Annotated in this window: 40 protein-coding genes and 1 tRNA gene (1 of these 41 only partly in view); 39 read left to right on the forward strand and 2 right to left on the reverse strand. The window is 65.7% G+C overall.

Annotated elements, in window-relative coordinates; all coding sequences use genetic code 11:
- From ZAL01S_RS03420 to ZAL01S_RS03540, 25 genes are all read left to right on the forward strand, one after another.
- A protein-coding gene (locus tag ZAL01S_RS03420) for a DMT family transporter (protein ID WP_306301588.1) crosses the window boundary here: on the forward strand, positions 1-223 show its 3' end. 263 nt of this gene lie to the left of the window's left edge; the window shows 223 of its 486 coding nt (coding positions 264-486); its start codon lies off the left edge, out of view; it ends in the stop codon at positions 221-223.
- 3 nt (positions 224-226) lie between these two features.
- Positions 227-544: a DMT family transporter gene (locus ZAL01S_RS03425; protein WP_066079762.1), complete on the forward strand. Its 318-nt coding sequence runs from the start codon at positions 227-229 to the stop codon at positions 542-544.
- A 109-nt stretch (positions 545-653) separates the two neighbouring features.
- A tRNA-Glu gene (locus ZAL01S_RS03430) sits at positions 654-729 on the forward strand.
- A gap of 138 nt (positions 730-867) precedes the next feature.
- The gene (locus ZAL01S_RS03435) at positions 868-1749 is read left to right on the forward strand and encodes a PP2C family protein-serine/threonine phosphatase (RefSeq protein ID WP_244875315.1); all 882 of its coding nucleotides are present in this window, start codon (positions 868-870) and stop codon (positions 1747-1749) included.
- Positions 1746-5261, forward strand: coding sequence for an FHA domain-containing protein (locus tag ZAL01S_RS10570; RefSeq protein ID WP_066079765.1), 3516 nt, complete (start codon positions 1746-1748; stop codon positions 5259-5261). Before ZAL01S_RS03435 ends, ZAL01S_RS10570 begins: the two co-directional genes overlap by 4 nt.
- Before the next feature lie 2 nt (positions 5262-5263).
- On the forward strand, positions 5264-7090 hold the full coding sequence (locus ZAL01S_RS03445) for a serine/threonine-protein kinase (RefSeq protein WP_066079768.1): 1827 nt from the start codon (positions 5264-5266) through the stop codon (positions 7088-7090).
- 50 nt (positions 7091-7140) lie between these two features.
- The gene (locus tag ZAL01S_RS03450; protein ID WP_241179782.1) at positions 7141-7947 is read left to right on the forward strand and encodes an FHA domain-containing protein; all 807 of its coding nucleotides are present in this window, start codon (positions 7141-7143) and stop codon (positions 7945-7947) included.
- A gap of 115 nt (positions 7948-8062) precedes the next feature.
- Positions 8063-11629: an Ig-like domain-containing protein gene (locus ZAL01S_RS03455; RefSeq protein WP_066079770.1), complete on the forward strand. Its 3567-nt coding sequence runs from the start codon at positions 8063-8065 to the stop codon at positions 11627-11629.
- A 183-nt stretch (positions 11630-11812) separates the two neighbouring features.
- On the forward strand, positions 11813-17203 hold the full coding sequence (locus tag ZAL01S_RS03460) for an Ig-like domain-containing protein (protein WP_066079773.1): 5391 nt from the start codon (positions 11813-11815) through the stop codon (positions 17201-17203).
- A gap of 60 nt (positions 17204-17263) precedes the next feature.
- Entirely contained in the window at positions 17264-18232 is a 969-nt protein-coding gene (locus ZAL01S_RS03465; protein WP_066079778.1) for an AAA family ATPase, read from the forward strand.
- 64 nt (positions 18233-18296) lie between these two features.
- Positions 18297-19640 carry a DUF58 domain-containing protein gene (locus tag ZAL01S_RS03470; RefSeq protein ID WP_066079781.1) on the forward strand — a complete coding sequence of 448 codons (1344 nt, stop codon included), beginning with the start codon at positions 18297-18299 and terminating at the stop codon, positions 19638-19640.
- Entirely contained in the window at positions 19637-22153 is a 2517-nt protein-coding gene (locus tag ZAL01S_RS03475) for a transglutaminase family protein (RefSeq protein WP_066079784.1), read from the forward strand. Before ZAL01S_RS03470 ends, ZAL01S_RS03475 begins: the two co-directional genes overlap by 4 nt.
- Entirely contained in the window at positions 22150-26589 is a 4440-nt protein-coding gene (locus ZAL01S_RS03480; RefSeq protein WP_066079786.1) for an FtsK/SpoIIIE domain-containing protein, read from the forward strand. The genes ZAL01S_RS03475 and ZAL01S_RS03480 overlap by 4 nt, the downstream gene beginning before the upstream one ends.
- Positions 26590-26926: 337 nt before the next feature.
- On the forward strand, positions 26927-27205 hold the full coding sequence (locus tag ZAL01S_RS03485) for a hypothetical protein (protein ID WP_066079790.1): 279 nt from the start codon (positions 26927-26929) through the stop codon (positions 27203-27205).
- A 501-nt stretch (positions 27206-27706) separates the two neighbouring features.
- Positions 27707-27988 (forward strand): hypothetical protein, encoded by a 282-nt coding sequence (locus tag ZAL01S_RS03490; RefSeq protein WP_066079793.1) that lies wholly within the window; start codon positions 27707-27709, stop codon positions 27986-27988.
- A 103-nt stretch (positions 27989-28091) separates the two neighbouring features.
- Positions 28092-28370, forward strand: a complete 279-nt coding sequence (locus tag ZAL01S_RS03495; RefSeq protein ID WP_066079795.1) for a WXG100 family type VII secretion target — start codon at positions 28092-28094, stop codon at positions 28368-28370.
- Between the two features lie 108 nt (positions 28371-28478).
- Positions 28479-29375, forward strand: coding sequence for an FHA domain-containing protein (locus ZAL01S_RS03500; protein WP_159421567.1), 897 nt, complete (start codon positions 28479-28481; stop codon positions 29373-29375).
- Positions 29376-29527: 152 nt separating this feature from the next.
- Complete coding sequence (leuC, locus tag ZAL01S_RS03505; protein WP_066079801.1) at positions 29528-30991, forward strand: 3-isopropylmalate dehydratase large subunit; 1464 nt, start codon at positions 29528-29530, stop codon at positions 30989-30991.
- Positions 30991-31590: a 3-isopropylmalate dehydratase small subunit gene (leuD, locus tag ZAL01S_RS03510; RefSeq protein WP_066079804.1), complete on the forward strand. Its 600-nt coding sequence runs from the start codon at positions 30991-30993 to the stop codon at positions 31588-31590. The genes leuC and leuD overlap by 1 nt, the downstream gene beginning before the upstream one ends.
- A 30-nt stretch (positions 31591-31620) precedes the next feature.
- Positions 31621-32991, forward strand: a complete 1371-nt coding sequence (murA, locus tag ZAL01S_RS03515) for a UDP-N-acetylglucosamine 1-carboxyvinyltransferase (protein WP_066079809.1) — start codon at positions 31621-31623, stop codon at positions 32989-32991.
- On the forward strand, positions 32991-33803 hold the full coding sequence (locus ZAL01S_RS03520; protein ID WP_244875316.1) for a lysophospholipid acyltransferase family protein: 813 nt from the start codon (positions 32991-32993) through the stop codon (positions 33801-33803). The genes murA and ZAL01S_RS03520 overlap by 1 nt, the downstream gene beginning before the upstream one ends.
- The gene (locus tag ZAL01S_RS03525; protein ID WP_066079812.1) at positions 33796-34812 is read left to right on the forward strand and encodes an NAD(P)H-dependent glycerol-3-phosphate dehydrogenase; all 1017 of its coding nucleotides are present in this window, start codon (positions 33796-33798) and stop codon (positions 34810-34812) included. The genes ZAL01S_RS03520 and ZAL01S_RS03525 overlap by 8 nt, the downstream gene beginning before the upstream one ends.
- Position 34813: 1 nt before the next feature.
- The gene (locus tag ZAL01S_RS03530; protein ID WP_066079815.1) at positions 34814-35959 is read left to right on the forward strand and encodes a D-alanine--D-alanine ligase family protein; all 1146 of its coding nucleotides are present in this window, start codon (positions 34814-34816) and stop codon (positions 35957-35959) included.
- Positions 35960-36048: 89 nt separating this feature from the next.
- On the forward strand, positions 36049-36474 hold the full coding sequence (locus tag ZAL01S_RS03535) for a hypothetical protein (protein WP_066079818.1): 426 nt from the start codon (positions 36049-36051) through the stop codon (positions 36472-36474).
- Between the two features lie 11 nt (positions 36475-36485).
- A complete protein-coding gene (locus ZAL01S_RS03540) occupies positions 36486-39479 on the forward strand; it encodes a vWA domain-containing protein (protein WP_066079820.1) in 2994 nt (997 codons plus the stop codon).
- On the opposite strand, the gene ZAL01S_RS03545 is transcribed toward ZAL01S_RS03540, so the two are convergent.
- On the reverse strand, positions 39476-39994 hold the full coding sequence (locus ZAL01S_RS03545) for a DUF3515 domain-containing protein (RefSeq protein ID WP_066079822.1): 519 nt from the start codon (positions 39992-39994) through the stop codon (positions 39476-39478). The two genes, ZAL01S_RS03540 and ZAL01S_RS03545, sit on opposite strands and share 4 nt — an antisense overlap.
- A 23-nt stretch (positions 39995-40017) precedes the next feature.
- Between ZAL01S_RS03545 and ZAL01S_RS03550 the strand changes: the two genes are divergently transcribed.
- A complete protein-coding gene (locus ZAL01S_RS03550) occupies positions 40018-41034 on the forward strand; it encodes a thiamine-phosphate kinase (RefSeq protein ID WP_066079825.1) in 1017 nt (338 codons plus the stop codon).
- Here ZAL01S_RS03550 and rsmD read toward each other — a convergent pair.
- On the reverse strand, positions 41031-41615 hold the full coding sequence (rsmD, locus tag ZAL01S_RS03555; protein ID WP_066079828.1) for a 16S rRNA (guanine(966)-N(2))-methyltransferase RsmD: 585 nt from the start codon (positions 41613-41615) through the stop codon (positions 41031-41033). The two genes, ZAL01S_RS03550 and rsmD, sit on opposite strands and share 4 nt — an antisense overlap.
- 90 nt (positions 41616-41705) lie before the next feature.
- Between rsmD and ZAL01S_RS03560 the strand changes: the two genes are divergently transcribed.
- The 13 genes from ZAL01S_RS03560 to ZAL01S_RS03620 form a co-directional block, all read left to right on the forward strand.
- A complete protein-coding gene (locus tag ZAL01S_RS03560) occupies positions 41706-42740 on the forward strand; it encodes an AAA family ATPase (protein ID WP_083523030.1) in 1035 nt (344 codons plus the stop codon).
- 6 nt (positions 42741-42746) lie between these two features.
- Entirely contained in the window at positions 42747-44147 is a 1401-nt protein-coding gene (locus ZAL01S_RS03565; RefSeq protein WP_083523021.1) for a DUF58 domain-containing protein, read from the forward strand.
- Positions 44144-46585: a transglutaminase family protein gene (locus ZAL01S_RS03570; protein ID WP_066079833.1), complete on the forward strand. Its 2442-nt coding sequence runs from the start codon at positions 44144-44146 to the stop codon at positions 46583-46585. The genes ZAL01S_RS03565 and ZAL01S_RS03570 overlap by 4 nt, the downstream gene beginning before the upstream one ends.
- Positions 46582-48762, forward strand: a complete 2181-nt coding sequence (locus tag ZAL01S_RS03575) for an ATP-dependent DNA helicase RecG (RefSeq protein WP_066079836.1) — start codon at positions 46582-46584, stop codon at positions 48760-48762. The genes ZAL01S_RS03570 and ZAL01S_RS03575 overlap by 4 nt, the downstream gene beginning before the upstream one ends.
- A 40-nt stretch (positions 48763-48802) precedes the next feature.
- Entirely contained in the window at positions 48803-49432 is a 630-nt protein-coding gene (locus ZAL01S_RS03580; RefSeq protein WP_066079839.1) for a hypothetical protein, read from the forward strand.
- A gap of 112 nt (positions 49433-49544) precedes the next feature.
- Positions 49545-50234 (forward strand): copper resistance CopC family protein, encoded by a 690-nt coding sequence (locus ZAL01S_RS03585; protein WP_066079844.1) that lies wholly within the window; start codon positions 49545-49547, stop codon positions 50232-50234.
- Between the two features lie 3 nt (positions 50235-50237).
- On the forward strand, positions 50238-50915 hold the full coding sequence (locus ZAL01S_RS03590) for a copper chaperone PCu(A)C (RefSeq protein ID WP_066079847.1): 678 nt from the start codon (positions 50238-50240) through the stop codon (positions 50913-50915).
- Positions 50912-52219, forward strand: a complete 1308-nt coding sequence (locus tag ZAL01S_RS03595; protein WP_244875317.1) for a Dyp-type peroxidase — start codon at positions 50912-50914, stop codon at positions 52217-52219. Before ZAL01S_RS03590 ends, ZAL01S_RS03595 begins: the two co-directional genes overlap by 4 nt.
- A 26-nt stretch (positions 52220-52245) precedes the next feature.
- Positions 52246-52755 carry a pantetheine-phosphate adenylyltransferase gene (gene coaD, locus ZAL01S_RS03600; protein WP_066079849.1) on the forward strand — a complete coding sequence of 170 codons (510 nt, stop codon included), beginning with the start codon at positions 52246-52248 and terminating at the stop codon, positions 52753-52755.
- 27 nt (positions 52756-52782) lie between these two features.
- Positions 52783-53313, forward strand: coding sequence for a YceD family protein (locus ZAL01S_RS03605; RefSeq protein ID WP_066079852.1), 531 nt, complete (start codon positions 52783-52785; stop codon positions 53311-53313).
- Between the two features lie 72 nt (positions 53314-53385).
- Positions 53386-53589, forward strand: coding sequence for a 50S ribosomal protein L32 (gene rpmF, locus ZAL01S_RS03610; RefSeq protein WP_066079854.1), 204 nt, complete (start codon positions 53386-53388; stop codon positions 53587-53589).
- 40 nt (positions 53590-53629) lie between these two features.
- Positions 53630-54352 carry a ribonuclease III gene (rnc, locus tag ZAL01S_RS03615; RefSeq protein ID WP_244875318.1) on the forward strand — a complete coding sequence of 241 codons (723 nt, stop codon included), beginning with the start codon at positions 53630-53632 and terminating at the stop codon, positions 54350-54352.
- Between the two features lie 8 nt (positions 54353-54360).
- On the forward strand, positions 54361-54823 hold a 463-nt coding region (locus ZAL01S_RS03620; RefSeq protein ID WP_280464604.1), incomplete at its 3' end, for a DNA-formamidopyrimidine glycosylase family protein.

A 54823-nucleotide genomic window follows, 5' to 3' on the forward strand; every position in this document is an offset into this window, starting at 1 on the left:
TGCGACCGATGTTGCGCTCACGGCCATCGGCTCATCGCTCATCTTTGGCGAACCGTTCACGCCCCTGATGGGGCTCGGCATCGTCCTCGTTGCGGCCGGCGTGCTCTGCGTCGAATTTGGCGCCGCTGGCGGTTTCAAGGATGAGGATGAGGATTCGCCGCACGGTGTCGCCTTCGGTGGTGCACCTACCGGTCCCATCCCTGTCGTGACGGGAGGGAAGTAAACCATGTCGTGGCTCTGGCTCGCATTCGCGATCATCTTTGAGATCCTCGGGACGCTTTCCCTCAAGCAGGCGGCAACCGCGTCGAAGCGCTGGTATCTCGCCGTCGTTGCTGGCTACGGCATTTCCTACGCCTTTCTCGCGATGGCGCTCGCGGACATCCCGCTTGGTGTCGCCTATGGCATCTGGTCGGGCGTGGGCGTCGTGGCGATGGCCATCCTCGGCCGCCTCATCTTCAAGGAGCGCCTGACCTGGGTGATGGGGCTCGGTATTGTGCTCATCACGGGCGGTGTTGTGCTCATCCAGCTCGGCTCGACGGCGTAGCGTGCTCGCGAGAACGTGGGCGACACACCGAGCTCGTCGCGATGTTGCGTTGCGTACAAAAGCTGTGGCATAGTAGTCGAGTTGTCAGCGCGCAGGCGCTCAACAGTCCGGCCCCATCGTTTAGCGGCCTAGGACGCCGCCCTCTCACGGCGGTAGCGCGGGTTCAAATCCCGCTGGGGTCACCAAAAAAAGCGCCCTCCCGAAACGGGAGGGCGCTTTGGTGTTTCCACCAGCTTGTCGCCACTCATCGAGAGCCAAGCTGAAACCCGGATGCCGTACCATGAGCGAATCGTCCGCATCGTCCGGCCTGAAGGTGTCAGCTAGTGCAAGCAGAGTTTTCCACCACCTACGAGCGTTCTTTCGGCTCGCTGACACTGCATGTGTCGGCCGCGAGCAACGTCGGCCTGGTCCGCCAGATCAACGAGGACTCGTTCTTCGCGAAGGCGCCGGTGTTCTTCGTGGCTGACGGCATGGGCGGCCACGCCTACGGCGATCGCGCGAGCCAGACCGTTGCTCGCACCTTCGACGAGGCCGTTGACTCGGAAGAGCCGCTTCGCCCGGAGCGCGTGCTCGAGCTCATCGACGAGGCGAACACGAAGGTTCAGCAACTCATCACCGAAGACGACGGGCCCGGCGCTGTTGCTGGCACGACGCTCTCGGGTATCGCCCTCGTTGATGTCGAGGAGATCGGCGGCGACGACCTCCACTGGATGATCTACAACGTCGGTGACTCGCGCGTGTACGGCTGGAACGGCCGCTCGCTCATCCAGGTCACGGTCGACCACTCGGCCGTGCAGGAAATGGTCACGATGGGGCTCATCACTCCCGCCGACGCGCTCATCCACCCTGACCGCAACGTCATTACGCGCGCGGTGGGTTCGGAGCGCCACGTCGAAACCGACATTTGGCTCATGCCCACGCGCGGCCACCAGGTGTTCCTGCTGTGCTCGGACGGTCTCACGAAGGAACTCGACGACACGCAGATCGCCCAGGTGATGACCGAATACAGCACCCAGGCAGAGCCCTCCATCACGCTCTCGGAAGCCCTCGTTGAGGCAGCCGTTGCTGCCGGTGGCCGCGACAACATCACGGTCGTGGTCGTCGAATCCGAGATCATCGCCAACATCAGTGCAACGGCGGGCCCGGCCGCCGAGTCGAACCTCACTCCCGAGCAGGAACAAACCACGCCGAGGACAGCGGAATGACGTCATCACCCTTCGAGTTCGGCGGTCGAACGTGGCTCTATGTCGAGGGGGGCCAGCTTCAGCTCCTCATCGATGAGGATGCGCACGCACGCCAGCTGGAACGAATCCAGGATGCGGCGAGTGACGGGCTCGAAGATGTGCTCGATGCCATCCTCTCGCGTGGGCTTCGCCGGGCTCCTGAATTCGTGCTGCTTGAGAACTCGCACTCGAAGGGGCACGCCTTTGTGCGTGCAGATCTTTCGGTTCGTGTGGACGGCGCGGTTGAGGCCTGCGGCGGGCGACTGAGCTGGGCTGAGCTTGTCTTGTCGGATCCCCGACTGGAGGCATCCACTGCTGACGGCAGCGCGTGGTTCGCGCTTGAGCCTGGCAAGGCACCTGAGGTCATCGAAGCTCCGGCAGAGGCTGCGAAGCCGTCGGCCGATGAGGAAGCCGCGGAGTCGGCGGTCGTGAGCGACGAGCCGAAGTCGGAAGCTGAAGAACCTGGCGAAGATGCCGCTGCTGTGGTGGCAGGCGCTGCAACCGTTGGGGCTGCGGCGGTTGCTGCCGCTGCGACGGGCGACGAGGCGCAGACGGACGAGACTCCTGAAGTGCCCGCGAGTGAGGAATCGAAGGCCGACGACGGCGAGGGCGCCGAACAGCCTGATGACAAGACGGGTGACGACGCGCAGGCTGAGGACGAGCAGGCTGAACTCGACGCTGAGGGCGAGCAGCCCGAGCTGGAGACTGACGTGTCGACGTCGGACGAGGAGACATCTGAGGAGTCTGAGCCTCAAGCCGAGGCTGATGAAGCGAAGGACGGCGAGGAGCCGTCTGACGCGAAGGCTGACACGAAAGACGAGGCGTCGGAGTCAGACGAGACGTCGGATGATGAGAAGTCCGACGAGAAGCTTGAGCCGAAGGACGACAACGACACCGCGGAGCCGAAGGCTGACGACGAAAAGGGCGGCGAGGAATCCGACGGTGAGAAGGCCGAAGGCAAGGCTGACGATACGGCCGAGTCGAAGTCCGACGGGGAGAAGGCCGAGGCCGAGAAGTCGTCTGACGACGAGAAGGCCGAGGCCGAGAAGTCGTCTGACGACGAGAAGGCCGCGTCCGAAATGTCGTCCGACGATGACAAGGCAGAGGCTGGCAAGAAGGCCGAGGACGAGAAGCCATCCAAGGACGCGAAGTCTGACGACGCCGCATCCGAAGAGATGAAGCCAGCAGCTGCCTCCGCCGACGTGCCGAAGGGCCAGATCGACCCGAACGCTGACCCCAACCTTGACTTCACCGGGATCGAGGGCGTCGCCCCCGACATCATCGAGATGCTGCAGGGCAAGCGCCCGATCCCGACGATGGAACAGCTCCTCATCGAGGCCGGGATCGACCCGAACCAGGAGTTCACGAGCCGACCGCAGGTCCGCAACGTCCGCGGTGAGATCATGCAGGCCCGCCGAAAGCTCCGCGAGCGTGAGCGTGATCAGCAAAAGCGTGCCCGTCAGGCAGAGCGCGAGAAGGCCGAGGCCGAGCGCAAGGCGAAGACCGCCGCCCAGAACAAGGAACGCGAAAAGCAAGAGGCCGAACGCAAGGCGACCCGCGCCGCAGTCGCTGCTGAGCGTGACAAACAGGTTCGGGAACGCGCCCTCGCAAGCCGCTGGCAGGCGAGCGCCTCCGCATCCCGAGGACGTGCCGCAGCATCGAAGCCGGAGCCGACTGAAGACGAGAAGTCCGAGCGCGAGAAGCGGCGCGCGGAGCGTAAGGCCAAGGAGGCCGCGCGCGCTGCCGCCTTCGCCGCACAGCACGGTGGGGGAGCAGCGGCTCCCGCAACGGCCGCTGCTGCCGCCGCTGCAGTACCAAACGCACAGGCCGCAGCGGCCGCGCCCGCAGCAGCCCCTGCTGTCGACACCTCGAACATGAGCGAGCGAGAGCGCCGTCGCGCGCGCTTCGCCGAGCGCCGTGCGGCCCGACGTGCCCGCGCTGCTGCCGCGGCCCGAGGCGAGTCCGTCGACACCGCGACGCCAGCAGCGCCCGTGAGCGCCCCGGAGGCTGCCCCTCCCGCCGAGCAGCCCGCAGCAACTCCTGCTCAGCCGCAGGCGGATGCAGCAGTGCAGCAGACGGCAACGAACCCGGCCCAGCCCGAGGCCGCACAGCCACAGACGGCTATGCCTCAGGCTGCGGTCCCCGGTGCGCCCCAGCAACCGGGTCAGGTCATGCCGGATGCCGCCGCACAGACAGCGGCACTCGCCGCAGCTCAGCAAGCAGCTGCCCTGCAGGCAAGTGCGCAGCAGGCTCTGCCGCAGCAGCTCGCCGGCCAGCAGCTTGACCCGCAGCAGCTCGCGGCGCAGCAGGCGCAGCAGTCCCAGGCCCCGCAGGGTATCGGCGCAGAGACCACACCCTCGCAGCCCGCCTCAGCGGCAGCCGCGCCCGACTTCGCGCCACAGCCCGCCCAAACGGCGCAGCCCACGCAGCGGGTGCCCCCGGCAGAACCTCCCTCGGTGGCACCCGCGGCGCCTGCGGCACCCGCCGCGGCCGAGCAGGCCGACGACGACTTCGACCCGACGGCTTACGACTTCCTCTTCGGCAGCACGGTTACCGTGAACCAGCTCGCCAAGGAGCGCAGCGCCGCGGCGGAGCAGGCCACGGCAGCACCCGCAGCCGAACCCGCCCCCGAGGCAGCAGTTCCGGCGTCCGCACCCGCGGCTCCGCAGATGCCTGCGATGCCACCAGCGCCCCCTGCCGCATCCGTGCCACCGGCGCCCCCTGCCGCACCGCTCGGTCAGATGCCGCCCGCACCGGCGATGCCCGCGGCCCAGCCGTCAATGCCCACACCGGCACACCCCGCCTTCCAGCAGGAGATGCCGTTGCCGCAGCCTCCGACAGCAGCCGAGGCACAGCTTGGTGACCACGACGGCCACACCGTCATGAGCAGCCAGGTCCGCGCATGGCGCCAGCAGCCGGGCCGTCACGCGGGTCCGCTCGTCGCAGACCCGAGCCAGATCGCCGAGGCGCCGGCCGTTGACGACGGCAATCACGATGGTCACACCGTCCGAGCTGACCTCGTGGCCCGCCTGCGCGCCCGCTACGGGACGGCAGCACCCGCAGCAGATCAGCCCGCAGCACCCGCAGCAGGACCGATTGCTGCGCCACCTGCGGTGCCCGCACAGGTCCCCTCCGCGAGCATTGTTGTCGAGACATCCTCGGGTGATGTGCGGCCTCTTACGGGCGTCATCATCTACGGTCGTGCCCCGAGCGCCGACCACCCGGGAGTGATGGCAGGACTCTCGCCGCAGCTGGCACATGTCCGACCAGAGACGGTTCTTCTGCACGGTTCGACGGATATTTCCCGCAACCACGTTCGGATTTCACTCGAAGGTGGTGTGATTGTCGTAACCGACCTCCACTCGCGTAACGGCACTGACGTCACGCTCCCTGAGCGTCCCAAGCAGCGCCTCCGCGGTGGAGAGCCGACCGCCGTTCTCCCCGGTACCGTCGTCGATCTCGGCGATGGCATCACCCTCACCATCCGAAAGTAGACATGTCCACCACGCGCCGCGCCCCTGCGCAGCCGCCCGAGCTGCCAGGATTCGTCTTCCAGCGTCTGCTCGGTTCCGGTGGCTTCAGCGACGTCTACCTCTACGAACAGCAGCTGCCTCGCCGCCTCGTCGCGGTGAAGGTGCTGCTCGGTGGTGACGACCTCAACGAGACGAGTCGTCAGGCGTTCATCGGTGAGGCGAACCTCATGGCGCAGGTGTCGTCGCACCCCTACATCGTGACGATCTTCCACGCTGACGTTGCGCAGGACGGGCGTCCCTACTTCGTCATGGAGTATGCCCCCGGCAAGAGCCTCTCGGAGCGCTACAAGACCGAGACGATCCCGATCGAAGAAGTCCTCCGCACTGGCGTGCGTGTCTCGAGCGCGGTGGCCACAGCCCACCAGGTCGGCATCCTCCACCGCGACATCAAGCCCGCGAACATCCTCTCGAACGACTACGGCTGGCCGGCCCTCACCGACTTTGGTATCTCAAGCGCCGTCGACGACGACCTCGCCGATGCCGCGCAGGGTGCTGGTGCCTCGGCAGGTATGTCGGTGCCGTGGTCGCCGCCCGAAATGTTCGACGACGACCCGAACCCGGATGTGCGTTCGGAAGTTTTCTCGCTCGCCGCGACCATCTACACGATCGCGGCCGGCCACTCGCCCTTCGAGCAGCCCGGCAAGCCGAACGGCACGATCGAGCTCATCGCCCGCATCGAGCGCGGTCAGATCACCCCGATCACGCGACCGGACGTGCCCCGCACGCTCATCTCGGTGCTCCAGCGCGCCATGTCGGTGCGCCCGAACGACCGCTACCAGAGTGCGATCGACTTCGCTCGCGCGTTGCAGCGCGTCGAACTCGAACTCGGCTACCCGCCGACGCCGATCGATGTTCCCAAGCTGCACATTGCAGCGCCCGACCGATCCGGGGCCCCTGACGGCGACGAGACGAGCATCCGCCACGTTGAGAACATCGACGCGCAGGGCGCCTACGAAGGCAGCCGCGCAAGCCAGGCCGAGCGCACCTCGACTCGCGCCATCGCACGCGTTGCCGCACAGCAGACCACCACACCGCAGGTCGCATCCGGATGGAGCGCAGCCGCCGAGCAGCCGACGACTGCAGCTGCGATCCCGAGGCTTGACCCGAGCCTGGCGAGTGCGCCCGAGACACCCGCCCACAAGGTGCCTGACTTTGGTGCGGCACCCGAGCTGCGCATCAACCGCGGCAGCGAACGGGCATCCACTCCGGTTTTTGAACGCCAGCGTATTGAGCTGCCCGAAGACACCGCCAGCGGTGCCGACATTGCGGCGCTCCGCTCGCGCGGCACCGTCTCGCAGACCTCGAGCATGGAACACCGTGGTCGCCAGCGGGGCGACCACGAGAACCCCTACGGTGACGCACCCAAGCCGAAGAACTCGAACCTGCTCGTCGGCATCCTCGCGGGCATCATCGTCGTCCTCATCGCGGTGCTCGTCGTCCTCGGCTGGGTGTTCCGCCCGAAGGACACCCCGACTGGCCAGGGCGACGCTGGGCAAGGCCCCGTCACCGTGGGCCAGCAGGGTTTCCCGCCTGCACCGGTCGCCCCGGTCGTCGTGCGCTCGCCAGACGGCTACATCACCTTCCGCTGGCAGAACCCCGACCCGCAGAACGGCGACACCTACTACTGGCGCGTCTCCGACAAGTCGCAGCCGGGCGAAACCACGGATGAGCCGACCGCCGTCGTCGGCCCGTCACCTGAAGGTGTCAAGGTGTGCATCGACGTGGAGATTCGCCGGAACGGCAAGACGAGCGCCGAACCGCTCGTGGCCTGCTACCCGCAGGGTTCCTAGCGCGTTCCACCACTGGATTTCAACATTGGATGTGAGAGGGCAGAGCGGACATGTCGAAGGCTGAGGTAGCGAACGAGACGGCGGTCGAGCAGGCCACGCCGGATCACTCGGGCCCCCGCGAGGCGGCGACGACCGGTGCACTGCAGATCGAGTTCTGCGGTGAGTGGTACGAACTCGACCCCACGAAGGACTTCACGATCGGGCGTGAAGCCGACCTCACGATCGACGAGAACCCCTATCTGCACCGCACCTTCCTCATCGTCCGCTTCGAGTACGGCATGTGGTGGCTGCAGAATGTCGGCCGCACGCTCTCGGCAACCATCTCAGATGTATCCGGTCAGGTGCAGTCGTGGCTTGCGCCCGGCTCGAAGCTGCCGATTGTCTTCCAGCACACGAACGTCATGTTCAGCGCAGGATCGACCACGTACGACTTCGCCGTGCACTCGAAGGCCGACTTCTACAACACCTCCCAGATGACGATCACCGCATCCGGGAACACGACCCACGACACGGTGCACCTCACCTCGAGCCAACGACTGCTCGTTGTCGCCCTCGCCGAGGACGTGCTCCGCCAGAATGCGCCGGGTCGCGGTGAGATCCCTTCCTCGGCCGAAGCGGCCAAGCGGCTCGGATGGTCCATGACGACCTTCAACCGCAAGCTCGACAACGTCTGCGACAAGCTCGACAAGATGGGCGTGACAGGCCTCCGCGGTGGTCGCGGCAAGCTCGCCACCAACCGTCGCGCCCGCCTCGTCGAGTACGCGAGCTCGACCCGCCTCGTGACGATGGACGACCTGGTCCTCCTCGACCTCAACGACGCAGACAAGGACAACCCGGCCGCGCCGACCGCGAACTAGCCGGTCGTAGGTCAGCCGCGGCACACGTCACGCGCTGGCAACCGCACTGTTGCCGGGTTCGCCTACACTGAGCGCTCCTGCGGGGGGCAGGACGGACGAGACAGGGAGGGGAGACATGAAGCTGTGGCCGCCGAAGCTGTCATGGCCCAAGCGGATTCGCATTCCGCAAGCGGTGCTCACCGGCATCCTGCTCGTTATCATCATTGCCCCGCTCACGCTCGCTGTCATTCACCCCGGTTTTGCGGGCTCCCGGCCCAAGCCTGAACCCGCACAGATTTGGGCGGTGAATGAAGCCGCCGGGCTCGTTGCGCGCGTCAACACGACGATCGAAGAGTTCGACGCGTCGATCGAGCTGCCTAAGGGTGGCTCGCTCATCCAAGACGGCCTGCGCACCTTCGTCTACGACGAAGAAGGAGGCGTGCTGGGGCGCATTGATGAGCCTCGCGCCGAGCTCATGGACCGCATCCACGTGCCGAAGGATGCTCGCATTACCGCATCCTCCGGCACCATCTCCATCTTGGAACCGAGCACGGGCAAGCTGTGGACGATTCCCGCCGACGGCCGGCTCGAGTTTGATGCGCACACGATGCAGCCCATCGCGGAGCTCGGTCCGGGTGCGCAAGCGGTGACAACCGACAAGGGGTACACCGTGGCCTACGGCCCACGCCAGGGCATGCTCATTCGACAGGACGGTCCAGGGAAGTCGGTCAACCACACCCCGGTCCCGTTCCCCGACATCACCGACTATGAACTCACCACCGTCGGCTCGCGTGCGGTCATCTTTGATCGCGGCGAGAACCGCCTGCTCATTGACGGGCAGCGTGAGATCGCCCTCTCGGTGATTGCCTTCCACGTGCAGGTGCCCGGGCCCGAGAACAAGCGCGTGCTTATTGCGACGGCCGATATGGTCATGCAGATTGAGCTTGATGAACCGCAGAAGCCGCTCTTCCAGCGTCGCGGTGGGAACCGCACCGACCCGAAACCGGACGACCTCTCCTCGGGCGGTAACCTGCCGCAGGGAGCCACCGCAGATGCGCGAGGTGTGAGTCAGCCAGTTCGCGTGGGCAACTGCATTTACGGCGCCTGGGGCATCACGGCATCCATCGCCTCGCAGTGCCTCGGGCAAGAGCCGCGGCAGCTGCACATCGTCGATCCGCTCGACGGCGGCGCGCTCGAGATCAGTCACAATTCGAGCGAGGTTGTTGTGAACAACCTCGCGAACGGCCGCGTGTACCTCCCGGAGCGAAACCTTCGCCAAATCACTGGATGGGAAGGGCTTGTCCCACCAGAGCCCAAGGGCGCCGACGCCTTCCAGCCGGATGCCCTGGCCGAGCTCATCGCAGGCCGTACCGCGCAGAACCACGCGCCGCAGCTGGAGGATGACGTCGCGGGTATCCGCCCCGGCAGGACGACCATCGTGCGGCCGCTCCTCAACGACACCGACTCCGACGCCGACATCCTCTCGATTGAAGACATCCGTGGCGCAGTGCCGCCGGAGTTCGGTGAAGTGAAGATTATCGAACACGGCCGTGCTCTGCAGGTCACCGCGAGCGAGCGCGCGGAAGGCTCGGTGCAGCTTGGATACATTGCGAGTGATGGCCGCGCGGGTGGTGTCTCGATGGCGGATCTCACGCTCCGCGCCGTCGACCACGATGCCAACCGTTCGCCCGAGACTCCGCGGCGTGATGAACTCGCCGTCGAGCTCGGGCAGAGCGTGAGCTACAACGTGCTCGACTCGTGGGTCGACCCCGATGGCGACCCGCTGAAGATCGTCAACGCGAGCGCGGATGCGGGAACGCGTGTCGAGATGCGCGCCGACGGCCAGCTCACAGTGACCGCCGATGGCGGTAAGGAAGGGGAACGGCCGGTTCGTTACGAGGTGAGCGATGGGCGGCGGAGCGCCTTCGGCACCCTGTGGCTCAACGTTGGCGCCGCGGGCAGCCTGAACCCTGTGGCGACCGCTGACCGGTCCGAGGGCCGGGCTGGTGAACGCATCGAAGCGAAGGTTCTGGAGAACGACGAGTCGAGGTCCAAGGATCCGCTCCGCTTGACTGCAATCCGCGAGCTTGACGGTGGTGTCGGCGGTGCTTCCTTTGACGCAACGACCGGCACTGTGAGCTATGAGGCGCAGGCCCCCGGCAGCTACTACGTCGAATACACGATCGCTGCGGGCGGCAAGGAATCCCTCGGCATTGTCCGCTTCGACGTGCGCGACCCGAATGACCTTTCGGGTGAGCTCTCGCCGGCGCAGGATGTCCTCTTCCTTGAACCCGGCGCGAGTGCCTCCATTGACCTCACCGCGAACGACGTCGCGCCCGGTGGCGGTGTCGTGGGCGTGAGCGAACTCGTGCGCCCTGACTACGCGGTTGCGCCGGATCTTTCGGTCGAGCTGCGGGACGGCGCGATCGCGCGCGTCAGCTCGCGCGGTGCCCTCAATGAGCCGGTGAGTGTGCCGTACTCGGCGCACGATGGTCGAAGCGATGCATGGGGCGAGCTGCTCATCGTGCCGGTGTCCCGGAGCACGAGTAAGGCTGCGCCGAAGGCGTCTGACGACGTGGTCACGGTGCGGGCCATGTCGACGGTCACGGTGGACGTGCTCGCGAATGACGAGTCGCGTCGCGGTCGGGGTGTGGCATCCGAGCTCACACTCGATCAGAAGCTGCTCGCGTCGCCTGAGCAAGGCGATGCCTTCGTGAGCGGCAACACGGTGCGATTTGTCGCGCCCGAAAAGGCTGGTACCTATACGGCGAGCTATGGCGTGACGGATGTTGACGGGCGTCAGTCACGCGCCACCGTTACCTTCAACGTGCTCGCGATCGGTGCTGAGAACCACGCGCCTGAGGCGCCGCTGCGCACCGTTCGCGTTCTCGAAGGCACGACGAGCGACATCCTGTTCCCGACGACCGGTGGCGACCCCGACGGCGATTTCACCCGGGTAACGCAGATTTCGGGCGTCGCGAGCGCTGGTGTGCTCACGATGGAAGGCCCCGACCGTCTTCGCTATGCAGCGACCCCCGGTGCGACGGGAGTTGAAGAGTTCAAGGTGACGGTTGAGGACAGCTACGGCTCGAGCACGACTGGTTCCCTCCGTGTTGTTGTCATGCCGCGGCCCGTGCGGGAGAACGATCCGGCCGTCGCTGACGACGAAGTGAGCGTCCGCCCAGGGCAGATTGCGACCGTCCATCCGCTCGTCAACGATGCCTCCGCGAGCGGTTCTTCGCTTGCCCTGCACCGCGTCGACGAGCGGAATACTGCTGACGCCGCAGTTCAAGTTCGAGACGGCGGCGCGCTCACGATTCAGGCGCCGACTGATGTGTCCTACTTCTCCATCCCGTATGAAGTCGTGGATGAGGACGGCCGCACGGCTCGAGCCTTCGTGCATGTCACGATTGACCCGAGTGCGCCCATTGCCGCCCTCGAGGCGCCAGATGTGAGCGTGCAAGCGAAGAGCGGACAGAGCGAGGCGAGCGTCGTCGATGTCCGTCAGCAGATCCTTGACCCGAGCGCAGGGAATCCGCTTGAAGTGGCCCTCGAAGGCGAAACCGAGGGGATCTCACTCGCCGCGGACGGAACGATCGCGGTGAAGCCCGCCCAGCAGTACCGGGTGGTTCGCTACACGGTTCGTGACCCGGAGACCGGGGCCCAGGGGAGCGGCCTGCTCTACGCGGTGCCTGCGCACTAGTGCCGGAGAGGAGGCACCGCTCATCGAGAGGCATTCTCGAACGAGTTAACCCGCTCGTCACGCTGATCACTCAGAATCTGCCTTTTGGGGGGATTCTCCCTTCGTGTAGGGCACGTCAAGGAGTGGTGTCGGGTGGGAACGCAGCGTAGGTGGCGCAAGGGATTGCCGCGCAAACGTGGGCAAATGATCACTTCCATCCTGCTGGCCCTCGTCGTTGCGGTGCCGCTGACGCTGGCGGCTGTCCACCCGGGCTTTCCGGCGACGCACGTCGAGATGCTCGGCCGTGACGTGTGGGTGACGAACGGCGCTGACGAGCGGGCTGGCCGTCTCAATGCTCAGATCAGTGAGATTGACGCCTCGGTGAGTCTCGACTCGAAGAAGCTCGACGTCGTGCAGGACGGCGACAACGTCTTCATCCACGACAAGGGCTCGGGCACGCTTGGCCGCGTTGATCCGAAGTACACCGACCTTCGTGAACAGATCGCCGTCCCGAGCGAAAGTATCGTCAAGTTTCACGGCACGACGCTCGCGATCCTCGATGCCGCATCCGGCAAGCTCTGGACCCTCGACACCGAGCAGCCGCTGAGCTTTGATGCTGCCGGTGCGAGCCCTGCTCTGACGCTCGGCGCTGGTGCCCAGGTGGTCGTGACCGACGGTGGCGAAGTGCTGGCGGTGAGCCCGCAGTCGGGAGAGCTTTACCGCATCCCGAAGCTCGGCGCTGAGCCGGTGAAGTCGAAGATCGGTGACGGTGGCCTCACCGACTACGAACTCACCGCAGTAGGCAACCAGGCCGCAGTGTTTGACCGCTCGGGCAACCGCGTGCTGCTCGAAGGTGAGAAGATTGTCAGCCTCGACACGCTCGGCGTGCACATTCAGGATGCGGGCCCCGACGCCGATCACGTTGTCGTCGCCTCAGCCTCGGACTTCATCTACGTGCCGTTGAGCGGTGCCGCACCGACGCACGTCGGCTGGGATGGTGCGAACGGCACAGCAACCGACGCGCTCTCGGTCGCCCGTCCCGTCGTCGTGAGCGGCTGCGCCCACGGCGCCTGGGCCTCGATGGACCAGACGGTGACGGCGTGCCCGAACATGCCGGTGCAGGTGCAGCCGCTGCCGGCACGTGACCAAGCGGGCGAACTCGTCTTCCGCGTGAACCGCAACGTTGTCGTCCTTAACGACCTCGCGACCGGAAACGTCTGGATGCCGCAGGATCAGCTCCGCTTCGTGGAGAACTGGGAAGACACGGTTCCGCCCGAAGACTCGGAAGGTGAGGACGGCGACCAGGAAGCCACCGAACAGACCTTCGAAGACACGCTCGCCGAACGCACGGATGAGAACCACCCGCCGGAGCTGCTCGATGACAATTTTGGTGTTCGTGCAGGCGGATCCGCCTACCTGCCGGTGCTCGACAACGACACTGACCCGGACGGCGACCTCATTTCGATCACCGAACTCGCGGGTCAAATCCCCGCCTCGGTCGGAACGCTCAACATCGTTGACCACGGACGTGCACTCCAGTTCGTCGCAGCCCCGGAAGCATCCGGTGAATACACCGTCACGTACAAGGGCACAGATGGTCGTCCGAATGGTCTCGCGCAGGCGCGCGTCAATATTCGCGTCATCAGTAACCCGGCCGAGAATACGGCTCCGACACAGAAGCACGTCTCGACTGTGACGGTCGAGGCCGGCCAGGAGATCCGCTACAACGTCATGCCGGACTGGCAGGACCTCGAGGGCGACCCGATGTATCTCGTGTCGGCCACCCAGCCGGGTGGTTCGAGTGTGACGACCTCGCCAGATGGCACGCTGAGTTTCCACGCGCTCGGTGCAGAATTGGGTGATCGACTGGTGAGCTACGTCATGTCAGACGGCATGAACGAGACGACGGGTGAGCTCAAGGTTCAGGTTGCTGCTCCCGGCACGCTGTCGCCGGTGGCTACACCTGACTATGCCGAAGGATTTGCTGGCGCGACCGTTTCAGCGCGTCCACTTGAGAACGACCTTGCTCCTGCCGGTGCCGCACTGCAGATCATTGAGATCATTGAACTTGGCACGGGTGGCGGTCGAGGTGGTTCGAGTTACAACGCCGACCAGCAGACGGTGAGCTACGAGACGGACCAACCGGGCGACTACTACGTGCAGTACACGGTGAAGTCGGGTGCCAAGGATACGAAGGGTCTCATTCGTTTCCACATCGCGGATCCGAAGACGAGTGACAAGGCGATCATCCCTGTCCGTGACACGCTGTATCTGCGCCCGGGCGACCAATCGAGCGTCTCGCCACTGCTCAACGATCAGGCGACGACCGACAAGGTACTCTCGGTGCAGTCGGTGGAGACGACCGACGAAGCTCGCATCGCGGGTCTCTCGGTTGAGTTGCTCGACAACACGAGGGTTCGTGTCTCCACCCAGAACGCACTCCTTGGTCCCATCGAGCTGCCTTATACGGTGACTGATGGTGCTGAGACGGCGGACGGTGTCATCGTCGTCATGCCAGTCGAGCCTGCCGTTGAGAACCACCCTCCGGTCGGAGTTGACGACCTGCGCACGGTGCGTGCTGGCGACTATGCCACGGTTGACGTGCTGAAGAACGACGTGCATCCCGACGGTGCGTCGATGTCGCTTGATGCGAATCTCACCGACCTCCAACTCGGCGGTGGGTTTGCCTTCGTCGCAAGCGACAAGGTGCGCTTCCAAGCTCCGGACAAGCCGGGTACTTATTCGCTCGCATATATCATTCGGGACGAAAACGGCGAGCAAGGTGGCGCACGCGTCACCTTCACGGTGACCGGCCTGGATGAGGCAACGAACCGTCCGCCCGAACCCGACAGCCAGACCGCCCGCGTGTTCGAAGGAGCGACGATTCGCGTCAATGTGCCACTGACCGGTGTCGACCCGGATGGTGACTCGGTGACCTTCAACGGCATCGTCGGGCACCCGAATCTCGGTTCGGTTCGTTCGCAGGATGAAACCTCATTCCTCTACGAAGCGTTCCCAGGCGCACAGGGCACCGACGAGCTCAAATATGAGGTTGTGGACGCCTACGGTGTGCGCGGCACCGGCACGATCAAGGTCGGTGTGGTTCCGCGCCCGGAGGAGACTCAGCCACCGGTCGCTGTTGACGACCTGCTCGAAGCCCGGCCCAACACCATCGTCTCGGTGCCGGTGCTGCGCAATGACTCGGACCCCAACGGATACCGGGTTCAGATCGTCGACGATCTCTCCAAGATTGATCCCGTGTACGAACCTGCGATCGATGGCGATGCGATCCTCATTCGAGTGCCGGAGGACGAGCCGTTCTTCAGCATTCCGTACTCGATCACCAACGGAAATGGCGGTGTGGATGACGCCTATATTCACGTCACGGTGACGCCGGAGGCACGTGATCGTGTTCCGACCGCGATCGACCATGTTGTCGCTCGCGAAGACTTTGACGGTGTGGATCACGTCGACGTTCCGCTGCGCGACGGTGCCTGGAATCCCTCGGGCAAGACCGCAGACCTCAAGGTTGCAGCCGCCGGCGTCTACGCGTCGAGCGCAGAAATTACCCCCGAAGGCAAGCTGCGACTGCGTCCGAGCGACAAGCGTCAGGTGATTGCCTACACGGTGACTGACGAGCAGACCAAGCTCTCTGCGAGTGCCTTTGTGCTCGTTCCGGCTCTCATCACCACCAGCGAATCGAAGCGTCAGTCGCCGTACCTGCGCACTGATTTGAAGCCACAGACCACACGCGTGGACACGCCAATCGAGTGGAACGTGAACGATCTCGTTGTCGCACCATCCGGCTTGCCAGTGCACGTGATTGAGCCGGATTCGGCATGGGCGGAGCAGGGCAATGGTTCATCCATCGTGCTGAGCGACCAGAAGCTCCGCTTCACACCGAAGCCCGGTTTCCGTGGCCCTGCCTCCATCACCTTCCTCGTCTCGGACGGTCAGAACGCCGAAGATGAGAAGCTTGCTGGCATCGCAACGATTCGTGTGCCGATCACAGTCGGTGACCCAGACATGTACGACGTCGCGCCCACCTTCGTAACACCGCAGCTGTCGGTGCCCATCGGTGAGTCGAAGTCGGTCGATTTGAAGACGGCGACGGGCCACCCGAATGCGAAGGTCATTGACCAGGTGCAGTTCTCGGGCCTTCACGGAGGAAGCGACACCGTCACGGCATCCCTCGATGGCACCACCGTGACCGTCAACGCGAGCCGTCACGCTAAGGTCGGTGACATCCTCAAGCTCGAGGTGACGTACACCTTCCGCGAGTTCAAGCAGACCGGCATCGTCAACGTGACGGTGACCTCGAGCCCGAAGCCGCCGCCCCGGGTTGTCGATGACTCCGCGAAGGGCCTGCGTGGCTCTCCGGTGACGCTCGACGTCGTCGCGAACGACTTCAACCCGTATCCCGACGTGCCGCTCAAGATCGTTGACGCGAAGGAAGTCGGCGCGGCGGCGACCGGGGCCAAGATTTCGGTCACCGGCAATCAGCTCGTGGTGACTCCGTCGGCTTCGCACATCGGTCCTGTCACGGTCCAGTACACCGTGCAAGACGACACCGTCGACAAGACACGTCAGGCCACGGGACACGCGACCGTGTATTTCCGTGACAAGCCCGACGCACCGCCTCAGGTCACCGCGACGACGGCAGCCGACAGCGGTGCCGTGACGGTGAACTGGGAGGCGCCCAAGTCCAACGGCGAAGACATCGACAAGTATGAAGTGTCGTTGAACCCCGGTGGTGGTGCAGCCCCCATCGTCGTGGTGATTGGCCCCGCCTCCACGTACACGTTCGACCGAAAGGCTCTTCGCCTCGGATCTGCCTACACGGCAAGCGTGCGCGCTCACAACGCGATTGACTGGGGCGACCCGAAAAAGGCTTCTGAATCTGTCACGCCGACCAAGGCTCCCGGGCAGCCCGACGGCGTGAGCGTCTCCAGCAACTACACCAAGCCAGGCGTTCACGAGGGGTCCCTGCTGGTGAGCTGGAATATTCCGGATGAAAATAATGAAGAGCTGACCGGTGGTGGTATTTCCTCATACACCGTGACGCTTGAGAGCCCCCGCGACGAGCGACAAAAGTTTGAAGTGTCGAAGCCCCGTAAACAAGAGGTCAACGGGGTGCAGAAGTACACCTATACGGTGGACGGACTCCGGATCGCCAATGACTCGAAAACGTACAGTTTTAGCGTGACTGCTCACAATAAGAGTGGTAGTAGTAAGACGTCGGTGACCGCGGATGGAGTTCTGACATTCCAACCGAAGCCTGAACTCATGTTCCTGACAGGGAGCAAGCAATACAGCCAGGACCCGAAGAAGGAGATGTATCACTTCGCGTTCAAGGGAGACGGCTTCAAGAACGAGCAGATCTACTACGTCATTTGCCGTGAAAACGTCGCGTGGCATGGTACCGGCGCCCCCATCGATCTCGAGGGCAATGGGCCAGAAATCAAGGTGGCAGGTACCTGGTTGAACGGCAGGGCTGAATTCAGCGAGTGCTATTCAGACCGTCCGAACTACAGCATCACGGTCTACGACGAAACAAGACAGGAAGTCGCCTACGCAGAGCACGGCAAATGGTGATTCGTATCCCACACTTTCAATTTCTCGCCCATTGACTTTCCCGCAATAGAAAGAATCCACATGAGCATCACCCAAGAACAGGCCAGCTGGTTTGCTGACGCTTTCGAGCGTCTCGTGCAGAACGTCGACCAGGCGATTCTCGGCAAGCAGCGCGTCATCCGTCTCGCCCTCGCAACCCTGTTCAGTCAGGGCCACATGCTCCTCGAGGACTACCCGGGCACCGGTAAGACCGTGCTCGCAAAGTCACTGGCACGCACCCTCGACGGCTCGAACTCGCGCATCCAGTTCACCCCTGACCTCCTGCCCTCGGATGTGACCGGTATCACGATCTACGACCAGCAGAAGGGTGCCTTCGAGTTCCACCCGGGTCCGATCTTCTCGTCCGTCGTCCTCGCCGACGAGATCAACCGTGCCTCGCCGAAGACCCAGTCGGCCCTCCTCGAGGTCATGGAAGAAGGCTGCGTCACGGTCGATGGCGAACGCCACGAAGTGCCGAAGCCGTTCATGGTCATCGCGACCCAGAACCCCGTCGAGCAGGCCGGTACCTACAAGCTGCCGGAAGCTCAGCTCGACCGCTTCCTCATGAAGACGAGCCTCGGCTACCCGGACCACCAGACCACGGTGAAACTCCTCATGGAAGCCGCCAACCGTCAGCGTGCGGAGCTCGTCGAGCCGATCCTTCGCACGGAGAACGTTGTTGCGATGCAGGAGCTCGCCTCCAACGTGCACGTTGACGCCTCGATCATGGAGTACATCGCGCAGCTCGTGCAGGCCACCCGCACCGACCGCGACATTGCGCTCGGCGTCTCGACCCGTGGTGCGCTCGCACTCGCCCGCGCGGCCAAGACCTGGGCGATCTCGCAGGGCCGCGGCTTCGTCATCCCGGATGACGTGCGCGACCTCGCAGTGCCGGTGCTCGCGCACCGCATCATCGTCGACCCCGAGGTCGAGTTCAACGGCACGAGCGGCGAAGACATCATCGGACGCATCCTCCTGGACGTCGCCCCGCCGCAGTACCGCGCCGAGTAGCCCGCTCGACGCCGCGAGCCCGCGCCACCGGACACGATTCAACGGACAACGGACAACGGACACGATGACCCTCCAAACAGATCGTCCTGCCGAGCAGGACGCACACGAGCAGCCACTGGCAGACTCGGCACAGCCTGAGGATGCCCAGGCGCTGCCCGCAACCGAGCCCAACAAGGGCCGATTCGACGGCGTGCGCGCCTTTCTCCGGGACGCACGCACGTGGTTCGGAGCGGTCTGGGGGCGCATTTGGAAGGTCATCGGTCCTGTCCTCACCGTCGTTACCCGACTCGGCTGGGCGGTGCTTGCGCTCGCCGTACTCTGCCTCGCCGTCGGCCTCTTCTGCGGCTGGATCGAGCTGGTTGCCGTTGGCGGCATCCTCCTCATTGCGTTCCTCGCCGCGATTCCCTTCGCCCTCGGACGCGCCTCGTACGAGGTCGAGATCGAGCTCAACCCGCGCCGCGTCACGGTCGGTGACCGCGCGCTCGGTCGCCTCATGGTGCGAAACGCTGGCGATGAGCGCGTGCTCCCCACCCGCATGGAGTTCCCGGTCGGTCTTGGCCGCGCAGAGTTCGGTATCCCGAGTCTGGAACCGGGGGAGCCGCACGAAGAACTCTTTGCCGTGCCAACCTCCCGCCGTGCGGTCATCCCTGCCGGCCCCGCAATGAGCATCCGCGGCGACGAACTGAGCCTTCTGCGCCGCACCGTGAAGTGGACGGGCGTCATCGAACTCTTCGTGCACCCGCGCCGTGTGCACCTGGCGCCGGGCGCAGCGGGACTCCTGCGCGACCTCGAGGGTGTCGTCTCGAACAAGATCACGGATGCCGACCTCGCCTTCCACGCGCTGCGACCCTACGAGCCGGGCGACGACCGCCGCTACATCCACTGGCGCACGAGTGCACGCACCGGAACGCTCATGGTGCGTCAGTTCCAGGAGACTCGAAAGTCGCACCTCACGATCATTCAGTCGCTCGATCGCGAGTTCTACGCGAACGAAGACGAATTCGAGATGGCGATCAGCGTGGTCGCCTCGCTCGGCGAGCAGGCCATCCGCGATGACGTGGCTGTTGATATCGCGACCGAGCGCGGGGTCACCCCGACCCGTTCACTCGTGGCCATGCTCGATGACTTGAGCCGATTCGAGGCGATGGATGGCAAGCACGAGTCGCTGCGCGCCTTCACGCTCAACGCCACGCGTCGTCTCGCTCCGCCCTCGGTCGTGGTCATCGTCGGTGGACGAGGCCTCTCACGTTCCGAGCTGCGCGCCGTCTCGAGCCTGTTCCCTCACGAGGTGCAGGTCACCGGCATCATTTGTGACACCTCCTCGACGCTGGCGCGCTCGCAGACGAACGACATCACGGTGTGCACGATCCCTCGACTCGACGACCTTCCGAAGGCGGTGGCAGCATGACGTCCCCCCAGATCATTGAGGCGCAGGGCGCCACGGCACACACTGACACTGGTCGAGGCGTTCGCCGCTTCACGAAGGCGCAATGGATTGACCTCGGCGTGCTCCTTGCGCTGCTCGTCATCGCCCTGCTCGGTTTCTACGCGCCGTTCGGCTCGTGGATGTTCCTCCTCGCGGCTGGTGGCGGTCTCCTCATCGGTGGCGGTGCGGCGCTCTTCGCGTACCGCTTCCGTCTCAACGTCCTGAACTCGGTGCTCGTCGCCATTGCCGGATACTTCATCTTCGGTACGCTTTTCGCGCTCACCGGCCAGGGGTTCCTCGCGGTTCTCCCGACGCTGCAGACGCTCTGGGCACTCGCGCGCGGCGCGATCTTCTCGTGGCGCGACTCGGTCACGATCTCCACGCCGATCGAAAGTCCCGACTACATGGGTGTCATGCCCTACATGGCGGCCATCATCGCCTGTCTCATCTCGTGGCTTCTCGCCCTGCGCTGGCTGCCGCACCACCGGTCAAGCTCGCTTCGAGCAGCAGTGGCAGCGCTTCCCGCGCTGGTCGTTCTCCTCACGACGCTCCTCGTGGGTACGCCGCAGCCGTTCTTCGGCCTCGTTCGCGGCATCCTCTTCGCCGTGCTCGCCATCGTGTGGCTCGGCTGGCGTCGAGGCCTCGACAACGTCGCGAGCGCTGAGGCACGCAAGGGTCTTGAGCGTCGACGTCTCACCGGTACTGCCATCCTCGTCGGCGCGGCTGTCGCGGTCACCGGCATCCTCGGCTTCGTGACCAACCCGGCCATTGACGGCAACCGCTTCGTGCTGCGCGAAGAGCTCACTCCACCCTTCGACCCGTACAACTACGAGAGCCCGCTCGCCGGTTTCCGTGAGTACACGAAGCTCCTCAACGATACGACGCTCTTCACGGTCAACGGCCTCCAGCAGGGCGACAAGATTCGTCTCGCCGCGCTCGATGACTACTCCGGCAAGAAGTGGCAGGCGCCAAGCCCGAGCGACGCGGGTGCCGACTCGGGCGCCTACTCACTCGTCGGTCGTGACGTGCCCCGGAACGACTTCATCACGGCGTCACAGACTCGCGACATCGAGGTGTACATCAACGGGTACAACGACATTTGGCTCCCCTCGATTGGCAGCGCCACCTCGCTCGATCTCACCCAGGGTGCCCTCGCGCCACGGCGTTCCGAGCTGCGCTTTAACGGCAAGACCGGTACTGGCGTGTTGACCGGCGGCCTTCGAGAAGGCGATAGCTACCGGGTGAGCGCTCAGCTGCAGAACGTGCCGCTCGAGGGCCAGCTCGACAACGTCCCGGTGGCCGATCTCGAGCTCCCTGAAGCAGAACCGGCCCCCGCCGCGCTCGTCGAAGCCATGCAGAAGTTCACGGCCGAAGAGACTTCGCCGTACCTGCAGCTGCGTGCCATCGAAGAAGCGATCAAAGCCCAGGGATATCTGAGCCACGGCACCGCGAGCGACCAGGCTCCCTCGCGAGCTGGCCACGGCCTCGACCGCATGCAGGAGCTCTTTGACCTCACCTACATGATCGGTGACCAAGAGCAGTATGCCTCCGCGATGGCGCTCATGGCCCGCGAACTTGGCTACCCCTCTCGCGTCGTCGTCGGTTTCGCGCCGAAGTCCGTCACGGGAGCGAGTACCGAGATCCGCGGATCGGACGTCACCGCATGGGTTGAGGTGCCGTTCGAAGGCTTCGGATGGGTTGCCTTCGACCCGACGCCCGACCAGACGGATGCTCCGGTGAACACCTCCGAGCAGCCGCAAACGAAGCCGCGAGCACAGGTCCGCCAGCCTCCGCAGACCGAGGCGCAGCCGGATGAACTCATCACCGCGGCCGACCGACCCGCGGACGACCCGCAGGAAGACCGCGGAGATTGGCCGCTCTGGGCCATTGTGCTCGTCATCTCGCTTGCGGTGCCCATCGTGCTGTACTGCCTGCCGCTCCTCATCTTCTGGCTTCTGCGTGCGCGACGCCGACGAATTCGCCGCAGTGGCTCGAGTGATCAGCAAGTCGCGGGTGCGTGGGATGAAACCATCGACCGCCTTGCGGAACTCGGCTACGCCATCCCGGAGCGCGAAACGCGACCCGTCGTGGCGAAGTCACTCCATCCCGAACTTGTCCCGGTGGCACACATGGCAGACCGTGCTGTCTTCGGTGGCGAAGAACTCCCCGAAACTGAAGCCGCCGCCGTCTGGGTAGAGTCGCAGCGCATTATTCGCCAGGCCGGGCTTGACGCGAAGCCCTGGCGTCGCCAGCTTGCGAAGTTCCGCGTGAACCGTCGCTCCGGTGGGATTGCAGGCGAGATTCGTCGCACGCGCGAGGGCCGCATGACGCCTGAGCGTGCCGAGCTTCGCAACCGTGTCCTCCGCTCTCGTGGCGCGGACCTCCCGGATTACGAGGCCATCGCACGCGTCGAGGGCGTGAGCCCGGTGGCGGTTCCAGTGCAGCCCGGCGGCGTCGCACCGTATGAGGAACCGACAGGGGAGGAGCGCCAGTGAAGATCAGCCTGACGCTGGTTCGCCCCGGCAATCAGATGGTTGATCTCACGGTAACCGCCGAACCGACCACCCCGATTGTCGACATCGCTCGCGAGATTTACAACGCCGACCCGGAACGGCAGGGCGAACCGCTCCTCGCAAGCGACAAGATCAGCCTCCGCCTGCACAGCGCACCGGATGCTGATGGCCGGTCAACGAGTGAGGTCATCGACTACGCGACGCCGCTCGCCGATTCGCCGATCGCAGGTGGCGCATATGTCTCGCTCGCGAACGCGGTCGAAGCGCGCGAGGGGCACGAGTCGAAGCGGCACGGGGCAGCGAAGATCACGATCCTTTCGGGGCCGGAAGAGGGCCGTGAGATTTCGCTCGGTCACGGCTCTTCGACCATTGGTCGCGACCACGACCAGGACGTTCGACTCAGCGACTCACTCGTGTCGAAAGCGCACGCACGACTCAACATTTCTGACGTTGCGGAAATCATCGACATGGGTTCCGCGAACGGTACCCGCGTCAACGGGGAACCGGTCACCCGAGCGAATGTGACCCGAAACGACGTCGTCACCGTCGGTTCGACGTCGTTCATGATCGAGCTCGAAGCGCTCGGCGCCGGCACGAACCTCGGCGGCGTCGTCTCGCTCAACCGCTCGCCGCGCCTTGACCCGCAGTACGAGGGCCGCGAGATCATCGCGCCCGACCCGCCGCAGCGCCCGCGCCCGCAACCATTCCCCATCCGCGTGATCTTCATGCCGCTCATCATGGGCCCGATCATGCTCATGATGGGTCGAAGCCCGTACGCCATGGTCTTCATCATCATGATGCCGCTCATGGCGCTGATGATGTGGCTCGACACCAAGCGCCGACAGAAGAAGGAATGGCGCGAAGCCCGCATCGAATTCGCGGCGGCCATCGACGCGACGGCGGATGAAATTGACGAAGAACATGCGGTCGAGCGGCAAGGCCGCCTGCGTGAGGCACCAAGCGTTGCTGAGGTTATTGACGACGCCTTCGCGCGTGGGCCACTGCTGTGGACTCGTCGTCCCGAGCATGATGCCTTCTTGAAGCTCCGCCTCGGTATCGGCACAATGCCGAGCCGTATCGAAATGAAGATGCCCACGAACAAGCAGGGCATCCCGGAAATGTGGCGCGACCTTCGCCGTCTCGAAGAGCACGGCGTTATCGTCCACGATGTGCCCGTTGTCGAGAACTTCCGCGACTGCGGGAACATCGGCGTCGGTGGCCAGCGTGCCGTCGCAGTCGGTGTGGCGCGCAACCTCCTCATCCAGCTGGTCGGTCTTCACTCACCAGCCGAACTCGTTGTCCACGCCACGGCATCCACCGAGAGCGCTCGCGACTGGGAGTGGCTTCGCTGGCTGCCCCACGTCAATGGCGGCCACTCGCCGGTTGCGGCCGAACCGCTCGCCGCGGGCACCGAACCCGTCAGCCGACTCGTGAGCGCCCTCGAAGACCTGCTCTCGCTCCGCCGCGATTCGGGCAAGCCCGGCACGAGCGACGAGGATGCCGTCGGCACGATGCCGAACATTGTCGTGCTCATCGAAGACGACACCCCGATCGAGCGTGCCCGCCTCATCCAGCTCGCCGAGCAGGGGCCGGAGTTGGGTATCCACCTGCTCTGGGTCGCCGGTTCGCTCGCGCGTATCCCAGCGGCATGCCGCACCTACCTTGAGCTCTCGCCGGCATCTGGTGACGCAGTCGCAGGCTACGTGCGCACGGGTCTTGGCGTGCAACCGGTCGTGTGTGACCTCGTCGACGATCTCGGTGCGGAAGCCTTCGCTCGATGCCTGAGCCCGGTAGAGGACGCAGGTGCGCGAGTTGATGACTCGAGTGACCTTCCGCGCGCGATCAACTTCCTCTCCATCGTCGGGCCGGAGCTTGGTGAGAGCGAGCAGGCGATTCTTGACCGCTGGGGCGAGACGCACTCCATCCTCACCGGCCCGATGGCCTCGAAACAGATCGGCAAGCAGCGCTCCACGCTCCGTGCCGTGTTCGGTATGGCCCCCGGTGAACCGTTCGCGATCGACTTGCGAGCAGACGGCCCGCACGCGCTCGTGGGTGGTACGACCGGTTCCGGTAAGTCGGAGTTCCTACAGGCGTGGGTGCTCGGCATGGCAACCGCCCACTCGCCCCAGCGTGTCTCGTTCCTCTTCGTCGACTACAAGGGTGGATCGGCCTTCGCCGAGTGTACGAAGCTGCCGCACTGCGTCGGCATCGTCACCGACCTTTCGCAGCACATGGTGTACCGCGCCCTCACCTCGCTCCGCGCGGAACTCCACTACCGAGAGCACCTGTTCAACCGCAAGAAGGTGAAGGACCTCATCGAGCTCGAACGCTCGGGTGACAGCGAGGTGCCGCCGACCCTCATCATCATCGTCGACGAGTTCGCGGCCCTCGTGAACGAAGTGCCCGAGTTCGTGGACGGCATGGTCGACATCGCCCAGCGTGGTCGATCGCTCGGCCTCCACATGGTGCTCGCGACGCAGCGACCGGCTGGTGTCATCAAGGACAACCTCCGCGCGAACACGAACCTTCGTATCGCGCTGCGCATGGCTGACGAAGCCGACTCGAAGGACATCCTCGGCACCAAGATGGCCGCCCACTTCGACTCCTCGACCCCGGGTCGCGGTGCTGCGAAGACCGGTCCCGGTCGCATCCGTGCCTTCCAGTCGGGTTACGCAGGTGGTTGGACGAGCAACGAACCCGAGCCGAGCCGCGTCATGGTGGAGGAGCTTCGCTTTGGCCGCCCGAAGGGATGGGAGTCCCCGAAGGACCCGAACGCGGCCAAACGCAAGGAAGAGCTCGCGAAGCGTCCGAACGACATGAAGCGCATCGTCGGCACCGTCATCCGGGCCGCCGAAGCCGCCGAGATCCCCGAGCTGCGGAAGCCGTGGCTGCCGGAGCTGCAGGCGACGTACGACTTCGCAGAGCTGCCGAACCCGCGCACCGACGTCGAACTCCTTCTCGGTGTTTGCGACAAGCCAAGCGAGCAGTCGCAGCCGACGATGTCGTACTTCCCGGACCGTCAGGGCAATGTCGCCATCATGGGCACCTCGGGCTCGGGCAAGTCTGGCGCGCTCCGCACGATTGCCGTTGCGGCAGCCGTGACCGTCAAGGGCGGGCCTGTGCACGTGTACGGGCTCGACTTCGCCGGTGGCGGTCTCGCGATGCTCGAATCGCTCCCGCACGTTGGCGCCGTCATCAGCTCCGACGACGAGGACCGCATTGCTCGACTCCTGCGCACGCTCGCGAAGGAACTCGACGCACGTGTGCAGCGCTACGCTGACGCCCGTGCCGCGACGATCGCCGAATATCGAGCGATCGTGAACAAGCCGAACGAGCCGCGCATCATTCTCATGCTCGACGGCTTCCGCCTCTTCCGCGATACCTACGAGTCGAACCTCCGTGTGCCGCTGTGGCCGCTCTTCCAACAGATCATGAGTGACGGTCGCGCGGTCGGTATCCACGTCATCCTCACGGCAGACCGCGTCGGTGGTATTCCGATGGCGCTCAATTCCTCAATTCAGCGCCGCATCGTCATGCGCCTGCCAAGCCGCGACGACTACAACGCTGCGGGTGTGCCGAAGGACATCCTCACGCCCGCGTCGCCTCCAGGGCGCTGCGTCGTGGACGGTCTCGAGCTACAGATCGCGGTGCTCGGCGGCGACCCCTCGGTTGCTGTCCAGTCGCGCAAGGTGGATGCGCTCGCGGCGTCCATGCGACGTGCGGGCATCCCGGAAGCTCCTGGCGTGCAGGCACTCAGCGACCACGTCCCCTTCGCGGAGCTTGGTCCTCAGGGCCCCGACACGATCTCGATCGGTATTGCCGACGAGACCCTCGAGCCGCTCAAGATCGAACCGATTGGTCCGCTCATGGTGACGGGCCCTCCCGGTGGTGGCAAGACGACGGCGCTGCTCACGATTGCGACCGCCGTCCGGCTCGCAAAGCCGACGACGCGCATCTACCTCATCTCGGGTCGACGCTCGACGATCGCGCACTCACCCGTGTGGTCCACGGCGACACACGATCAGGACGAGATCTTCGAGCTCATGGAAGACATCCAGGAGGAGATGGCGAACGGCGAGCTTTCGCCGGGCGACATCACGATCTTCTTCGAGTACGTGGCCGACTTCAGCGGTACACCGCTGGAGCGTCCGCTCGAACCATTCGTGAAGACGCTCATCAAGCAAGAGCAATTCGTCATCGCCGAGAACGATCTGCAGACGTGGAACCAGATGCACGGCTTTGCTGGCGCGTTCAAATCGAAGCGTCGCGGTCTCATCATGCAGCCGTCTGAAGGTGAAGCCGACAACATCCTCTCGACGCCGCTTGGCCGCATTAAGCGCAACTCGCTGCCGATTGGTCGAGGGTTCTATGTCGCGCAGGCCAAGGCGAAGAAGCTGCAGGTCGGTATCGTCGAATAGCTCTGCACGAGCGACGACGCGTGGCCGCTTCCTCATATGAGGAGGCGGCCACCGTTCGTCTCCGGGTCACGCGGGTGTGTCGTGGGGATGGGGAGTTCTTTGCCTTGCGCTGCAGCTCGTTCCATGTTTCGGTCCTTGTTTACACAATGCTTTCCCAGATCAGAGGTGTTTTCTCGGCTGCCTGGATGAGGTGCTGTCCGGATCTTCCGCGGATCGAAGTGGTGTGGGGAGGGGATGGGTACTCCTCCCCATTGAGTACCCGCAATGCCGTTCCTACAGTGGAAGCGTTCCTACAGGGAGTGGGACGCCAAAACCAGAGCAAGGAAAGGTGTGCATCATGGGTGGTAACGGCATGAAGGGTATGGACATTGAGCGCGGCCGCGAGGTCTCGCAGCAGATTCAGGTCCGCATGGACATGATCGACGACGACATCCAGAAGCTCAACGACATCAAGTCGGCTCTTCAGGAGAACTGGGCCGGTCAGGACCAGGTTGAGATGGACGGCAAGCTCGACGAGGCTATCCAGCTCTACGAGGCTGTGAAGTCGGCTCTCGAGGCGAAGAAGACCGAGCTCGACAAGGACATCGACGAGCAGGAGCAGACCTCGGCCCAGTAAGTTTGGCCGCGTCTCGACGCTCGCAAAGCGGGTGCGGAACCATCGGGTTCCGCACCCGCTCTCGTTGTGTCGGGCAGCGATCGTTGACCTGCTGGCTCGGGCGGTCAGCGTCTCCGATGAGGTGGCAGTGGGTTCTACAGCGCCTGAGTCGAATCACCGCCGGCGGTCGACTGGGGTGTTGACGTGGATGCCGTCGAAGTGTGCGTGGTGAGCCTGGTGCGGGCGTGCATCACCTCACTTGCCGCACCCGAGATGTCATTCCACGTCAGAAGTCGAATCAGAGGGGAGAAGTCCCCATGATTGGGTACCGTTGAGTCCTCACTTGAGTAGTAAAAAATATCGCGGTGATCAGGGGATTTACTGCGTCCCTCAGTGTGGGGGAAGAGGTGGGGAGGGGATGGGTACTCCTCCCCATTGAGTACCCGCAATGCCGTTCCTACAGTGGAAGCGTTCCTACAGGGAGTGGGACGCAGAAACACACGACATAGCAAAGGTGGCATCATGGCATTCACGCACGGTATGAACATCGACGAGGTTACGGCTCAGAAGGACGCCGTCGACCAGGTCGAGGACGGCACCACGCAGTCGCGCGGCGACGCCAACGACATGATCATCGAGTTCGTTGAGTCGGCTTGGTGGGGCGAGGACGCAGACCAGTACCAGCAGGACTGGATGGACACGGTTGACAAGGCCTACGAGGCTGCCACGCAGTGCCTCTCGGAAGACATCTCGCCGGAGCTCCTCCGCAACATCAACGAGCAGGAAGAGACCTCGGCTCGCTAGTTCTTGCGAACGCGAACGCGGAGTCGTTCCGTGAGGAGCGGCTCCGCGTTGGTGTCTCCGGAAGACGAGTTGTAGGTAGCGCGACAAGAGGGAAGGGTCCACAATGTTCGGAATGTCGGGTGGCGACCCGGTAGACATGATGCGTGTTGCTGGCGTGATCGACATGCAGCGCGGCGAAGTTGAGACCGCACGCGACCAGCTTCAGGAAAAGGTTGACTCGCTCATTCCAGACATCTGGAACGGGCCGGACGCCGACAAGTTTGTTGAAGAGTTCGCTTCGGAGATCCGTCCGAAGTTCGACAGCGTCATCCAGGAAATGGAGCAGGCTGCGATCGAGCTCCGCGAGCAGGCTGCACAGCAGGCTGCTACCTCGCTCATCTAATTCGCGAGGCAAACGCAAGGGGCGGTGGGATGACCCACCGCCCCTTGCACTTGCCTGTGAATACCGCTCGGGTCGTTCTAGGCCAGCTCACTCACTTAGGATGCATTCGTGGCAAACGCAGGATTCATCGAGCCCCCGCCCGGATTGTTCGGCCCGTCGACGTCGACTCCTCGAGAGCGCTCGCCGCAGATTGCCCCGCTGCCAGCTGCGGCCCCGGATGACGCCGCACCAGCGGGAGCCCACGCGGCACCTGCCGAATCGGCGTCGACGCCGTCCTTCCCGGAACCGCCGCGGAACGAGCCGCCTGCTCCCGCACCCCAGTCGGCGACGCAGCAGCCAGTAGCCGCGCCAGCACCCCCGCCGATGCCGACGGGGCATGAGGCGCCCGCAAAGCCGGAGCCTCCCCGCCCGCGCGTTGACTCCGCCTCCGGGTACTCCTCGCTGCCCGCACAGGCAGCACCGGCTGCTCCCGCCGCGCCGCGGGCTGAGCCGATCCCGAACTCGAGCATTCCGCTCTCGAACCATGTCGCCGATGGCACCGTGCCGCTTCGCTACGACGCGTCGAACGGTGGACTCCCGCCTTTCCCGCGCTTTGCCGATGTCGAGCTGCCGAACGCGCCGGCCATGCCAGTCACTCGTGCGGCGCAGCCCACGCCCGCGCTGCAGCAGGCAGCCCTTGTCTTGGCTCTGCCGGATGGGGAACGCATCCCTGTGACCGGTGCCATGGTGCTCGGCCGCAACCCCGCACAAGAGCAGTTCCCCGGCGAAATCGTCCGCGCCCTGCAAGACCCGACCCGTACGATGTCGAAGACGCACGCTCGCGTCGTCGCCGTCGACGGCGTGGTCAAGGTCGACGACCTGAACTCCACGAACGGCGTTGCCGTGCTTCCTGGCGGATCCCTCGAGCAGGCGCGCGCCGTGGATCCGGGTACGCCCCTCGCTGCGCAGCCGGGCGACATCATCCAGCTCGGCGAGTATCCGATCGTGGTCGAAGCCACGAACTAGCGCCAAGACCTCTCTCAGGAGCCTCCTGCTAAGGTGCTGAGCATGTTCTCGCTCCGACTTCTTCGTCGCCGCGACGGGATTTAGCCTCAGGCGCTCCCCGTCGCGGAGGCCACTGCGTGCCTGAACCATCGACGATGCAATGGAGCCCACTGATGAACACGCACACCCACACTGCGACGAACACGCCTCGAACCCTCGCCGAAAAGGTCTGGGCAGACCACATTGTCCGCCGCGGCGAAGACGGTGCACCCGACCTCATCTACATTGACCTGCACATCATGCACGAGGTCACGAGCCCGCAGGCCTTCGACGGCCTGCGCCAGGCAGAGCGCCCCGTCCGGCGGCCGGATCTGGCGATCGCCACCGAGGATCACAACACCCCGACCGTGAACATCCTCAAGCCGATCGAAGACGCCACGAGCCGCCTGCAGATCGACACGCTGCGCCAGAACGCCAAGGAGTTCGGCATCCGCCTTCACTCGCTCGGTGACACCGAACAGGGCATCGTGCACATTGTCGGCCCGCAGCTCGGCCTCACCATGCCCGGCATCACGGTGGTGTGCGGTGACTCGCACACCTCCACGCACGGTGCCTTCGGTGCGATGGCGTTCGGTATCGGCACGAGCGAGGTGGAGCATGTCCTCGCCACGCAGACACTGCCACTCAAGCCCTTCAAGACGATGGCCGTCAATGTCGAGGGGGAGCTGCGCCCGGGCGTCACGGCGAAGGACATCATCCTGGCCGTCATTGCAAAGATCGGCACGGGTGGCGGCGCGGGGTACGTCCTCGAATACCGCGGCTCTGCCATCCGCTCGCTCTCAATGGAGGGCCGGATGACGATCTGCAACATGTCGATCGAGGCGGGTGCCCGAGCCGGCATGGTCGCTCCGGACGAGACCACCTTCGAGTATCTCGAGGGCCGCCCGCACGCGCCTCAGGGCGCCGATTGGGATGAGGCTGTCGCTTACTGGAAGACGCTCCCCACCGATGAGGGCGCCACCTTCGACGCAGAAGTCTTCATTGACGCGAACGAGCTCGAGCCATTCGTGACCTGGGGCACAAACCCGGGTCAGGGTGTGAGCCTCAACGAATGTGTGCCGAACCCTGCCGAGATGACGGATGCCACCGACCGTCAGGCGGCCAAACGCGCCCTCGAATACATGGATCTCGCACCGGGTACGCCGATGAAGGACATCCCCGTGGATGCCGTGTTCATGGGCTCGTGCACGAACGCTCGTCTCGAAGACCTCCGCACCTTCGCGAGCGTCATTAAGGGGCGGACGAAGGCACCGGGCGTGCGCGTCATGGTCGTGCCGGGCTCTGCCCGCGTTCGCCTCGAGGCAGAAGCCGAGGGCCTCGACAAGATCATCACCGACTTCGGCGCCGAGTGGCGCTTTGCGGGCTGCTCGATGTGCCTCGGCATGAACCCCGACCAGCTCTCGCCTGGCGAGCGCTGCGCCTCCACCTCGAACCGAAACTTTGAAGGACGCCAGGGTAAGGGCGGCCGGACCCATCTCGTCTCGCCGCTCGTCGCCGCCGCAACCGCCGTCCGCGGCACCCTCTCAACCCCGGCAGACCTTGACTCGGTCAACGACGACACGAAGGAGACGAAGTAATGGAACCGCTCACGAAGATCGAGGGTGTCGCCGTCCCGCTGAACCGCTCGAACATCGACACCGACCAGATCATCCCGGCCGTCTACCTCAAGCGTGTCGTGAAGACCGGCTACGAGGATGCCCTCTTCGCTGGCTGGCGCGGCGATGAAGACTTCATCCTCAACCGCCCCGAATACGCGAACCCGAAGGTGCTCGTCGCGGGCCCCGATTTCGGCACCGGCTCGAGCCGCGAACACGCGGTGTGGGCGCTGCGGGACTTCGGCTTCCGCGTCATCCTCTCCGCCCGTTTTGGTGAGATTTTCCGCGGCAACGCGGGCAAGCAGGGCCTCCTCGCCGCTCAGCTCGCCGAAACCGACGCGGAACGCCTCATGGATACGCTCCTCGCGAACCCCGGCATGAGCGTGTCGGTCGATCTGGAGCGCCGCGAGATGACCGCGGGCGCGCTCGTGTTGCCCTTCGACGTGGACGACTACACGCGGTGGCGCCTCATGGAGGGTCTCGACGATATTGCCCTCACGCTTCGTAACGAGTCAGACATCTTGGAGTTTGAATCCCGCCGTCCGGGGTGGATGCCGCGTACGCTTCCTTTGCAGCGCTAACGCGCTTTCAACGGAAGGATTCCCCCTCAGATGAACTCGCTCACGCAGGATGCTGCCCTTCACGGCAGCGCCGTTGGCCTGACCGCAGACACGATCACGTTCCGTGGTGGTCAACCGCTGAAGGGGCGCATCGAGGTTCGTGGTGCCAAGAACCTCGTCACCAAGGCGATGGTCGCGGCGCTGCTGGGCGAGACGCCGAGCTTGCTCAAGGCCGTCCCGAACATCTCGGACGTGCGTGTTGTCTCGGGGCTCCTTGAGATTCACGGCGTGCGGATCAAGCGCGACGATGCTTCCGGTGATCTTCACCTCGACCCGTCGAACGTTGAATCGGCTCACATGGCCGAGATCAACGCGCACGCAGGATCCAGCCGCATCCCGATTCTCTTCTGTGGCCCGCTGCTGCACCGCCTGGGTGAGGCGTTCATTCCGGACCTCGGCGGCTGCCGCATCGGTGACCGTCCGATTGACTTCCACCTTGAGGTGCTGCGCAACTTCGGTGCGGTCATCGAGAAGCTGCCCGACGGCATCCGCATGAGCGCCCCCGACGGCCTCTCGGGTGCCAAGATTCAGCTGCCCTACCCCTCGGTGGGCGCCACTGAGCAGGTGCTCCTCACGGCGGTTCGCGCAACTGGTCGCACCGAGCTGCGCAACGCCGCGATCGAGCCCGAGATCATGGACCTCATCAACATCCTGCAGAAGATGGGCGCCTCGATCTCGGTTGACGCGGACCGCGTCATTCGCATTGAGGGTGTCGACCGTCTCGAGGGGTACCGCCACCGCGCGATCTTCGACCGCAACGAGGCCGCGAGCTGGGCATCCGCCGCGCTCGTCACGAAGGGTGACATCTTCGTGGCCGGTGCACGTCAGGCTGAAATGCTCACCTTCCTCAACGTGTTCCGCAAGGTCGGTGGCGCGTTCGAGATTGAAGAGGACGGCATCCGCTTCTACCACCCCGGCGGCGACCTCAAGCCGGTCGTCATCGAAACCGATGTGCACCCGGGCTTCATGACCGACTGGCAGCAGCCGCTCGTCGTGGCGCTCACGCAAGCGCACGGTGTGTCGATCGTGCACGAAACCGTGTATGAGCAGCGCTTTGGCTTCGTGGACGCGCTCGTCGACATGGGTGCGACCGTGCAGCTCCACCGCGAATGCCTCGGCTCGGAGCACTGCCGATTCGGTCAGCGCAACTTCCTCCACTCGGCCGTCATTTCCGGCCCGACGAAGCTTCACGGTGCCGACATTGAGGTGCCCGACCTGCGCGGTGGCTTCAGCCACCTCATCGCAGCACTCGCAGCGGATGGCGTCTCGCGCGTCTCGAACGTGGGCATCATCGCCCGCGGCTACGAGAACTTCATCCAGAAGCTCCACGACCTCGGAGCCGACTTCACGGTTGAAAGCTAGTGAGCGAGGAACAGACGAAGCGCACGAAGCCGCGCGGCTCGGGTGAGCGCAGCAAGCCGAGCATTTTTTGGCTCATCTACCTCATGGTGGCGCCGCTGTTCTCGATCCTGTTCAAGTACGAGATTCGTGGCAAGCTTCCGCAGAACGGGCCCTTCGTGCTCGCCGGAAACCACCTGTCCGAGCTCGACCCGGTCGTGATCGGTTACGGCGTGTGGAGGATGGGGCGCATCCCGCGCTTCATGGCGAAGGACTCGCTCTTCCGCGTCCCGGTGCTCAAGTGGCTACTCAACGCTTCCGGCCAGATTCCGGTCAAGCGTGGCCGCGGCGGCGGCGAAGCTGTTGAGGCTGCCGAGCGTCTCATGGAGACCGGTGGCGGCGTCATCATCTACCCCGAGGGCACGCTCACGCGGGAACCACAGCTGTGGCCGATGCGCGGCAAGTCGGGTGCGGTTCGCCTCGCGGCAGCCCATAACATCCCGCTCGTGCCCTTCGCGCACTGGGGGACGCAAGCGGTCTACGGTCGCTACGCGAAGCGTCCGACGCTCCGCTTCCGCACGCCGATCGTTATCAACGTTGGCGAGCCGATGGATCTTGGCGAGCTTGAGCTCGACGCGAAGGACCGTCATATCGTGCAGGAGGCATCCGACCGCCTGATGGAGCGGATCGTCGAACTCCAGGCCGAGCTTCGTCCGGGGGAGACCCCGCCCGAGGAGCTCTACATCCACCACGTCGCCAAGCTTGAGCCGACTGCTGAGCAGAAGGAGCAGACCGAGCAGGCGACGCAGACTGAGTCGACTGAGCGCCATGACTGAGCCCGGAACAGAGCGGATCGCCGTTATCGGCGGCGGCAACTGGGGCACCACCTTCGCCAAGGTTGTCGTCGACGGTGGTCGCCCGGTGACGCTGTGGGCTCGCCGCTTTGAACAGGCCGTCGAGATCAACGACGCGCACCGCAACACGCAGTATCTGCCCGGCATCGACCTGCCGCTCGGGCTCACCGCGAACCACGAGCTCGAACCTGTCGTGATCGGCGCGGATGTGCTCTTCCTCTCGGTGCCCGCGCAGGCGGCGCGTGAACGTCTCGAAGAGATGCGGTCGATGCTCAAGGAGGATGCGATCCTCGTGAGCCTCATGAAGGGTGTTGAGCGCTCGACCGGTCTTCGCATGAGCGAAGTGATTGCCGAAGTCTCGGGGATCCCGATGGAGCGCATCGCTGTGGCCTCGGGGCCGAATATTGCCATGGAGATCGCGCGCGAGGAACCGACCGCGATCGTCGTCGCGTCCGAGTCCCGTGAGACCGCCGACCGTGTTGCCCGCATCGCGCGCAATAGCTACCTGCGTTCCTTTGTGAACACGGATGTCGTCGGCACCGAATACGGCGGCGTCCTGAAGAACCTCATCGCGATTGCCGTCGGCATCGTGGATGGCGTCGGCTACGGGGAAAACACGAAGGCTGCCGTCATGACGCGCGGTCTCGCCGAGATCACGCAGTTCGCGCTCACGATGGGCGCGGAAGCGAGCACGATGATGGGCCTGGCGGGACTCGGCGACCTCATTGCGACGTGCGAGTCCCCGCTTTCCCGAAACTTTACGGCGGGGCGACTGCTCGGCCAGGGCTACGTCTTCGAAGATGTGGTGCAGCAAATGGAGCAGACCGCCGAAGGTTTGCGCTCGGTGCGTCCCGTGCTTGATCACGCGGAAGCACAGGGGATTGACATGCCGATCGCTCGGCAGATCGATGCTGTGCTGCATGGACGAATGAAGCCCGCTGATCTTGCGCCGCACTTGGCGACAGACGACGACACCCCTCGAGGAGAGTGACATGAACCAGCCCGCCACCCAGCGCACCCGCGTCATGGTCGTGTTTGGAGGTCGCTCGAGTGAACATTCGATCTCGTGCGCGACGGCGGGCGGTGTCCTCGGCGCGATCGACCGCGACCGCTACGAGGTCATCCCGGTCGGTATCACGCGTGACGGCGCGTGGGTGCTTGAGGCGGACGACCCGGAGGGTTTCCAGCTCAACCCTGAGTCGTTGCCAGAGATCGTCGACAACGGCACGCGGATTATGCTCCCGGACACAGTGAACAGCCGTGAAGTGTTCGTCGACGAGAACGGTGCGCGTCGCTCGCTCGGCGTCATCGACATGGTGTTCCCGATCCTCCACGGCCCCTTCGGCGAAGACGGCACGGTGCAGGGCATGCTCGACCTCGTGGGGCTGCCCTACGTGGGATCGTCGGTGTTCGCTGCTTCGGCGGGGATGGACAAGCACTACACGAAGCTCATCCTCAAGCACGCTGGCATCAAGGTTGCTGACGGCGTCACGATCACGGAGCGTCGCTGGATGCACGAGCCGGAGCAAGTTCGTGCCGAGCTCATCGACGCTGTCGGTTTCCCGATGTTCGTGAAGCCTGCACGTGCAGGCTCCTCGGTCGGCGTCTCGAAGGTGCATGACGCCTCCGAGATTGACGAGGCGCTCCGTGTCGCTTTCCTCGAGGACGACCACCTGCTCGTGGAGAAGGCCGTCATTGGTCGTGAAGTCGAGATCGCGATCCTCGAGTCCATGCCGGGCGAGCGTCCGCGTGCATCTGTTGCCGGTGAGATCAAGCTTTCGGGTGCCGAGTTCTACGACTTCGCCGCGAAGTACCTCAATGGTCCCGGCGTCGAGCTTGAATGCCCGGCAGCACTCATGGATGCGGAGCTCGCCGAAATGCAGGAGCTTGGCATCCGCGCCTTCGAGGCGCTCGGCGCGGCAGGCCTTTCGCGCGTGGACTTCTTCCTCACCGAGGACGGCTTCGTCATCAACGAGGTGAACACGATGCCCGGCTTCACGCCGATCTCGATGTTCCCGAAGTGCTGGCAGGCCTCGGGCCTCAGCTACCCCGAGCTCATCACCGAGCTGCTCGAGGTCGCCCTCGCACACGACCGTGAGCAGCTCGCCCGCCGCGAGCGCAGCCTCGCCGCGCGATAGGGCGTGGCGGCTCGTTAGCCGCTGTTCACCCGCGCCCCGCACCATAGTCCCTTAGCTTCAAGCAAGGGAATGCCGTGGGAGGCAGGCACATGGGCAAGAACGCTCGCGATCACGGGAGGGAGAGCACCGATACGGGGGAGACCCCGCTTCCGATGCTGTTTCCGCGCGGTGAAGGCGCGGTGTCGAGCTCGCGCAACACGGGCCAGGCGCTCGTCATCCACCCGAGCGGCGTGCTCGCCGTGATGGCGCTCCTGCTGGCGCTTGCCGGCGCAGGGATGAGCATTGTGTACGGCCGGGCGCTCATGCTCTTCGCGATCATTGGCTGGGTGCTCGCGGGGCCGCTCGCGGCCGTGCTCATCGTCGTCTCCCGGCGCATCAACCTCACGCGCTCCGCCTCGGCTCGCTTCGTGCCCTCGCGCGTGGCCGACCGTCTCCACGTGATTGCGCTCATCGCCATGTTCCTCGCCACGATCGCGTGCGCGATCATTCTCGGACCCTGGGTGGCGCGGTGGTAGGCGTGTTTGGGATGTTTGGTACTCGCCTTCGCCGGATGCTGGCGGCGCTCATGGTCGCTATTGCCGCGTGCGCTGGCGTTCTCGTGCCGTTCTCAGCGTCGGTGGCACCGGCAGCTGCGGTCCCGATGATGTCGCCCACGGAGGCTGCCGCCGTCCTGCCCGCGCCGCAGTATTCCGGCCTTGGTGCCCAGACTCCCGCGCAGCGATTTGGCTCGTGTCTTGCCGGTGGCGGCGAGGCAGACCTGCTGCTGCTCGTGGACGAGTCGACCTCGCTCGGCGTCACTGACCCGGACGGTGCCCGTGTGGCGAGTGCAGGGTTCTTCCTCGAATCGCTCGCGCACAGTGCCGAGAAATCGAAGCTCCCGCTCGACGTGTCGATCGCAACGTTTGGGCACGAGGTGACGACGATTCGCCCATGGACCCGCCTCGACTCGACGAGCCTCGGCGATCTGTCGGCGGATGTGCAGGAGCTCAAGAACCGCACCCAGGGCATTGATACCGACTATTGGCTCGCGTTCGATGGCGCGCGCAAGATGTTCGATGAGCGTCAGGCCGCCACCCCCGACACAGAACGCTGCCGCGGTATCGTGCTTTTCTCCGACGGCAAGCTCTCGCTCGAACCGCGCGGTGGTGTCACAAAGCCTTACGCTCCGGGCCTCGACATGGGGAGCCCGGGCGCGGTGGAGCAGGCCACGAAGCTTGCTCAGGATGACCTCTGCCGAGCAGGCGGTGTGGCCGATCAGTTCGGCTCGAGCAACACGGCGCTGTTCGGCATCGGTCTCGCGCCAGCGGGAACGCCCAAGACCGAGTTTGACCTCCTCGAAGCGATCATGACGGGCAAGGGTTCGGCCGGCACGACCTGCGGGACGACGAGCCGCGGGCCGCGAGGTGAGTTCACGACGGCCGCCGACATGGACGAAATGCTCTTCGCCTTCGACGCGATCTCGAACCCCGGCAAGCCTCCGCTGCAGCAGAGCTCCGACGTGTGCCCGAGCGGTTTCTGCGACGACAAGGCGCACGGCTTCGTGCTCGACACGGCAACGCCCGAGGTGCGCATCCTTGCGACCGTGACGTCCCCGGGACTGTCGGCAGAGCTCAAGCTCCCCGACGGCACAGGCATCCCCATCCCGGCAAAGCCCGCCGGGCAGGCGATCTCCTTCGAAAAGTATGGGATGACGGGTACCGCAGTGTGGCGATCCCCACGCACCGTCTCCATCGAGTTCGCGAAGGACAAGATGGAGCTCGCGCTCTGGCAGGGCTACTGGCGCTTCGCCTTCGTCGGCGGGAACGGCACCTCGAAGTCGAATGTGCACCTCTCGGGGAGTCTCAAGCCCGCGTGGGACACCCGCAGCGAAGCGGTGCTCCGCGCAGGCGAATCCCTCGCAGGCCAAGTGTTCTCGATCGCGCGGGCGGGTGGTGACCGTTTCGACCCGAAACAGTTCCTCGGCTCGATGGAGTACTCGGGCACGATCATTGACGGCAAGGGGGCCGAGCATCCCATCTTTGCGACGAGTGATCTTGCGGATGTCGGAAGGGGGCACCGCATCGACCTCTCCGAGGCCGCGGTTGGTGACGGCGAACTCGTGCTGCGCCTCGACATGACGACTGCTTCAGCCCAACGTCCCGACGGGACGAAGGTGCAGGGCACCCGCCTTGAACCCTCACTTGTCATGATCCCGGTGAAGATCCTTGCTCCGGCGAGCTACCCGGAGCTCGGGACGGTGACGATCGAACCGGGTGACGCGCAACAGGGACTCAAGGGCTCGATCCCAATGAAGGGCGAAGGCTGCGCCTGGATTCCGAGCGGCACCGAGGTCGACATCACATCCGGCCCGGCTGGCCTTGGCAGGCTCCTCGTGTCGAGCTCGGCGACCGGACCGGATCACTGCGTGAGCGGCGGTGAGGCGCGGCTTGGGTTCGAGATCCGCAGTGAATACCCGGCGACCGGCGCCCTGAGCGGCACGATCCCTGTCTCGATCGGTGCCGCGGACGGTTCCGGTGACGAGATTGTCGTGCCGGTGGAGTTCACGGCTCAGACCCACAAGCCCGTGGAAGGGTGGCCGCTCTGGATTGGCACGGCGGCGGCCCTGCTCATCGGCCTGCTCGTCCCGATCGCGATCCTCATGGCCGGTGGCGTTTGGAATGCTCGCGTCCCCGCCAAGCCCTTCGCGATGCTGCGCACGCGTGTGCGCTTCGATGACGGCACCCTTCGCCGAGATGGCGCGCCCCTCAAGATTCACGAGCACGAAGCACAGGATGCTGTGCCGGGTTCGCACCAGGGCGTCCGGTTCATTCGGCTCGGCGACGCAACGATTCGTTCGCGCGCCTCACGGATGCCCGGGATGCCCGGATTCTCGCGCGTGGAGACCGCGCAGGGGGTCCGCGCCGTGCCCGCGAAGCTGCCCGCCGCACTGCAGGGGCAGTTCCTCCTCATCGTGCGCCCCGAGTTCGGTCCGGGCGAAGCGGATCTTGTCGTCTTCCCGCGCGCAGGTGCGAAAGAGGCACGGCTTGCGACGCTTGTCGAACACATTACTGAGGCCACACCGACGCTCCTCGAGGCGCTCGAGACAGCGACGAACCGCACACAGTCAGCCCAAGACGCGAAGGGGGCAATCGTCCCAGCCGCGGAGCGCAAGGAATCGATCGAGGTGTGGAACACGAGCTCCTCGGCGGCGTCGAGTGTGTGGAACACGGCGAAGCCGCAGTCGCAGCCGACGCCGCAGCCTCCTGCCGCGGCGACCTCACCGGTGAAGGAGTCTGCGCGAAGCCCGTGGCGCACGGGGGCGCACACCGCAGCCCCCGCCGCGCCGCCAGCAGCTCCCTCGACGGGCGAGCCCGCCGCAACCCAGGGCCCCTGGAAGCAAGCAACTGGATGGCCGGGGACGACGCAGCAGCCCGCGAGGCAACAGCGTCCCGAGGCTCCTTCGGCAGCGCCGGGCACGAACGACCGCCCGGACGCGCCGCACATCCCGGGATGGAACGTGCCGCCGAAGAACGGACGCTAGGGCGTCGGGGTTGGCGTCGGCGTCGCGTTCTGGAGCTCTTCCGCGCCGACGCAGCCGTCCGTCGCAGTGATCTTCGTCACGGCATCCGAGATGTCGGTGAGTGCCGTCGTGCCCGAGACACCGGCCTCCGGCGAACCGTCGATCATGACCTCGACCGCGGGGGTGCGGCCGTAGGTGGTGAAGCGGTACATGGGAGCTTCGCTGTCGTCGCGAATCCAGTCCACGCCGTTCACGCTCACGCAGCCGTCAGAGCTCGGGGGAGGCGTGTCGACACCGCAGCGGTAGAGGATGCGAGCCGGGTTCCCCCAGGCGCTCGTGGCCTGCGCATTCGTGCCGCGCTTGGGGAGCCCCGCCACGTCATCCGGCAGTGCGAGCGTCACGTAAGCGCACTCAACAGCCTGCGCAGTCGGGGCGGGCTTCATCGGCACCGTCTGGCATCCAGCCAGGGCAAGCCCCAGCACACTCGCACCAGTGAGGGTGAGGGCGGAACGGCGGAGCGTGCGGGCGGTGAACATCGCTCCCAGGATAGCGTTGAGGCATGCCATCCACAGGGACCACCGTCGCCCAGCTCGGGGAGCGGGGCTTGCTCACACGCGTCCTCGCGAACATCCCGGCATCCCGGGATGCGGAGCTTGGCGCGGGAGATGACGCTGCGGTGCTCCACGCACCCGATGGCAGGGTCGTCATCACCGTCGACACGATGAACGAGGGACCCGATTTTCGTCGCGACTGGTCGAGCGGTGAAGATCTCGGGCGAAAAGCCATCGCCTCGAACCTGGCCGATATCGCGGCTATGGGTGCACGCCCGACCGGGCTCGTCATCGCACTGGCCCTCCCGGGCTCGCTCCCGGTTGCCTGGGTTGAAGAGTTCGCGCGCGGCCTGAGCTGTGCCCTCGACGAGTGCGCGCCCGGTGTCGGCATCGTCGGGGGAGACCTCGCGACCGCCGAGCGCATCCAGATCTCGGTGACTGCCTTCGGCGATCTCGAGGGGCGCGCTCCCCTCGTCCGGAGCGGTGCTCGCTCGGGCGACGTCATCGCGCTCGCGGGGGATGCCGGTCGATCCGCAGCGGGCCTCGCCCTCCTCGCCGCCTACGCGAACGACGAACCGCTCGAGCAGCTCCGCGAATCCTACGGCCCGGGTGGCGCGGCACTCGTGGCCGCACAGCTGCGCCCGGTCGCGCCCATCGCGGCAGGCCCGGCCGCGGCCCGTGCCGCTGCGAGCGCCATGATGGACGTCTCCGACGGTCTCCTCCTCGACGCACACCGCATGGCGGAGGCGAGCAACGTCACGATGCGCTTTGAGCGGGCGCTCCTCGAACCCTTCGCCGAGCGGCTTGCCCGCGAGCTTTCCGAATCTCCTGGCCTGCCGGACGATCCGCTCGAGCTGGTGCTCCGCGGGGGAGAAGATCATGCACTGCTCGCGACGTTCCCCGTCGACGTCGTGCTGCCCGAGGCATTCACCCGCATCGGCGAGGTGCTGCCGCCCGAGCCATCTCGGCTCCTCCTCGACGACGAGGGGCGGGAACCCATCGGCTGGGATCCCTTCTCGAACTAGCTCGCCGCATCCTCCTCGGAGGCAAGCTCGAGGTAGTGGAGCGCGGTCTCGCCGTAGAGCTTCGTGCGCTCAAGCCGGAACGCTGCCGGAAGCTCCGGCAGCGGGTCGCGGGAGGAGCGCTCGAGTACGACGATCGCCCACGGCTCGAGCTTGTCGGCGAGCGCCGCGAGCAACGCGGTGACCTCCGCACCTGGGACGTCGTACGGCGGGTCAATGAAGACGAGCCCGAGCCCCGGTGTGAGCCCCGCGACCGCCTGCAGGGCGCTCCGGGACTCGACGGTGCAGCGGATCTGGCGCGGCTTCACGGCATCCTCCACCGCACGGGCGTGCCGCTGAATGAGCGAGGCAACCTTCGGCGCTTTCTCGACAAAGTGCGCCGAGACGGCACCGCGCGAGAGCGCCTCGAAGCCGAGCGCGCCGGTGCCCGCATAGAGATCAAGGACCTCGACACCGTCGATGACGTTCATCGACTCGAGGGTCGAGAACAGCGCCTCGCGGACACGATCCGAGGTGGGGCGCGTGCCGCTCTTCGGCACCGTCAAGAGCACGCCACGAGCGTCGCCAGCAATGATCCGCGTCATGCCAGCAGCCTACGGGGATGCGTCGACGAATCTCGCGCTCACCGGGCGTTCGGCTCACTCATGGGAGACTTTCTGGTCGGAGGTATCCACATGACCGAGCAATTCCCCCACACGGCCACCGCCTCGACGGCGCCCGGTGCGAGCCTGCCCGCACACGCTGCTGTCCAGCTCGACGTGGCCGCCGCACGCGAGCGCATCGACCGTGTGCGCGCGAACATTGCCCAGGTGATTGAAGGTAAGGACGAGCAGATTCGCCTCGCCCTCGTGGTCCTCCTCGGCGAAGGCCACCTCCTCGTTGAAGACGTGCCTGGCGTCGGCAAGACCGTCCTCGCGAAGTCGCTGGCCGCCTCCATCGACGCGAGCGTCAATCGCATCCAGTTCACGCCCGACCTCCTTCCCTCCGACGTCACGGGTGTCGCCATCTACGACCAGAACGCCCGGAAGTTTGAGTTCCAGGCGGGCCCCGTCTTCGCCAACATCGTCATCGGTGACGAAATCAACCGCGCCTCGCCAAAGACCCAGTCGGCCTTCCTCGAGTGCATGGAAGAACACCAGGTCTCGGTGGACGGCGTGACGCACGCCCTCCCGAACCCCTTCACCGTGTTCGCCACCCAGAACCCCTCCGAGATGGAAGGCACCTACGCCCTCCCAGAGGCCCAGCGCGACCGCTTCATGGCCCGGATGTCGATGGGCTACCCGAGTCTCGCCGCCGAACTCAAGATGGTCGAGCGCCGCGACCAGGGCGACCCTGTCACGCAGCTGCGCCCGGTGGTGAGCTCAGCCGAAGTGCGGGCCATGATCCAGGTCGCGCGCAGCGTTTACCTCGCTCCGGTGCTGCAGCGCTACATTGTCGAGCTTGCCCGCGCGACCCGCGAACACGACGATATTCGCGTCGGTGTGAGCCCTCGCGCAACCCTCCACCTGCTCCGGGCAGTGAAGGCGAACGCGCTCATTGAGGGCCGCGATTTCGTCATCCCGGACGACATCACGTCGCTCGCGCGAGCCGTGTTCGCGCACCGTCTCGTCCTCAACTCGCGCAGCGTCCGTGGCGCCATCGGGACCGCCGAGGCTGCCCGCGTCATGGACCAGATCGTTCAGCAGATCCCGACGCCCACGAGCGCCTAGGCGAGCATGACCACTCGCACGATGGCCCGCCGATTGCGGCCCACTCGACGAGCCTGGGGGCTCCTCGTCGTGGGGCTCATGAGCGTGCTCATCGCCTACCTCATCGGGCGGCAGATGCTGCTGCTCGTGGGGCTCTTCCTCATCGGACTGCCGCTGCTCGCGCTCGCCCTTCGTGCCGTGTTCCGACCCAAGATCGAGCTGGAACGCACTGTCTTCCCGCGCACGATCGCGGTTGGTGACCGCCTTCGCGTGGTCGAAGAACTGCAGAACCGGGCCTTCATCTCGCTCGAACCTGTCTCCTACTTCGACCTCACCCCGGGAGCCCGCCGCTCCGCGGTCGGTGGTGTGCTGCCCAGCATCGCCGGACGTTGGCATCCCAACGCGAACAAACGTCGCCGTCGCATCGCCTTCAGCCTCGACTCGCTCCGCCGAGGCGTCCACGATGTGGGGCCTCTCTACCTCGACAACGTCGACGCACTCGGTCTCACCCGACGCGTCATTGAAATTGGCGAGCCCGTTACTGTTCAAGTCTGGCCGCGCCTGCACCCGCTCGACGAACTCGAGCTGCCGGCGATCCGCAGTGGCGGTGAAGTCGAGACGGGCATCGCGCTCGCGGGAGACTCGGATGACGTCCTCACCCGTGAATACCGCCACGGCGACCCGATGCGTCGCATCCACTGGCGAGCCACCGCTCGAAGCGGCGAACTGCGTGTGCGGCAGGAAGAACACCACGCAGAAGTGTCGTCGATCGTCATCCTTGACACGGCGCCGAACCCGGAGGCTCCCGCGCGCGTGGAAGACGCGACGCTCTTCGACATCATGGATGCTGCGGGCGATGACTCACAGGCCCCCATTGACCACGCCCTCGAGCAGGCGGTCTCGATCGCGGCAAGCCTCGTCGCGCATCTGCACGCGCGCGGCTACGAGACGGAACTCCTGCACACGCACGAGTGGGAGACCGAGCGCGAGGGGAGCGCGTCCTTTCGAACTGCGGCGGAGGATCCGATCGAGCCGGTCATGCACCACTTCATGGGCGTGCAGCCCGCGGATGCAGCATCCGGTGCCGAGCCGCTGCTGGACGAGATCCAATCGCGGGCCGCCCGCATCGGCAAGGCGCCCGTGTTCGTCGTGCACCGTGCGATGGATGCCGAACACACGGCGCAGCTGAGTCGCCTTGGCGCGCAGGCCACCCCGGGCGTGCTCATCCTCGTCGCTGAGGGGCCGATCAGCCTGCCGCTGCAGCCCTTCCTCGATGAAGGATGGGAAGTCCTCCTCGTGCACGCACGCGCCCGAAACCCGTGGGCCTCGATGACGCGCTACCCGGGCGCGCGGACAGCTGCCAAGCGCCGCGCGAGCGCGACCACGGTACGCACCGGATCCCACACGGCACGAGGTGATCTCCGATGAGCCGCCACACGAAGACGCCCGCCACGCGAACGCGGATTGCGGACGATATGGAAGCACGCGGCTCATGGATGGTGGAGCTCTCCGCCGGCCTCGTCATCGGGGCTGCGCTCGTCGTCATCCGCCCCGTGCTCAGCGGTGACGCCTGGTTCGCGCCGGGCATCGGTCTCCTCGTCGCGGTGCTCGCCGTGGCCGCGCTCGTACGCAGCATCACCGCTTCGTCGCTCACTGCGACGCTCACGGCGCTCGGTGCCGGGTTCGTGGGCCTGTGGATCGTGTCCTCCCTCGACGGCGGGGCCGGGTCACCACTCGACTGGGGGAATGCCCTCGCCGCGGCGGGCGCGCAGCTGCTCTCGGACACGCCACCGCTGCGCGAAACACCCGGCACGAGACTCATCCTCCACAGCCTCATCGTGGTGGTCGCGACGCTCGTCGACCTCCTGGCGCTCGGCGCAGTGCTCGGCACGGCAGCCCTCGCACCGGTGCTGCTCGTGTTGGCGGTGCCGCTGGTTGCCAGCGCGAGTGGTCCCGTCCCGCCGATCGACGCAGCGCCGCTCGTTGTCCTGAGCGTCGCGCTCGCGTTCTACCTCGTCACGACACAGATGTGGCGTCGAAGGATCGCGGATGCGGCCCTCGCTGACGAAGGCTTCCTCGTGGACGGGCGCGGCGTTGCCGGCTTTGGCGGTGCGATCGCGCTCACCGCAGCGGCCATCGTCGCGGGTCTCGTCGGCGTGCAGCTGCTGCCCGCCCCGAGCGGACTGCCGATGTTCCGGCAAGAGGGCCCGAGCTCGCTCTCCTCAAACCGTGTGAATCCGATCATCGACCTGGGTGACGATCTGCGCCGACCCACCCCGGTCAACGTCTTCCAGTACGCGACGACCACCACGAGCGGCGAGCTGCCGTACTTCTCACTCGTGACGCTCGGGGATCTTCCCGATGACGCGAGCGAATGGCGCCCGCGCGAGCCTGACCCGGCCACCGCCATCACGGTGCAGAGCGGCCAGGAACTCCCTCGCGACGCGCAGCTTGACCCGGGCGCGGCACCAGCCACCGTGACGACGGGCCTTGTCATTCAGCGCGGTACGAGCGCATACCTCCCGATCCCCGGCAATCCCCGCGTCATCGACGGGCTTCACGGTGAGTACCTTCTCGATGCTGCGAGCGGTGACACGCACGAGATGAATGGTGACGCTCCCTCGCAGGTGCTTGAGGTGCGCTCGGAACTCCCGCTCGGCAGCCCGACACTGGCGAGCGGCGCAGCCCTCGAGGTGCCGCCGGAGCTTGCCACCTACACCACGCTTCCCGAGAGCCCTGAACTCGAGGCCATCCAGGCCGCGCTTGACGGCGCGACGACCCCGGGCGCGAACCCCTACGAGCGTGCCCTCGAGATGCAGCAGTGGCTCGCGAACAGCGGCGAGTTCCGGTACTCCCTGACAGCGCCCGTTTCCTCGGAATACGATGGTTCAAACCTTGCCGGTATCGCTACCTTCCTCGACGCAAAGTCCGGATACTGCGTGCACTTCGCCTCGACCATGGCGGTGAGCGCGCGCCTGCTCGGCATCCCGAGCCGCATCGTCGTCGGCTTTACGCCCGGTGAACGGGCGGGCGAGAACAGCGAAGGCCAGACGCTCTACCAGGTCTCGAGCAAGGACTTCCACGCCTGGGCTGAGCTCTACGTCCCGCACATGGGCTGGGTGCCCTACGAGGCGACCCCCGCCGACGGCGTGGGCACGCTCACCGCGACCGACCCGAACGCTCCCGAGGAATCGCCCGCACCGACCGTCACGCAGACCGTGACCGCGACGCCCACGCCGAGTGAGGTGCCCGCGGGCTCGCCGACGCCGGACGCGACTGAGGTCGGCGACAGCGAGGGTGCGGCTGCTCCCGCACCGGCAGAGAAGGCTGCGCCTGCCGCGTTGCCGATGCCGGTCATCCTCACCCTGGTCGGCATCGTCCTCGCACTCGCGCTGCTCGTCGCGTTGCCTGGCATCCGCCGAGCGATGCGTCTCCGACGCCTGCGTGCGCTCGTCCTGGGTGATGCACACGATGAGGCGATGACACCCGGTAAGGCCGCGTGGCGAGCCGTGACCGATCGCGCGAGCGAGCTGCAGCTGGAGACGCGGCTTGAACGCGTGACGCCCGCGCTCGCCTCAGCACGGCTCCAAGAACTCCTCGAGGAACACCCAGTCGCGCAGGCCGCGCTCGAACGCCTGCAGCAGCTCACCGAGCGTGCCCGCTTTGCCCGCCCTGAACAGCGAACCGAGGGCGCGGGGGAGGCAGCCTGGGCAGATGTCGAATGCGTTCGCACGGCGCTCGCTGAGATCGCAGGCCCGCAGGCCGCCCGACGTGCCATGCTCATGCCGCCGAACACGGAGGGCCCACGTCTCCGGCAACGTCTTCGCCGGAGTTGGCGCAGGATGCAGCGGAGACGACGCCGATGAACGCATCCGCCAGCGTGCTCGACGCCCCGCTCTCGACGTTCCTCGGGGAACGGGCCGCGGAATCCTTTGCGAAGAGCTTCGGCATCACAACCATCGACGAGCTCCTCTGGCACACGCCACGCCGTTACGCGAAGCGCGGGGAACTCACCGCCCTCGACGAGCTCCCCGTCGGCGACCACGTCTCGATCGTCGCCGAAGTACGCAAGGTGACCGAGCGGCGGATGCGATCCCGCGGCGGCTCGCTCCTTGAAGCGACGATCACTGATGGTCGCGGCTACATCACGCTCACCTTCTTCAACCAGGCCTGGCGCTCCCGCGAGCTCCAGCCCGGTGTGCGCGGCATCTTCTCCGGCAAGGTAGGCCGATACAAGGGCCTCGCGCAGCTCGCCCACCCCGACTACGAGCTCTTTGATGAGCTCGAATTGGATGCGAGCGATGCGCGCGCAAAGCGGTGGGCGGATGAACTCATCCCCATTTACCCCGCTTCGAAGCGCCTGCAGAGCTGGCAGGTGCAGGAGGCCGTGAAGCTCGTCCTCGGCGAGGTCACGGACATCCCCGATCCGGTGCCGGTGGAGCTGCGTCGTTCGAACGGTCAGCTCACCCTCGACGAGGCCTTTCGCCGCATCCACCAGCCGGTCCGCTTCTCCGACGTTGCCGCCGCGAAGGAGGCCCTCAGAGCAACCGAGGCCTTCGTGTTCCAGACCGCGCTCCTCGAGCAGCGGCAGCTCCTGCGTCAGAACGCCGCCTTCCCGAGGCGTCGCCGCGGTGGGGGAGTGCTCGACCAGTTCGACGCGAGCCTGCCGTTCGAGCTCACGAACGATCAGCGCACGACCGGTGAGGTGATCGCCCGCGAGCTTGCCCAGGATGAAGCCATGCAGCGACTCGTGCAGGGCGAGGTCGGATCGGGCAAGACGCTCGTCGCGATCCGAGCCATGCTGCAAACCGCGGAAGACGGCGGCCAATCCGCGCTGCTCGCGCCGACCGAGGTGCTTGCCGCACAGCACTACCGTTCAGTCATCGAATCCCTCGGGCCAGAGCTCTGCACGAAGCTCCTGCCGACACTCCTCACCGGCTCCCTCCCCACAAGCGAGCGACGTCGGGCGCTCCTTCGCATTGCCTCGGGCGACGCCAAACTCGTCATCGGCACCCACGCGCTCCTCGGTGAGAAGGTGAGCTTCGCAGACCTCGGGCTCGTCATCGTCGACGAACAACATCGCTTCGGCGTCGAACAGCGTGAGGCGCTGCGTCAGCGCGCAGGGCACCCGCCGCACCTCCTCGTGCTCACCGCGACGCCCATCCCGCGCACGGTCGCCATGACTGTGTTTGGTGACCTCGACGTCTCGACGATCGCCGAGCTTCCGGGCGGCCGCCAGGGCATCGAGAGCTTCGTGGTCGCCGCGGCAGAGCGACCGCACTGGTTGGAGCGCGCGTGGGATCGCGTCGTGGAAGAGCTCGATGCTGGACGGCAAGCCTTCGTCGTGTGCTCCGCGATCTCCCGCGACGAGTCAGAAACGGACGCTGAACCGGAACTGCCGACCGAGCAGGATGAGGCAGCGCCGCTCCCGCCACCAGCCACCGTCGAAGACACCGTGGAACTCCTCCGTGCGATGCCGCGATTCGCGGGCAAGTGCATCGAAGCCGTCCACGGCAAGCTCTCCGCCGACGAGAAGGACGAGCGGATGCGGGCCTTCGCCGCGGGCCGCATCGACGTCATCGTCGCCACCACCGTCATCGAGGTGGGCGTCAACGTGCCGAACGCGAGCGTCATGATCGTGCTCGACGCCGACCGTTTCGGTGTCTCCCAGCTCCACCAGCTGCGCGGACGCGTCGGCCGCGGCAGCCATCCGGGCCTGTGTCTGCTCGTCACGAACGCGCTCCCGGACACTCCCGCGCGCGAACGCGTCGAAGCGGTCGCGAGCACGCTCGACGGGTTCCTCCTCGCCGAAGAAGATCTTCGCCTCCGCAAGGAAGGCAATGTCCTCGGCGCCGCGCAATCTGGTGGTGCCAGTTCGCTTCGCATCCTGCGCGTCGTGGATGACGCAGAGACCATCATCGAGGCACGGGCCCGCGCCGCCGAGGTGCTCGAAGGTGACCCGACGCTCGAGAACCACCCCGAACTCCGCTCCGCCATCAACCGTGTGAGCTCGAGCGAGCGAGCCTTCCTCGGTGCCTCCTGACGGCCACTCGTGAGTCTCATCGTCACGTATCCTTGAGGGAATGTCTGCGCAGCCTGAGTCCCGGAGCGCGCGTCACCAGTTGACGCGCGGATGGCTGGCTGCGCTCGCGGCCACGAGCCCCGCAGCGCTCTCGCACGGCCTCGCAGATGGCCACGCTGTCGCGCCGTTGCCGCTCGCCGTGGCACTCGTGCTCGCGGCGTGCGTGTGTGTGCCGCTTGTGGGGCGCCGGATCTCGAAGCTCCGCATGACGACGGCAGTCCTCGCCTCCCAGGCCCTCTTCCACGGCCTCTTCGCGATCGCCGGACACTGCTCACCCTTGCAGCTCGCAGACGTCGCCGGCCACGCACATCACGGCACCGGCCTGGATGCCTACACACTCGCCGCAATGGCCGAGCACGCCCAGCCGGTCGTGGCCCCGAGCCTCCTGATGCTCCTCGGCCACCTCGCCGCGGCCGTCCTCACACTTGCCGCCCTCTGGTACGCCGAGCGTCTCGCTCGCGCGATCCTCAGTACGGCCTTCAACGTCGTCGCCCGCCTCGTGGCGCTTCTCACCCCGGTCCGCCCCATCTCGGCGGCCCGGATGCTGCCGGTGGCGACGAATTCGACGGGGTGGCCGACCGTGCACGCCCCACGTCTTGGTGGACTCCGTGGCCCACCGGTGCTGGTCTAACCACAACACGTGGACTCGTGCGCGCGCTCACCTGCGAGGCCGCACGGCTCGAACCCTCCCCACGATGGGGAGCTGTGACCTTACACCTGAACCCACGACACCCGGAGACCCAATGTCGACGTCTTTGCGTCTGTACTCTGCCCGACTTCGCGCGACCCTCACCGCGCTCGTGCTGGGGCTTGCCGCTCTCATCGCGTGCGTCCCCGCAACACCAGCGAACGCACACGATGTCCTCCTCGAGAGCAGCATCGTGGAGGGATCTGAGTTGGATGTGGCGCCGTCCGAATGGACGCTCCGCTTCAACAACGAGGTGCTCAACGTCGGCTCGGAGGCGGCTCTTGTCGGCCCCGACGGTGCCACGATCACCCTCGGCCAGCCCGCCTTTGACCGCGACCGTGTCACCTTCACGGTGCCCGCGCTCGCGAAGGGCGACTACACGGCCAATTGGCGCGTTGTTTCGAGTGACGGACACCCCATCTCGGGCAGCATCCCCTTCACCGTCACGGTGGGGGAGCCGTCCGCAACAAGTGCCGCCACCACGGCAGGATCCACGGCGCCTGACGCATCCAGCACCGCCCCCGCGGGCGATGCGAACGCGTCGCAGCAGCCGAACGACGGAACGGTCGCGGGCCTGCCAATGCCGCTCGCCATCACGGCAACGGCCATCGGGTTCATCGTCATCCTCGGCGCCGGTATCGCCTTCGTCATGAAGGGCCGCCACCAGGATGACCTTCCCCTGCGAACCGCACCCGAGAGCCGTCAGGCAGAACGCCCGGCCTCGGATGACACGAAAGAGAACTAGAACATGAACACCTTCCCGATCTCGATCCGCCGCAGCGCAGCAGCCCTCGCCCTCGCGAGCGTGTGTGCCCTCGGCGTGACCGCCTGCGCGAGCGATGCCCCGGTCTCACCGGCCGCCGATGCAACGACGTCGAACACGGATGCCGCTGTCGGCCACCAGGAGAACGGCGCCACCGTCACGGTGACGGACCCCTGGATCAAGGCCACCGACGGGCACATGACCGGTGTCTTCGGCACGATCAAGAACAACTCGGATACCCCGCTCACGATTGAGGCCGTCGACTTCGACGGTGCCGGCAAGGTCGAACTGCACGAGACGGTCATCGGCCAGGACGGCTCCTCGGTCATGCAGCCCGCTGAAGATGGTTTCACGATCCCTGCTGGCGGTGAGTTCAAGCTCGAACCGGGCGCGAACCACATCATGCTCATGGACCTCTCGAAGCCGATCGAAGTGGGCGCCAGCTACGACCTCACCATCCACTTCAACGACGGCAGCACAACGACCATGACCGCCATCGCCAAGGAGTACACGGGGGCCCAGGAGAGCTACGCACCCGACGGCAGCCTCACGAACGGCGGCCACGGCGCAGGTCACGAGGGCCACGGCGACATGGCTGGTCACGACGGCCACGGCGACATGGCTGGCCACGGTGACATGGCAAGCGAGACGCCCGCATCTTGAGTGAGGCCACGGGTGTGGATGGCGTGAGCCCTGACGAAACCCGTGTCGACGAGTCTGCGGTGGCTGAGCACTCGCTCAGCCGCCGCGGCTTCGTCCGCATGCTGGGATGGGGCGGAGCCGGTGCCACGGCTGCCCTCGGCGGCCGTGCCGCAGTGGATGCCGTCGCGCAGCAATCCGCGCCGAGCCCTGACGAGCTTGCTCGAGCGGCAGCCTTCGCCTTCGAAACCGCGACGATCGAATCGGGCCATCAGCCCGGTATCGCCACGCCGCAGCAGGCGCACGCGAGCTTCATCGCCTTCGATCTGGATGCCTCGCTGACAGCATCCCGCATCAAGGCGCTTCTGCAGATCCTCACTGACGACAGTGCGCGCCTCATGACGGGCACGGCACCGATCGCCGACCAGGAACCCGAAATGGCGGGCGATCCCGCCGGGCTCACGGTCACGATGGGATACGGGCCGGGCCTTGTCGACCGCGTGAACCCGGTGGCGAAGCCGAGCTGGCTGAAGTCGCTCCCGGGCTACAAGATCGACAAGCTCGAGGACCGCTGGAGCGGCGGCGACTTCCTCCTGCAGATCTGCGCCGACGACCCGATCACCTTGGCACACGCGCGGCGCGTACTCCTCAAGGACGCCCGCGCCTTCACAACGGTGCGCTGGGTGCAGGACGGCTTCCTTGGCGCTCGCGGCGCCCGCGTCACCGGGACGACGATGCGGAACCTTTTCGGGCAGCTCGACGGCACCGTGAACCCACGCACGAGCGAAGACCTCGGCCAGGTCGTGTGGATCGGCTCAGATTCGGGGGAGCCTGCGTGGCTCCACGGCGGCTCGAGCCTCGTCATCCGCCGCATCAGCATGGACCTCGAACGCTGGGATGAAGTGGACCGCCCCGGCCGCGAAGCCTCGATCGGGCGACGGCTCGACTCGGGCGCCCCACTCACGGGCACGACCGAGCACGACGCGCCCGACTTTGAGGCGCGCACCCCGCAGGGCTTCCACGTCATCGGGCCGGCCGCGCACATCCGCCGGGCTCGCGGCGATGGAGCCGAACGGATCCTGCGTCGTCCCTACAACTACGACACCGCGCTCTCGGGCGCTGCCGGAAGCGGTGCCCAGGTGAACGACTCGGGTCTCATTTTTGCGGCCTATCAGGCGAATCCTGAGAAGCAGTTCGCGCCCATGCAGGCGCGGCTCGCCGAAGCAGACCTCCTCAATACGTGGACGACGCCGATTGGTTCTGCCGTGTTCGCGATTCCAGGACTTGGGGAACTCGGTGAGATCCCAGGGAAGGCGCTCTTCGAATGATCAGCCATGTCTCGTAGGCTGCCCGCATGAGCAAGGTTGCAGTCCTTCCGGGATCGTTTGACCCGGTGACCCTCGGCCATCTTGACGTCATCGCTCGTGCGGCGACCATCTTCGATCAGGTGCACGTCGTCGTCGTCCATAACCCGGACAAGCACGCGCTCTTGCCGATCGCTCGCCGCGTGGAACTCATCCAGTCGGCGATCGCCGAGGCGGGGATTCCCGGTGACGTCCGTGTGGCGTCGTGGGCGATGGGCCTGCTCGTCGACTTCTGCACGCAGGTTGATGCGGACGTCATCGTGAAGGGGCTGCGATCTGCGCAGGACGTCGCCTACGAGACCCCCATGTCGATCGTGAACAAGAACCTTGCCGGGATCGACACGGTGTTCCTCCTCACCGATCCGGCGCACGCACACGTGTCGAGTTCGCTCGTGAGGCAGGTGTCGTCGCTCGGTGGGGATGTGGGGCCGTACGTGCCGAAGGTCGTGAAGGACTTCCTCCAAGGTGGCATGGACCCCCACATCGAACTCGGCAAGTGATCGGATCAAGATCGCTAGACTCGCAGGGTGAGTACGTCCCCCTTTGTCGTGAATGTCGCGACCATCATCCGTAAGCCCGGTTCCATGCGCGAGCTCGAACTCGACCTCGACCTGCCCGAGCGGATGGGTGAGGGCGTGGCGAAACTCGACAAGGGATCGCCCCTCGAAATCGACCTCAAGCTCGAGACGCTGCACGACGGCATCCTTGCGTCTGGCGCCGCCCGCGGCACCATGACCGCCGAGTGCGTCCGCTGCCTCGACCCCATCGAGGAAGAACTCGAGGTCGATTTTGCTGAGCTGTTCGCGTATGCTCAGGACGAAGCGTTCGAATATTTGGTTCACGACGACACGGTCGACCTTGAACCTCCGATTCGCGACGCGGTCGTGCTTGCCCTGCCTTTCCAGCCGGTCTGCACACCGGATTGCCTCGGCCTCGACCCAGCAACGGGGGAGAAGCTCACGGAACCACTTCCTGAGCCGAGCGAGTCGATTGATCCGCGATGGGCCGCGCTCGAGCAGTTTGGACGCGAGGGCAACACGTCCGAGGGCGACGATTAGCCCACACTCCGCCAGGCACTCAACGGTGCCGCGGAACCCCAAGACCCAAAATATTCAAGAGAGGTAGCCACCATGGCTCTCCCCAAGCGCAAGATGAGCCGCTCGAACACGCGCTCGCGTCGTTCGCAGTGGAAGGCGTCGGTTCCGACGCTCGTGAAGACCGTTGAAAACGGCAAGGTCGTCTACAGCCTCCCGCACCGCGCGAAGCTCGTTGAGGACGCTGCTGGCACGCCCCTGCACTACGAGTACAAGGGCAAGAAGGTCGCCGACGCGTAAATCGCGTCGTCCTTCACGCTGCACGAATTCACGAATTCGAGTGACTGCAATCGACCCCGGGTCCACGTCGCTGGCTGAGCTGGCACGTGAACTCGGGGTCGATTTCGTTCCGTCGCTGCTTGAGACTGCACTCACGCACACTTCGTACGCGTTTGAGCAGGGTGGCGAGCACTCGGAGCGGCTCGAGTTTATTGGCGACCGCATCCTCGGTCAGGCGGTTGCGATTTGGCTTTACGAGCACTGCCCGGATGACGACGAGGGGATGCTCTCGCGGTACACGCATGCGCTCGTGTCCACCGTCTCACTCGCCGAGATTGCGCGGGGCATCGGCCTCGGCGCGCACCTGCGACTTGGCAAGGGTGAACAGCGCACGGGTGGCCGCGACAAGGATTCGCTGCTCGCGGATGCGATGGAGGCGGTCTTTGGTGCCGCGTACCTGTCTGCCGGACCTGAGGCGGCGCGGGATCTCGTGCTGCGTTTGGTGACGCCGAAGTTTGATGAGGTGTCGCGCCTTGGTGCGGCGCTTGATCCGAAGACGGCGTTGCAGGAGCTTGCTGCCGCGCGCGGTGGGCAGGCTCCCGTCTACGAGCTGTCCGGCACTGGGCCCGACCACGACCGCTCCTTTGTTGCGCGTGTCGTTGTCACCTCGCGCAAGGGCACGCGCGTGCTCGCGGAGGCGACGGGCCAAGGCACGAGCAAGAAGGCGGCCGAGCTTGAGGCGGCCATGCGCGCCTGGCAGGAGCTCTCGGGCCGCGAACGTTAGGGGAGCGGATGCCTGAGCTTCCCGAAGTTGAGGTGGTCCGTCTCGGCCTTGCACCGGCGGTGACTGACGCTGTCGTGACGCGTGTCGAGGTGTTCGACGAGCGCGGTCTCACCCGGCATCCGGCAGGCGCTGCAGATTTTGCGGCCCAGCTTGAGGGCGCGGTGCTCGCTGAGCCTCGGCGGCGTGGGAAGTTTCTCTGGGTGCCGTTTGCTGTGGATGCGTCGTCGGCTGGTGTGTCTCGCCCTGTGCCTCGGGCGCTCATGACGCACCTCGGCATGAGTGGTCAGATGCTCCTGCGCGAACCTGGCGCGGTGGATGACCGGCACCTGCGCATCCGCATTGGCGTGGACGGGCCCGTGGGTCGATTCGATATCGCCTTCGTGGATCAGCGAACGTTTGGCTCGCTCGCGGTGGATCCGCTTGTTGCGACCCCCGATGTCGCTGATGAGCTCGTGCCCTCGCAAGCACTCC

The sequence above is a fragment of the [Zimmermannella] alba NBRC 15616 genome (assembly GCF_001570905.1).
Lineage (GTDB): Bacteria > Actinomycetota > Actinomycetes > Actinomycetales > Microbacteriaceae > Pseudoclavibacter > Pseudoclavibacter albus.

Excerpts from the sequence above, each read along its gene's own strand:
- ZAL01S_RS03590 (WP_066079847.1), top strand. The coding sequence starts at position 50,238 with ATGAACACCTTCCCGATCTCGATCCGCCGCAGCGCAGCAGCCCTCGCC.
- rpmF (WP_066079854.1), top strand. The coding sequence starts at position 53,386 with ATGGCTCTCCCCAAGCGCAAGATGAGCCGCTCGAACACGCGCTCGCGT.
- ZAL01S_RS03535 (WP_066079818.1), top strand. The coding sequence starts at position 36,049 with ATGGGCAAGAACGCTCGCGATCACGGGAGGGAGAGCACCGATACGGGG.
- ZAL01S_RS03450 (WP_241179782.1), top strand. The coding sequence starts at position 7,141 with ATGTCGAAGGCTGAGGTAGCGAACGAGACGGCGGTCGAGCAGGCCACG.
- murA (WP_066079809.1), top strand. The coding sequence starts at position 31,621 with ATGAACTCGCTCACGCAGGATGCTGCCCTTCACGGCAGCGCCGTTGGC.
- ZAL01S_RS03525 (WP_066079812.1), top strand. The coding sequence starts at position 33,796 with ATGACTGAGCCCGGAACAGAGCGGATCGCCGTTATCGGCGGCGGCAAC.
- ZAL01S_RS03565 (WP_083523021.1), top strand. The coding sequence starts at position 42,747 with ATGACCACTCGCACGATGGCCCGCCGATTGCGGCCCACTCGACGAGCC.
- ZAL01S_RS03575 (WP_066079836.1), top strand. The coding sequence starts at position 46,582 with ATGAACGCATCCGCCAGCGTGCTCGACGCCCCGCTCTCGACGTTCCTC.
- ZAL01S_RS03560 (WP_083523030.1), top strand. The coding sequence starts at position 41,706 with ATGACCGAGCAATTCCCCCACACGGCCACCGCCTCGACGGCGCCCGGT.
- coaD (WP_066079849.1), top strand. The coding sequence starts at position 52,246 with ATGAGCAAGGTTGCAGTCCTTCCGGGATCGTTTGACCCGGTGACCCTC.
- ZAL01S_RS03550 (WP_066079825.1), top strand. The coding sequence starts at position 40,018 with ATGCCATCCACAGGGACCACCGTCGCCCAGCTCGGGGAGCGGGGCTTG.
- ZAL01S_RS03495 (WP_066079795.1), top strand. The coding sequence starts at position 28,092 with ATGTTCGGAATGTCGGGTGGCGACCCGGTAGACATGATGCGTGTTGCT.
- rsmD (WP_066079828.1), bottom strand. The coding sequence starts at position 41,615 with ATGACGCGGATCATTGCTGGCGACGCTCGTGGCGTGCTCTTGACGGTG.
- ZAL01S_RS03475 (WP_066079784.1), top strand. The coding sequence starts at position 19,637 with ATGACGTCCCCCCAGATCATTGAGGCGCAGGGCGCCACGGCACACACT.
- ZAL01S_RS03470 (WP_066079781.1), top strand. The coding sequence starts at position 18,297 with ATGACCCTCCAAACAGATCGTCCTGCCGAGCAGGACGCACACGAGCAG.
- ZAL01S_RS03580 (WP_066079839.1), top strand. The coding sequence starts at position 48,803 with ATGTCTGCGCAGCCTGAGTCCCGGAGCGCGCGTCACCAGTTGACGCGC.
- ZAL01S_RS03455 (WP_066079770.1), top strand. The coding sequence starts at position 8,063 with ATGAAGCTGTGGCCGCCGAAGCTGTCATGGCCCAAGCGGATTCGCATT.
- leuD (WP_066079804.1), top strand. The coding sequence starts at position 30,991 with ATGGAACCGCTCACGAAGATCGAGGGTGTCGCCGTCCCGCTGAACCGC.
- ZAL01S_RS03530 (WP_066079815.1), top strand. The coding sequence starts at position 34,814 with ATGAACCAGCCCGCCACCCAGCGCACCCGCGTCATGGTCGTGTTTGGA.
- ZAL01S_RS03465 (WP_066079778.1), top strand. The coding sequence starts at position 17,264 with ATGAGCATCACCCAAGAACAGGCCAGCTGGTTTGCTGACGCTTTCGAG.
- ZAL01S_RS10570 (WP_066079765.1), top strand. The coding sequence starts at position 1,746 with ATGACGTCATCACCCTTCGAGTTCGGCGGTCGAACGTGGCTCTATGTC.
- ZAL01S_RS03425 (WP_066079762.1), top strand. The coding sequence starts at position 227 with ATGTCGTGGCTCTGGCTCGCATTCGCGATCATCTTTGAGATCCTCGGG.
- ZAL01S_RS03540 (WP_066079820.1), top strand. The coding sequence starts at position 36,486 with ATGTTTGGTACTCGCCTTCGCCGGATGCTGGCGGCGCTCATGGTCGCT.
- ZAL01S_RS03585 (WP_066079844.1), top strand. The coding sequence starts at position 49,545 with ATGTCGACGTCTTTGCGTCTGTACTCTGCCCGACTTCGCGCGACCCTC.
- ZAL01S_RS03460 (WP_066079773.1), top strand. The coding sequence starts at position 11,813 with ATGATCACTTCCATCCTGCTGGCCCTCGTCGTTGCGGTGCCGCTGACG.
- leuC (WP_066079801.1), top strand. The coding sequence starts at position 29,528 with ATGAACACGCACACCCACACTGCGACGAACACGCCTCGAACCCTCGCC.
- ZAL01S_RS03570 (WP_066079833.1), top strand. The coding sequence starts at position 44,144 with ATGAGCCGCCACACGAAGACGCCCGCCACGCGAACGCGGATTGCGGAC.
- ZAL01S_RS03490 (WP_066079793.1), top strand. The coding sequence starts at position 27,707 with ATGGCATTCACGCACGGTATGAACATCGACGAGGTTACGGCTCAGAAG.
- ZAL01S_RS03545 (WP_066079822.1), bottom strand. The coding sequence starts at position 39,994 with ATGTTCACCGCCCGCACGCTCCGCCGTTCCGCCCTCACCCTCACTGGT.
- ZAL01S_RS03485 (WP_066079790.1), top strand. The coding sequence starts at position 26,927 with ATGGGTGGTAACGGCATGAAGGGTATGGACATTGAGCGCGGCCGCGAG.
- ZAL01S_RS03445 (WP_066079768.1), top strand. The coding sequence starts at position 5,264 with ATGTCCACCACGCGCCGCGCCCCTGCGCAGCCGCCCGAGCTGCCAGGA.